Origin of the sequence: Rhodopseudomonas sp. NSM (assembly GCF_052445935.1) — a bacterium.
Classification (GTDB): domain Bacteria; phylum Pseudomonadota; class Alphaproteobacteria; order Rhizobiales; family Xanthobacteraceae; genus Rhodopseudomonas.
In genome coordinates this window covers 282,451-338,377 of record NZ_JBQTCH010000004.1, presented here as the reverse complement: position 1 = coordinate 338,377, position 55,927 = coordinate 282,451, and the positions used below count along the sequence as shown (strand labels likewise).

The window sequence follows — 55,927 nt, the reverse complement described above, 5'->3', positions numbered from 1 at the left end:
CAAATTCAATGACGAGGAGATCGCTGCGCTCGCGAGCTACTTCGGCAGCCTCGAACAAGAAAAGAACGAGCGCGACACCGACCGGACCGGGGACGTCCGCGCATTCACATCGACCATGGAGGGGAAGAAATGACCATCGACAGACGCCAATTCTCGACCGGCCTGCTGGCCGCAAGTCTCATCGCGATGCCCGGCGTATTGCGGGCGCAGGCCAAACCGCGCGTCGTGGTGATCGGCGGCGGACCGGGCGGCGCGACGGTGGCGAAATACGTCGCGCGCGATTCGCAGGGCGCGATCGACGTCATCATGGTCGAGCCGCTGGAGGCATTCATCACCTGCTTCCATTCAAACCTGTTCCTCGGCGACATGCGCAGCATGGAATCGATCACCCACCCCTACAAGCTCGGTGGCTACGGCGTGAAGCACGTCCGGCAGATGGCGGCGGCGATCGACCGTGACAACAATCAGGTCCGGCTCGCCGACGGCAGTACGCTGAACTACGATCGGCTGGTGGTCGCGCCCGGCATCGACATCAAGTTCGATTCGGTGCCCGGCTATTCCGAGGCCGCCGCCGAAATCATGCCGCACGGTTGGAAACCCGGCGCGCAGACGTTGCTGGTGAAGAAGCAGCTTCACGCGCTGGAGGACGGCGCCACCATCGTGATGCTGGCCCCGCCGAATCCGTTCCGCTGCCCGCCCGGACCGTATGAACGGGTCTCGGTGATGGCCAAGGTGCTGAAGGCCAAGGGTCACACCAAGTCGAAGATCATCGTGATCGATCCGAAGGACAAGTTCTCCAAGATGGCGCTGTTTCAGGAGGGCTGGCAGAAGCACTATCCCGGCATGGTCGAGTGGATGGACCCGAAGATGCACGGCGGCGTCAAGTCGGTCGATCCCAAGGCGATGACGGTGACCACCGATTTCGAGACCATCAAGGCGTCGATGGTCAACGTCATCCCGGCTCAGATGGCCGGCAGAATCGCGCGCGATGCCGGCCTCGCCAATCAGACCGGTTACTGTCCGATCGATGCGGCCAGCATGAAATCCGCGATCGATCCGAACATCTACGTCCTCGGCGACGCGGCGATCGCCGGCGCGATGCCGAAATCGGCATTCGCCGCCAACAGCCACGCCAAGGTAGTGGCGAACGCGGTGCGCGGCGAACTGACCGGTTCGCGCACCTTCCCGGCGCGCTATGCCAACACCTGCTGGTCGGTGCTGGCGAAGGACGACACCGTCAAGGTCGGCGGCCGCTACGAACCGAAGGACGGCGCCATCGCCGAGGTCGAGGGCTTCGTCTCCAAGACCGGGGAAGACGCAGGGCTTCGCTTCCAGACCGCCGAGGAGAACATGGGCTGGTATGCCGGCATCACCGCCGACATCTTCACCTGAGAGCGCGCGAGTCGGTGCACTGCGCCGGCTCGCCTTTTCGTCCGGAGACATCACGTGCCGAAACCGATCCTGATCAGTCGCCGCGACGCGATCCGCGGCGCCGCGGCCGCCGCCGCGTTGCTCGCCTGTCCGGCGATCGCCAAAGCGCGGCCGAAGGTCGTGGTGATCGGCGGCGGCGCCGGCGGCGCCACCGCGGCGAAGTATCTGCGCCACGGCGACGATGCCGTCGAGGTGACGCTGGTCGAAGCCAACCGCAGCTACGTCACGCCGTTCACGTCGAACCTGTATCTCGGCGGGCTGAAGCCGTTCGAGACGCTGAGCTACGGCTACGAGGGCATCGCCGCGCGCGGCGTCGGCATGGTGTTCGACAGCGTCACGGCGATCGACCGCGACGCCAGGCAGGTGCGCACCGCCAGCGGCGCGCGGCTGTCCTACGACCGGCTGGTGCTGTCGCCCGGCATCGATTTCCGCTGGGACGCCGTGCCGGGCTATTCCGAAGCCGCCGCCGAGGCGATGCCGCACGGCTATCGCGGCGGCGCGCAGTTCAAGCTGCTGAAAAGCAAACTCGACGCGCTCGCCGACGGCGCGCTGATCGTGATCATCGCGCCGCCCAATCCGTATCGCTGCCCGCCGGCGCCCTACGAGCGCGCCTCGATGATGGCGTATGCGCTGAAGAGCCGGGGCGTGAAGAATGCTCGCATCGTGATTCTCGACGCCAAGGATCATTTCGCGATGCAGACGCTGTTCATCGACGGCTGGGAGCGCCACTACCCCGGCATGATCGAATGGCAGGACCCCACCATCCACGGCGGCATCAAGGCGGTCGATCCGAAGGCGATGACCGTGACCACCGATTTCGAGACCCACAAGGCGGCGCTGGTCAACGTCATCCCGCCGCAGATCGCGGGGAAGCTCGCGCGCGACGCCGGCCTCGCCGACGACAGCGGCTTCTGTCCGGTCAATGCCGAGACCATGACCTCGCTGATCGATCCGTCGATCCAGGTGATCGGCGATTCCGCGACCGGCGGTGAGTTTCCGAAATCCGGCTTCGCCGCCAACAACGAGGCGAAGGGCGCGGCGATGATCCTGCGCGCCGAGCTGCTCGGCGAGCGGCGGATGCCGATCCGTTTCACCAATCATTGCTGGAGCGACATCGCCCCCGACGACGCGATCAAGAACGGCGCCCGCTACGCGCCGCAGGACGGCAGGATCGTGATGTCCGATCCCTACACCTCGCAGCTCGACGAAAGCGCGGAGCTCCGCGCCAAGCAGGCGCGCGAGGCGGCCGGCTGGTACATCGGCATGACCACGGATATTTTCGGCTGAGCGCTGCGCGTCGACCCGATCGGGCGCGCCGCTATTTGACGACCACCTTGGCGCCCTTCGGCACGCGGCCGTAAAGATCGATCACGTCCTGGTTCAGCATCCGGATGCAGCCCGACGACACCGCCTTGCCGATGGTCTCGGGCTCGGTGGTGCCGTGAATCCGGTAAAGCGTGTCCTTGCCGTCCTTGAACAGATACAGCGCCCGCGGGCCGAGCGGATTGGCGGCGCCGCCGTCCATGCCCTTCGCCCATTTGCCGTAGCGCTGCGGCTCGCGCGCGATCATGTTCTTGGTCGGGGTCCAGTGCGGCCACTCGGCCTTGCGTCCGACATGGGCGGTGCCGCTGAACTCCAGCCCGGCCTTGCCGACGCCGACGCCGTAGCGCAGCGCCTTGCCGCCTTCCATCACCAGATAGAGAAAGCGCCGGTGCGGATCGACCACGACGGTCCCCGGCGGCTCGTCGGTCTTGTACTCCACCAGTTGCCGCACATAGGCCGGCTGCAGCTCGTCCGGCTCGATGCCGGCGATCGGGTATTTGTCGGTGTCGATCGCCGCATAGCGCGCCGCGACCGCGGCCCCCACCATGCTCTTCGGCGGGCCGGGATTCAGTTCGGCCTCGGATTGGGTGACGCAGCCGCCGAGCGTGACGGCGACGGCGGCGAGGGTGAACCAGGACCGGACGGACATCGGCGGCTGAAGTTCCACGCCGGTCACTTCGCGGGCGGGCGGGCGCGGGCCTGATCGACCACCTTCTTGAACGCGGCGGCGTCGAGCGCGGCGGCGACCTTGTACGGCCCGATCAGGTACACCGGCGTTCCCTGCAGCCCCATCGCGTCGGCCTGCGACAGCGTGCGGCGCAGCAGCGCCGTGATGGCGTCGCCATGGGTGCCGAGGTCGCTCTGCAGCCGCGTCATGTCGACGCCCGCGGCGGCGACGGCGTCGCGCATCTGGTCCTTGGAGATCCCGCGTCCGGGGATCGCCATCAGCGCGTCGTGCGCCGCCTGATACTTGCCCTGATACTTCGCGCCCAGCGCCATCTGCGCGCCGTACACCGATGCCTCGCTCAGGATCGGCCAGTCCTTGTAGACCAGCCGGATCTTGCCGTCGTCGCGCACCACTTTTTCGAGATCGGGCTCGGATTTTTTGCAGAACGGGCAGTTGTAGTCGAAATACGTCACGATGGTGAGGTTGCCCTTCGGATTGCCGGCCTCCGGCGCATCCGGGTCGCTCAGGATCGCCTTGACGTCGACGCCCTCCGCCCAGGCCGAGGGCGCGCTGAAGAACTTCATCAGCGGCACGGTCGCGAGCGCGCCGAGGATCATCAGGGATTGTCTGCGGTTCATGGAATGCTCCTGTTGGAAGATGGTGGATGGTCGTCAGGACGCCGCGCCGATGCGCTGCAGCGTCTGGAAGAAACTGTCGGCCGACACCTCGCCGATGGTGCGGGCGGCGGTGATTTCGTGGCCGTCCTGCCGGTCGAGAAACACCACCGTCGGCGGCCCGACGACGTCGAAGCGCTTCATCAGCGCCGCGGTCTCGGCGTTGGTCCGGGTGACGTCGGCGCGGATCAGGGTGACGTCGTTCAGCCGCCGCCGGACCGCGGGATCGCCGAACACGTCGCGCTCCATCGTCTTGCACGAGGTGCACCAGTCGGCGGAGAAGTCGATCATGATCGGCTTGCCGCGCGCGCGGCCGTCGCTGATCGCCTGATCGAGCGCGGGTATCGACGTCACCGTCCGGGCGAAGATCGCCGTCGCCGCAGGCTGGTCGGCGCCGAACACCGCGAGCGGCCGCAGCGGATCGTCGCTGCCGCCGGCGGCGCCGACGATCAGCGTCGCGCCATAGACGAAGACGGCGACGCCCGCCGCCTTGCCGAAACGCCGCGTCGCGCCGCCCCGCGGCGCGAGCCGGTCGAACGCGCCGAGAAACGCGGCGAGGCCGATGGCGAGGCCGGCCCACAGCAGCAGCACCACCGATCCCGGCACCACCCGCGCAATCAACGCCACCGCGAGGCCGAGAAAGGCGAAGCCGAACAATTGGCGGATCGTCACCAGCCACGGCCCCGAGCGCGGCAGCACGCCGGCGCCGAACAGCCCGACCAGGATCAGCGGAAAACCCATGCCGAGCCCGAGCGCGAACAGCGCCGCCGCGCCGCGCAGCGTATCGCCGGTCCGCGCGACATAGAGCAGCGCCGCGGCGAGTGGCGGCGTCACGCAGGGCCCGACGATCAGCGCCGAGGTGAAGCCGAGCGCGGCGGCCCCGAGCAACGGCCCGGCGCGGCCGTGCAGGCGGCCGGCGAGGTCGCCGCCGAACCGCGCCGGCAGTTGCAGCTCGAACAGGCCGAAGCTCGACAGCGCCAGCGCCACATAGATCGACGCCATCACCGCCAGCGCCAGCGGCGCCTGCAAGGCGCTCTGCAGGTTCTGCCCGGACCACGCCGCCGCGACGCCGAGGGCGGCATAGGCTGTTGCCATCGCCAGCGTGTAGATCGAGGCCAGCGCGAAGCCGCGCGCCGGCGAGATGTCGGGGCCGGACCGCGTCAGCATGCCGGCGACGATCGGCACCATCGGCAGCACGCAGGGCGTGAAGGCGAGCAGCAGCCCGAAACCGGCGAACGCCAGCAGCAGCGGCAGCCAGCCTTGCGTCATCGACGGCAGCACCGAAGCCGCGAAGGGCGCGGGCGTCTCCGCAGGCTCAGCGAGGTCCGGCAGCGCCGGCATGTCCGAGGGCCAGGCCGGGCTCGCGCTCGGCGTCGCGCCGCCGCCGACCGACACCTGATAGGTGCCGAGATCCACGCTCGCCGTCACCGGCGGATAGCAGATGCCGCGCTCGGCGCAGCCCTGATAGCTCACCGTCAGCCGGCTCGCGCCGTTCACCGCATTGGCCGGAATCGTCGCGGTCAGGCTGTGGTGATAGACCTCGGTCATGCCGAAATTCGGATCGTCCTTGACCTCGCCGGCCGGCGTCCGCAGCGCGACGCGGGCGCCGTCGGCGGTGGTGACGACGATCTTGTCGCGGTAGAGATAGTCGCCCGGGGCGATCCGCCAGGTCAGGTCGACGCCGTCGGCGCCGGGCTGGACGCCGAACTGGAACGGTGCGGTTTTGGCCGGACCGGCGGCATGCGCCGTGCCGCCTCCCGCTGCGATCGCGACGAGCAGGATGAGCATGCGGAAGAGTCGGACTGCCATGGTTCCCCGGGGCCTGGATGGAATAGCGGCAGTGTCGTCGCCCAGCTTAAGCCAGCCTTAAGGCGCGCGGCCGAGAGCAGGGGCGTGGAGATCGGCTTGCGATGAGAATTCTGGTGGTCGAAGACGATGCGATGATCGCAGATGGCATCCGCGCCGGGCTGACGCTGGCCGGTGCGAGCATCGATTGCGTCGCGAATTGCGAGGATGCGGCGGCCGCGCTGGCCGCCAACACGTTCTCGGCCGTCGTGCTCGACGTCATGCTGCCCGACGGCAGCGGCATCGATCTGCTGCGCAAGCTGCGCGCCGGCGGCGACACCACGCCGGTGCTGCTGCTGACCGCGCTCGACGAGGTCGGCGACCGGATCGCGGGGCTCGACTCCGGCGCCGACGATTATCTCGGCAAGCCGTTCGATCTCGACGAACTCGGCGCGCGGCTGCGCGCGATCATCCGCCGCCGCGACGGCCGCGCCGCGACCTGCCTCGAACACGGCGCGATCCGGCTGTTTCCCGCCGACAACAATGCGACGCTGGACGGCGCGCCGGTGCCGCTGTCGCGCCGCGAATTCGCGGTGCTGCACGCGCTGATGGAGCGGCCCGGCGTGCTGCGCTCGCGCGGCGAACTCGAGGAGCGGCTGTACGGCTGGGGCGACGAGGTCGAAAGCAACGCCGTCGAAGTCCACGTCCACAATCTCCGCGCCAAGCTCGGGCGCGCCGCGATCGAGACCGTGCGCGGCGTCGGTTATCGGATGAGACCGCTATGATCGGATCGTTGCGTCTTCGCCTGTTCCTGGTGCTGTTCGGCGCCACCGGCATCGTCTGGATCGCCGCGGTGACGTGGATCTACACGAGCAGCCAGCGCGAGCTGGAGCACGTGCTCGATGCGCGGCTGCAGGAGGCGGCCCGCATGGTCGTCTCGCTGGTCGGCAATATGGAGGGCCGCGTCCCCGAGGCGCTGCCGGATGTTGCGTCGGCGCCGGCGACGCCCGGCAATTACGAGCGGCAACTGTCCTGCCAGGTGTGGTCGGTGCAGGGCCGGCTGATCGCGCGGTCGAGCGGAGCGCCGGATCGGAGTCTCAGCGATCAGGGCGCGGGATTTTCCGATCGGCAGATCGACGGCGAAACCTGGCGGGTCTATGCGACGGAGGATGCCGCCAGAGGCTTTCGCGTGCTGGTCGGCGACCGGCTCGGGCTGCGCGACCGGCTGGTCGCCGATCTGGTCAAGGGGCTGCTGTGGCCGGCATTGCTGATCGCGCCACTGCTCGGCCTGCTGATCTGGATCAGCGTCGGCCGCGGACTGCGGCCGCTGCAGGTGATCGCCTCCGATCTGGTCGGCCGCGACGCCGACGACATGCGCCCGGTCGATGCCAGCCGCACGCCCTCCGAAGTGATGCCGCTCGCCGACGCGCTCAACACCCTGTTCGACAAGGTCGCGCTGGCGCGGCGTCATGAGCGCGAGATCACAGCGTTCGCGGCGCACGAGCTGCGCAGTCCGCTCACCGGGCTCAAGACCCAGGCGCAGGTCGCATTGGCGACCACCGATCCGGCTGTCGCGCGGGCGGCGCTGCAGCAGATTCTGGTGGCGGTCGATCGCGCGACGCGGCTGGTGCGCCAGTTGCTGACGCTGGCGCGGCTCGACGCACAGGCGGAGACCGACGATCACGGCAGCGTCGCGATCCGGTCGCTGATCGACGACGTGGCGCGGATGACGCCGCGACCCGACGGCGTCACCGTCGTGATCGACGACGACCTTGCCGGCGTAACGTGGAGCGGCAATCGCGAGTGTCTCGAGCTCGCGATCCGCAATCTGCAGGAGAATGCGATCCAGCACATGCCGGGCGGCGGCGAGGTGCGGTGGCGCGCCGGCGCATCGCCGCGATCGATCGTGATCGAGGACACCGGCCCCGGCGTGCCGGAGGACGAGTTGCCGAAACTCGGCCAGCGGTTCTTCCGCGGTCGCAACAAGTCGGCGATCGGCAGCGGCCTCGGCCTGACCATCGCGGCGCTGGCGCTGGATCGCACCGGCGCCGATCTGCAGACCGGCAATCGCCCCGATCGCCGGGGATTTCGAGCCGAGATCGTCCTGCTTCCTACAGGCGGCGGAAGCCGACGTGGTTAGGAACCGCGCCGCGCTCGCGCGGAACCAGGATCAGACTATCCGATCGGCGCGCGCCACACGTTTCCGTCGTGACGAGTTCGGCCGCGAGGGGGTTACGTCATCGGTCTCCGCCCTGCATCGCGTCGATCAAGGCGGGCTGGCGCATCTGTCCTGAATCCGAATCCGATCGCCCGGTCTGGCGCGGCGTGACGCCGAACCGCCTTCGGTAGCAGGTCGAGAAGTAGGATTGGCTGGTGAAGCCGCATTCGTAGGCGACCTGGCCGAGGTTGATGTTGCCGGTCCGGCCATGTTTCGAGATGAGCCCGTGGGCACGCTGCAATCGGACCTCGAGCAGCCGCTGGCCGAACGACGTCCCGTGAGAATGAAAGATCTTGTGGAGGTAGCGGACCGAGATCTTGTGCTCGCGCGCCGCCTGATCGGGCGACAGGTCGCGGTCCTGAAGGTTTCGTTCGAGATAGCTGACGATCCGGTTGTAGAGCGAGGAGGCGAGCGTCTGTCGGATGAAAGACTTGTCCTGTGGCGATTCCCGCAGGTCCAGCATCAGGCAGATCAGATCGATCACCGATTGCTGCAGCCGGTCGGCATGTTCGCCCGGCGGCAGGTTGAGCAGTTGCGCGCCGAGCGTGGTTACAACCGGCACGAGTTGCGGGTTTGCAATGTTCATCGATGCGCACAGCCCATCGATGCCTTTGACCCGGTCGACCAGCAGGCGACGGTCGATCTTGATGGTGATGTTCTCGGAGCCGTCGGGAACGTCGATGACGTAATTTTCGGCAGAGTTGAGAAGAAACACGCCGCCCGGCATCGCCAGTCCGGAACGTCCGCGTTGTTCGAACTGCAGCCCCCTTCGGGTGGGAAACAGGAAGACGAAGTCTTCAGACCCGTCGATCTTCGCCGATTCCTTTCGCCGGATCACGCGCTGCGCATCGGCCTTGAAGTTCGAAAGACCCATCGAGCCGAACTGGACATCGGTCAGTTCGCCGACTACGCGATCGTCGTGGCGGGCCTGAATATCGAGGCGGTAGTACACCTCCGCCATGGCCTGGCGCCATGCGGCAATGCTCTCCGATCCGGACAGCGCGCCGGTGGAGTAGTGATTCCTTCGAGTCATCGCGACGACCTCGATTGAGCAGGATCTCCCGGAACAGATGCAGCAAACGCAAGAAGCGTGCCGTGCAGTCAGCGGTCGCGAAGCGCTGGGGCGGTTAGCAGTGCGCTGGGATTGTAGAGACAGTGCTTTGCAGTGAAAGACCAAAATTTGATCAGTTACCTAGGATGTCCCGGTCGGAAACAGGGCGTTCGCGTGACGCTCGCCAGGGAGAGGTCTGATGGTCAGCAAGGTCTCACGTCGAAAGTTGCTTCACCTTGCGTCAGCCGGCACGGCTGCTGCCGCTTTTCCTGCTCCCTTCGTGTCCGGCGTGACGCGTGCAGCATCAGCCGACCCGATCCTGCTCGGCGTTCCGACCGCCCAGACTGCTCAGGCGGGCGTGGCGGACCATCAGGACTATCTCAACGGAACAACGCTGGCCCTCGAGGAAATCAACGCCGCCGGCGGCGTCCTCGGGCGCCAGATCAAGCCGGTCGTGGTCGATATCGACCCGCTGTCCCCCGAAAGCGGGCAGGTCGCGATCAACAAGCTGATCGACGCCAAGGTGCATGCGATGTCCTGCGCCTTCGTTTTCACGCCGGTCCCGGTGGCGGATGTGTCGGCGCGTTACAAGGCGCCGTTCCTGTGGGGCCTGACCCAGCGCAACATGACCGAGCTGGTTGCAAAGCAGCCCGACAAATATGCGCACATCTTCCAGACCGATCCGTCTGAAGTGCATTACGGGCATACGTTCCCGGTGTTTCTGAAGGCGATGAAGGAGCAGGGGGGCTGGAAGCCGTTGAACAACGGCGTCCACATCGTCCAGGAACAGATCGCCTACAACCAGACGATTTCCAAGGCGCTGCAGGCGTCGCTGCCGAAGAGCGAATTCAAGCTCGCGGGCATTACCGACATCCAGTATCCGGTGCAGGACTGGGGCACGGTCATTCAGGAAATCAAGAAGATCGGCGCCGGCGCCGTGATGATCGATCACTGGGTCGCCGCCGAATACGCGGCCTTCGTCAAGCAGTACAGCGCCGATCCGTTGAAGGGCGCACTCGTCTATCTGCAATACGGACCGTCGCAGCCCGAGTTCCTCGAATTGTCCGGGCCCGCCGCTGAAGGCTTCGTCTGGAGCACCGTGCTCGGCGTCTATGCCGACGAAAAGGGCAAGGCGTTCCGCGCCAAATACAAGAAGCGTTTCCCCGGCATCATGGGGCTTTGCTACACCGGCAACGGCTACGACACGACGTATTATCTCAAGGCGGCGTGGGAAGCGGTGGGCGATCCGTCCAACTTCAAGGGTGTCAGCGACTGGATCCGCAAGAACCCCTATCGCGGCGTCTGCGGTTTCATGAGCATGGACAATCCCTATCAGGAGTGTGCGCACTATCCGGACACGGGAGATGCGATCGGAGCCGCTGACCTCGAAAAGGGCATGGCCCAGCTGTTCTTCCAGGTTCAGAACAACGAGCACAAGATCATCTATCCGGACGTGCTGACCGAAAACAAGCTGCAGAAGGCGCCGTGGTGGTGACGTCGGATCGTTCACGATGACCACCTCCGCGATCTTCTCCTGCGATCAGATCGGTCTCGATCTCGGCGGACGTTCGATCCTTCGCGGAATTTCGCTCGAAGTGAAGCCGGGCGAGGTGATGGGGATCATTGGGCCGAACGGCGCCGGCAAGACCAGCCTGTTCGAGGTGCTGTCGGGGCGGATCTCGCCGAAGAGCGGCAAGGTCACCTATGACGGGCGCGACATCACCGCGCTCCCGCTGCACCGGCGGGCGCGTCTCGGCATCGGCCGCACCTATCAGACCCCGATCGTGCCGGAGGACATGACCGTCGCGCAGGTGCTCAAAGCCGCGCGGCAGGCCTACCGGCCGTATCTGACCCCCGACGATTCCGAATGGGGCGCGGGGCTCGTCGGCTTCCGCATCCCGGGCGCGATGATGGCGGACCGGCTCGACACGCTGAACCGCCGCAAGTTGCTGATCGCCTGCCTGCTGATGCGGCGGCCCTCGGTGCTGCTGATGGACGAGCCGGCCGCGGGATTGATCAATTCCGAGATCGACGAGCTCGACGATATCATGCGGGTGCTCGCCAAGGAGCTGAACATCGCGATCGTGCTGATCGAGCACCGGATGGAGCTATTGGATACGATCGCCGATCGCGTGCTGGTGATGGATGCCGGCGAGACCATCGCCGAAGGATCGCTTGCCGAAATTCTGCTCAACCCGCGCGTCAAGGCTGCGTATTTCGAGACCGACGCCGGCGGGGGGCTGCATTGATGAGCGTCTCCGAAACAGGCGCGGTGCGTCCCGCGGTGCTCGACGTCCAGGGACTATCCGCCGGCTGGGGGCCGATGCGTGTGATTCACGACCTCGATCTCACCGTGTTCGCGGGCGAGCGGATCGGGCTGGTCGGGCTCAACGGCCATGGCAAGTCGACGCTGTTTCAGGCGATCGCGGGACTGACCGGCTGGCAGCGCGGATCGATCAAGCTCAACGGCTATGAGGTCGGCCGCACCCGCAGCCAGGGACCGGGTCGATACACGCACCTGATCGTGCGGCGTGGACTGGCGCTGATTCCGCAGGGCGACGAGATCTTTCACGGGCTGACGGTCGAGGAGCATCTCGACAGCGGCGCCTTCACCAAGCGCGCCTGGGCCGAGCGCGGCATCCGCAAAAAGAGGATTCTGCAGATCTTCCCGCCGCTGGAGAAGCTGATGAAGATTCCGGTGGGCCGCCTGTCCGGCGGTGAGCGGCGGATGGTGTCGATCGGCCGTGGCCTGATGTCCGACGCCGAGTTGTTTCTGGTCGACGAGCCGTCGCTTGGTCTCGCGCCGAAGATCGGACGATCGGTGGTGGCTGCGCTGATGGCGGTCGAACTCGGCGGCTCGGCGATGGTGATCGCGGAGCAGAACGTCGCGCTGCTCGAAGGCAGCGTCGATCGCATCATCGGGATGCACGCCGGCAAGCTGAAGGGCGAAGCGTCGGCGTCGAAGTCCATGTCGACGGAGCGCGCCGGATGAACTGGGGTTACATCGTCACCAATGCGATCACGCTGGCCTGCATCTACGGCACGCTGGCGATCGGCATCTCCGTCACCTGGTCGAGCCTCGGCCTCGTCAACATGGCATACGGTTTCATCTTCGCGCTGTCCGGCTATGGCGCGTGGATGGCGAGCGTCTATATCAGCCCGTTTCCGGCGGTCGTGCTGGCCGCGGGCATCCTGACCGGCGCGCTCGGCGGGCTGATCGTCTGCCTGCTCGCGTTCATTCCGATCCACGACAAGCCGAATTTTCCGCTGCGCGCGCTGATTGCGACGCTGGCGATCAGCCTGGTCGGCAACCAGATCCTGCTGTGGTGCTTCGGGCCGCGGGCGAAATCATTGCCGCGGCTGTTCGGCAACTGGAACGCCGACATCTTCGGCATCATCGTGACCTCGGACAAGCTCGGCGCGACGCTGTCGGCGATCCTGCTGCTGACGCTGATCCTGATGTGGATGCGGTCGAGCCGCCGCGGCCTCGAGATCCGCGCCATGATGATGAACCCGCACGCGGCCTCGATCGTCGGCATCGGCGTGCGCCGGACCAGCATCTATGTGATGGCGCTGACCGGCTCGCTTGCCGGCCTCGCCTCGGTGCTGCTGGCGCAGACCTATTACGTGGCGCCGTTCAGCGGCATCACGCCGATGATCAAGGGGCTGAGCATCGCGCTGGTCGGCGGTCTCGGCAGCATTCCGGGCGCGATCATCGGCGCGATCATGCTCGGCGTGAACGAGTCGCTGACGGCGACCTTCCTCGGCGGCCAGTACGTCCTGATCACGCAGTTCCTGCTCATCATCATCGTTCTGCTGATCCGTCCGCGCGGCATCGCCGGCATTCTCGACAAGGCGCGCGAGGCATAAGATGGTCGACACCACAGCTCCGATCTGGATCGACCCGACCGACTCCCAGCATCCGGAAACCCCGGCGCGCGAGGTCGTCACCAACCCGTATCTGTCGCATCAGGTGACGTGGGACGAGACCACGCGATTCCGGCCGAAGATGTATCCGGTCGGCCGGCTTCGTTATTACTACAAATGGCCGGGCCACGGCGGCGCGCTGTGGACGCGGACGCGGTACTGGCCGACGCGCCGGCGCGTTCTGAATATCCAGGGCGAATACAATCCGAAGACGATGCGTCGCGAGAAGACCATCGTCGACAAGCGGCCGATCTGGTGGATGCTGGCGATCGCGGCGTTCATCGTCATGCCGCTGTTCGTGCCCGGAAATCTCTGGAACACGGCGATGTCGGCGGCGTCGGTGTTCGCGATCTACGCGGCCATCAACCTGTGCTGGATGCTGGTGGTGGGAACCGCGGGCATCTTTTCGCTCGCGACCTACGCGGTGGTCGGGGCGGCGGCTTATGGCACGACCTATATGGCGATCACGCTGGGGCTGCCGTGGTGGGTGCTGCCGTTCGCGGGGATGCTGATCGGGCTGGCGTTCGGCGTCCTGATCGCGCTGCCGGCGATGCGGTTGGACGGCTTCTACTACGCGCTGCTGACGCTCGGCGTCGTCGAACTGTGCCGCGTCTATGTGGTGCAGTCGCGCCAGTTCGGCTCGGCGACCGGCGGGCTGTACGGGGCGCCGAGCTATCTGCCGGCATGGCTGTCGCAATCCAACCGGCTGTTGCTGGGATACTACGTCGCGCTGTTCGTGATGATCCTCGCGCTGGCGCTCTACCGCTTCGTCGACGGCAAGAGGCTCGGGCGGCTGCTGCGGATGGCGCAGGAGAAGAAGGAAGGCTTCGCGCAGGCCTGCGGCGTCGATTTCATCCGCGCGCGCATCATGGTGTTCCTGATCTCGTCGGCGGCACTCGGCTTCATCGGCGGCTTCTACGCCGTCCATTTCGGCGGCGCGTCGCCCAATCTGTTCTCGTTCGACACGCTGCTGCTGTCGCTGGCGATGCTGGTGATCGGCGGCATCGGCCGCGCCGAGGGCGCGGTGGCGGGAACGCTGATCGTCGTCTTCATCGACCGCGTGCTGATCGAACTCGGCCCGCTGCGCTTCGTGCTGATCGGCGCGATCATGCTCGGCGTCGTGCTGTTCCTGCGCGGCGGCCTGTTCGGAATCAAGGCGCAGTTCCGGGCCTGGCGCGACAAGAAGAAGAGCGAGCGACGGTCAACCCGAGCGGAGAAAGGTGGCGAGATGTTGCCGGAAGAAGCAACCGAAATGGAAGACAAGGACCAGGTCTATTTCCGCCGCTTCGACAAGATGCAGCGCGATTTCCTGAAGCGCCTGGTGTCGGACGCGGTGATTGCCGAACACAAATCCAAGCCGCTCGGGCAGCACAGCGAAGCGCTGGAGCGGCTCCTGATCTACTTCCGCCGCCAGGGCCAGATCGACAAATACGCGATCATGGTGCTGGAGGAATTCAAGGCCTATCGCATCGTCGCGTTGTCGGGTCATCGCGGCACCGCGCCGCGGATGGTCGAGGACCGCAACTACGAGACGCCGGACGAGGCCTATCACGCGCTGTTCCTGCGTCGCGTGCAGGATCTGCTCGAAACTTGATGCCATTTAGTTCAGTCGCCGGAGAAGCCGTACACCATGGCCGAGAAGAAAATATTCGGATACGCCGACAAGATATCGGTCAAGCCAGGCGATGATATCTCGTTCTACGTTCACGCCGACGGCACCGACGTGGTCGATGCGCAACTGGTGCGCCTGATCCACGGCGACGCGCATCCGGCCGGCCCCGGCTATCGCGAGGATGAGATCGCCTGCGAGGCCAACGGGGTGTGGCGCGTCCGCAAGCAGTTCACCCAGGTCGGCTCGTATCTCACAGTGGCTGATCCGGAGCGACGCCTCGCGCTGGACGGCAGCTTCAGTCTCTGCACTTTCGTCAATGCCAACAGCCCGGGCGGCGGCCGTCGCCAGTGCCTGCTGGGGCGATGGGACGCCTTCGGCAATCGCGGCTACGGCCTGTGGCTCAATCCCGACGGCTTCCTCGAATTCGGCTTCGGCGACGGCCACGAGGTCGATTATCTCGACGCTGAAGTGCCGGTGTTGAAGGACAATTGGTACTTCGTGGCGGCGACGTTCGACGCGACCACCGGCGTCGCGACGCTGTATCAGGAAGGCGTGTCGACCCGCTACAATTCGCTGCTGAGCAAGGTCGCCAACGTCGATTTCCGCTCGCATGTGCGCGAGACGCTGCGCTTCCGGCCGGTCAACCCGCCGGACCTGCCGTTTCTGCTCGCCGGCGCGCGCGATCACCACACGCTACGCGGCGATTTCGTCACCCAGTGTCTGAACGGCAAGCTCGACCGGCCGTCGGTGTTCGATCGCGTGCTGACGCGGGAGGAACTCGACCGCTATCGCGACAACGGGGCCCCGCCGCAGAACGGTTTGGTGGCGTTCTGGGACACCACGCAGGGCTACACCGCGAACGGCATCGGAGATCAGGTGATCGATGGCGGGCCGTATGGCCTGCATGCGATCGGATATAATCGCCCCGTCCGCGCCCAGACCGGGTTCAACTGGCAGGGCCGCGACGACTGCTTCCGGCTGGCGCCGGAGCAATATGGCGGCATCGAGTTTCACGACGACGCTATCATCGACTGCAAGTGGGAACTGACGCGGTCGATCAAGCTTCCTGATCTACGCAGCGGCGCCTACGCCTTCCGCTTGCGCACCGGCGACGCCAAGGGGATGCGCGAGGAATACGTCGTGTTCTTCGTCCGGCCGGTGACGCCGAAAGCGCCCATCCTGTTCCTGGTGCCGACGGGCAGCTACCTGGCCTATGCCAACGAGCATCTGAGCTTCGACGCGGAGATCATGCAGCCGCTGGCGGGGCAGTCGCCGATCCTTTCCGAGGTCGACATCGAATTGTACCAGACCGCCGAATTCGGCCTGTCGCTGTATGATCATCACGCCGATGGCGCCGGGGTCTGCTACAGCACCTATCGCCGACCGATCCTGAACATGCGGCCGAAGGCGCGGATGTCGTCGATGGGCGTGACCTGGCAGTTCCCCGCCGATCTGTCGATCATCGCCTGGCTCGAACACATGGGCTACGACTACGAGATCACGACCGACGAGGATCTTCACCGCGAGGGCGTCGATGCGCTGAAGCCTTACAATGTCGTGCTGAGCGGCACGCATCCGGAATACACCTCCGAAGCGATGCTTGACGCGACCGAGGACTACATCGCGGCGGGTGGCCGTTTCATCTATCTCGGCGGCAACGGTTTCTATTGGAACGTGGGCTACCACAGCGACGATCCGTGGTGCATGGAAGTGCGGAAGCTGAATTCCGGCATGCGTGCGTGGCAGGCCCGCCCCGGCGAGTACTATCTGGCGACGACCGGCCAGAAGAGCGGCCTGTGGAAGGATCTGGGGCGGCCGCCGCAGAAGATCTTCGGCGTCGGCTTCATCTCGGAAGGTTTCGATTCGGCGCGGCCGTTCCGGCGGATGCCGGACAGCTGGCACCGCCGTGTGTCATGGATCATGGACGGCATCGAGGGCGAAATCATCGGCGATTTCGGTCTGGCGCAGGGCGCCGCCGGCGGCATCGAGATCGACCGCTACGATCTGACGCTCGGCACGCCGCCGCATTCGCTGATCGTCGCATCGTCCGGCGGACATAGCGACAACTACCAGACCGTGGTCGAGGAAGTGCTCTATCCCTATCCCGGCCTGTCGGGATCGCACGATTATCGCGTGCGCGCCGACATGGTGTACTTCACCGCCCCGAATGACGGCGCGGTGTTCTCGACGGGGTCGATCGCCTTCAGCCAGTCGCTGCCCTACCAGAACTTCGACAACAACGTGTCGCGCCTGCTCGGGAATGTCGTGACCGCATTCAGCAAACCCGGCAAGCTGCCGGGCTGGGCATGGTCAGCCGAGGAGAAGCAGTGGCGGTGACGCCGGGCCTTTCGTCTGGAGGAGAGATGCCGGCGGTCACCCGCCGCCAGGGGGATCGATAGCGGCCGGATCATCGGTTGCGAACAAACGTCGAACAGTTTTGCATCGTCTCGCAGTCGAACCGCGCCGCGGACGCGATGTTCGACCAGGAGGTCATGCCCTGTTCGGCAAAGCGAACCGTGCCGGCTGTCGAAGAACGCCGCCCCCGCAGAAAAAGCGCTTAATCGTCAATTAGATCGGTGGCCTAGAAGCGCCAATGCGCTGGTGCTGCCGGGGAGGATCGAACTCACGACCTCTCCCTTACCAAGGGAGTGCTCTACCACTGAGCTACGGCAGCATAAGCCGCTGCGGGAATCAGCCTCGACGGCCCCGTGCGACGGGCCGATCCTTGCCACAGGGCATCCGCGGGCGCAAGCGTGCCGCGCGTTCAGGGCGGTGAAAAAGCAACGGTCGTCCGGAATGCGCCGTTCTGCAAAGCGCGATGGATAACAAAGGGATGCCGCCAGGGCGGCAGCGCTTTGACGGGATGCGACTTTAGCCCGGGTCTGGTTTGAGCTTCATTTCCAGCAGTCGCGGTCCGATCCGGCTCCCGACCGCCTCGGCGACTGCCGACAGCGCTTTCAGCGGCCGTATCATCACCTCGAACTCCTCGATCAGCCCGTCCTCGCCAAGACGCATCAGATCGATGCCGGTGAGGTGCAATTGTCCGATATCGGCGCTGAATTCGAGCGCAGCCTCGCAAGGTCCTGCGACGAATGTTCGTCGATAGCGTAAATTATCGAGCACGCTGGCGACCGCGACCACAACCAGCAAGGATGCGTCGCGGCCCTGGATCGGCGACTGCACTGCGGGCGAATGAAACGTCACCTGTTCGGACAGCAGTTTCCGCAAAGCGTCCGCGTCGCCGGTTGGCAGAGCCTGGTGCCAGCCCGCGATGGTGCGTTGCGACGCTGCCGCCAGCGCATATGTGTGATCGGACATTCCATCTCTCCGAAATCGATGATTCAAATGCAGATCAGCGACCAAACAATGATCGAGGCGACGGTCGCCGAAGGTCTCGAGCAAAGCACGCCATGAACGATACGCCTATCCGACCGCTGCAGGGGGCCACCACCCGTCAGGCGCGACTGCGGGATGCGTTGCGCGAGAATTTGAAGCGTCGCAAGCTGCAGGCGCGCGGCCGGGCAGACCAGACGAAGGACTCGGGCGATGACGCCGGATTCGTTCAAGACATCGCGATCGGGAAAGCAGATGACGCGACCTGATGCGACAGCATTGCAGGCCGAAGGACGACATCGATGACCGGCGATGAGATTGACGGGGCGGACCTCGAGGGCGTGGAGCGGGTCTATCCGCGCTACGACCAGACGTTTCCGGTGCTGACGTCGGCCGAGATCGAGCGGATCCGTCGCTTCGGCCAGATCCGGCGGTTCGCCGATGGCGAGATGCTGTTCGAAACCGGCAAGATCGGCCCGGGCATGTTCGTGGTTCTGGCGGGCCATGTCGCCGTCACCCAGCGCGACGGGCTCGGCCATGTCACCCCGATCGTCGAGCAGGGACCGGGACAATTTCTCGCCGAAATCAGCCAGTTGGCCGGCCGCGTCTCCCTGGTCGATGGCCGCGCCGATGGTGACGTCGAATGTCTGCTGATTCCGCCGGAGCGGCTGCGGGCGCTGTTGGTCGCCGAGGCGGATCTCGGCGAGCGCATCATGCGGGCGCTGATCCTGCGCCGCGTCAACCTGATCCAGGGCGGCGTCGGCGGGCCGGTGCTGATCGGTTCCGCGATGTCGTCCGATGCCGTCCGGCTGATGGGCTTCCTGACCCGCAACGGCTGGCCGTTCCATCTGCTCGACCCCGCGACGGATCGCGACGCTGCCGATCTGGTGACGCGCTTTTCGCCGGGCCCCGACGATCTGCCTCTGGTCGTGGCGTCCGACGGAACGGTGCTGCGGAATCCGAGGGAGGCCGAACTCGCCCGCGCAATGGGCATGATCGGCAAGCTCGACCCCGGCAAGGTCTACGACGTCGCCATCGTCGGCTCCGGCCCCGCGGGCTTGTCGACCGCGGTGTATGCGGCGTCGGAGGGCCTGTCGGTCGCGGTCTGCGATCAGCGCGCGTTCGGCGGACAGGCCGGCGCCAGCGCCCGGATCGAGAACTATCTCGGATTCCCGACCGGCATTTCCGGCCACGCGCTGACCGCGCGCGCCTTCAACCAGGCCCAGAAGTTCGGCGCCGACATCATGATCCCGGTCGAGGTCAAGACGCTCGAATGCGGCAGTGACGACGGCACCTTCGCGCTGACGCTCGACGACGGCGCAGCGCTGCGCGCCCGTGCGATCGTCGTCGCCAGCGGCGCGCGCTATCGCCGTCCCGAAATTGCCAATCTCGCCGCGTTCGATGGCCGCGGGGTGTACTATTGGGCGTCACCGATCGAGGCGCGGCTGTGCAAGAATCAGGAGGTGATTTTGGTCGGCGGCGGCAACAGCGCCGGGCAGGCCGCGGTGTATCTGTCGACGCATGCGGCGCGCGTCCATATGGTGATCCGCGGCGGCGGCCTCGCTTCCAGCATGTCCCGCTACCTGATCGAACGGATCGAATCGACGGCGAATATCGAGTTGGTTTTCAACACCGAAGTGGTCTCCGTGGACGGATGTTCCGATGGCGGTCTGGAGCGGGTCACATTGCGCAGCCGCCTCTCCGGTGAAGACGCGACGATGGATGTCCGCAATCTGTTCTTGTTCGTCGGCGCCGACCCGGCCACCGGCTGGCTCGACGGCTGCGGCATCACACTCGACCGCGCCGGCTTCGTGATCACCGGCGCAGCTTCCGGGGATCTCCGCCAGCGGCCGGCACAAGCGCTCGAAACGTCGGTGCCGGGCGTGTTCGCGGTCGGCGACGTGCGCTCGGGGTCGGTCAAGCGGGTCGGCGGCGCGATCGGCGAGGGCGCGCAGGTGGTCGCCGCGCTGCACGGCTTCCTTGCGGATTCACTACAGCCGGTGAAGTAGTTATCACCGCTGCCTGCGCCGACGGCACGGTGCCGCCGATCGAGGCAGTGGCGGCTGATAACAAGTTCTGGAAAGATGATGTCGATCATGCTATAGGAGTGACAGGCAGTCGCAGGAGTGCGCCATGGTCCTCGGGATGAGTCTGGCGACGTTCACCCTCGTTCACACGGTCATCAGTCTGATCGCGATTGTCGCCGGGTTTGTTGCGATGGCCGGGCTGCTCAGGTTCAGATTCTTGCCAGGTTGGACGGCGCTGTTTCTCGTGACGACCATCCTCACCAGCGTGACGGGGTTTCTGTTCCCGTTCTTTCAGCTGTTGCCGTCGCACATCGTCGGGATCATCTCGCTGGTGCTGCTCGCCGCCGCCGTGATCGCGTATTACGGCTTTCGTCTCGGCGGGCGATGGCGTGCGGTCTACGTCGTCACCGCCATGCTGTCGCTGTATCTCAACGTCTTCGTGCTGATCGTTCAGATATTCCAGAAGATCGGCCCGCTGCGCGACATCGCGCCGAACCAGAACGAACCGCCATTTCTGGCGGCGCAGGTGATCGCCTTGCTGATCTTCGTCGTCGCTATCATTGCCGGGCTGCGCCGCGGCCATCCGGCCCAGCGCTTCGCCTGAGATTCGGACGAACCGTCACCTCCCTGTGCCCGAAGTCCGCGCCTCGAGCCTCCAAACAAAAGCCCCGGCGAGATGCCGGGGCCGTTGTGGTCGATCTGGACTGTCCAGAGCGGTACGGGATCGCTGATCAGCGCCCGGTTCCGGTCTGCGTCCCGTTGTTGTTGCCGCGCGGGCCGACGTCACCCTGGGTGGACGACGGGGTCGGGTGATTGGCGCCGTTCATGCCTTTGCCGCTCATCCCCGTTGTCGCCCCCGGGGCCATCGTGCCCTTCGCCGCAGGCGCCATGGTGCTGGGCTGGCCGCTGCCGACATTCTTCGAGCCCATCGCGTTGCCGCGCGAATCGGTCTGGCCCTGAGCCGCCGCAGCAAGCGTCGTGGCCAGCAGGGCGGCGGCGGCGATACCGGTAATCTTGGACATTCGGGACTTCATGTAACCTCCATTGATCGGTTTTCGTATTGTCAGTGCAGAGCTTGATCAACGGTACGAATGGTGCTCCGTTCCGAAGGAACTGCACGTCATCGGTCTGAGGCTGGCGTCGGGCGGGCCGCAGTGACATATGACCGCGTAGAGGGTGTGCCGAGGAACGCGGGCGAGGCCGCCGGGTTTGTCGACAATCACGGAGAAAAACAGATGAAACACAGTTTGAAGCACCTGGGCTCCCGGTCGCGGGGGGCCGCGCTGGCGTCGGTGATCGTCGCAGGCGGCCTGTTTGCCGCTGCCCCGGCCGAAGCTCGCGATTACGCCTATTGCCTGACGTCGCCGGGATACGGCTATCCTGGCGATTGCAACTATGCGTCTTACCGGCAGTGCATGGCGGCGGCGTCCGGCCGGTTGGCGGATTGTAACGTCAATCCGCGCGTCTCCTTCCGCGAGCCGAGGCGGCGGGATTTCAGGACCTACGGCGACCGCTGGTAGAGCAGCGCACCGTCGACCAGAGAATCAACGGGTGGCTGACCGTCCGTTGATTCATGGGCGATTGCGGCTGATCGCAGCCGCCGCTCATGAAATCGCCTCAAACGCCACGCTTTTGCCATCAGCGGCGCTCCTGCCGTATAACTCCACGGCAAACAGCGGGAATCGGTATGGATCGCATTCGGATTATCGGCGGCAACAAGCTGCACGGCACCATCCCGATCTCGGGCGCCAAGAACGCGGCGTTGCCGTTGATGATCGCCGCGATGCTGACCGATGAAACGCTGATCCTGGACAATGTGCCGCGCCTCGCCGACGTCGCCCAGTTGCAGCGGATTCTCGGTAACCACGGCGTCGACATCATGGCTGCCGGCAAACGGCCCGGCGACCATGAATATCAGGGCCAGACCCTGCATATCTCCGCGAAGAACATCATCGACACCACCGCGCCCTATGAGCTGGTGTCGAAGATGCGCGCGAGCTTCTGGGTGATCGCGCCGCTACTGGCCCGGATGCACGAGGCCAAGGTGTCGCTGCCCGGCGGCTGCGCCATCGGCACGCGGCCGGTCGATCTGTTGATCATGGCGCTGGAAAAGCTCGGCGCCGAGCTGTCGATCGACGCCGGCTATGTCGTCGCCAAGGCGCCCGGCGGCCTGAAGGGGGCGACCATCGAATTCCCCAAGGTGACTGTCAGCGGCACCCATGTCGCGCTGATGGCGGCGACGCTCGCACGGGGAACGACGATCATCGCCAATGCGGCCTGCGAGCCGGAGATCACCGATGTCGCCGACTGCCTCAACAAGATGGGCGCGAAAATCACCGGCGCCGGCACGCCCCGCATCCTGATCGAGGGCGTGGCCAAGCTCCACGGCGCGCGCCACACCGTATTGCCCGACCGGATCGAGACCGGCACCTATGCGATGGCGGTGGCGATGACCGGCGGCGAGGTGCAACTCTCCGGCGCCCGGCCCGAGCTGCTGCAGTCGGCGCTCGATGTGCTGACGGAGGCCGGCGCCACCATCACGGTCAACAATGACGGCATCAGGGTCGCGCGCAACGGTGCCGGCATCAGCCCGGTCACGGTCTCCACCGCGCCGTTTCCCGGCTTCCCGACCGATCTGCAGGCGCAATTGATGGCCCTGATGACGCGCGCCAAGGGCGCCTCGCACATCACCGAAACGATCTTCGAAAACCGCTTCATGCACGTTCAGGAGCTGGCGCGATTCGGCGCCCGCATCCAGCTCGACGGCGAGACCGCGACCATCGACGGCGTCGCCCGGCTGCGCGGCGCACCGGTGATGGCGACCGATCTGCGCGCCTCGGTGTCGCTGGTGATCGCGGCGCTCGCCGCCGAAGGCGAGACCATGGTGAACCGGATCTATCATCTCGACCGCGGCTTTGAGCGGCTCGAGGAGAAGCTCTCCGCCTGCGGCGCCAGCATCGAGCGCATCAGCGGATGAACCATGCCGCGGGGGCTGCCTTGGGCCAGTTGAAGCTGCTCGCTCTGGATCCCGACGATCTCGCCGTGATCTCGGCGCACGTCCAGGATGCCAGCGTCGAAACCGGCGACATCGTCTGGCGCCAGGCCGAGAAACGGCTGGTGGTCGGGCTGCACCGGCTCGACTGGGAGCAGACGCTGTCGGGTGCGCCAGTCCCCGGCCGGCTGATCGCGGCATTGCGATTCGATCGGGTGCTGGCCTGCAAGTCGCGCAACATCGCGATCGATACCCCGGAGACCGCGCTCGAAATGATCGGGATCGAGTTCTATCCGGCGCAGGAAGCGCCGGCCGGCAGCGTGGTGCTGATGTTTTCCCGCGGGGGCATGCTGCGGCTCGACGTTGAGTGCCTCGAATGCGCGCTGACCGATCTCGGGCCTGACCCTCTCGGCGCCGACGCTGCCGGGAGCGACTCTCCCGAGGACCTCGGCGGTCTCGCCTGAGACCGCCTTGCCGGTCGGATCGGAGCCGTCCGGCAGGTCCGGCATAACCCTTGAGGCATAAGGGTTGACGGCGGTAGGTCGGCGCGCCATTGAGCATTCGCGGCCTTGTGGGCCTTTGTGACTCCGGAAGCTTCCAATGCCAGTTCGTCTCGACAGCGCCAGCACCGATTTCGCTCAGCAATTCAAGGCCTTCCTGGCCATGAAGCGCGAGGTCGCGGCGGATATCGAGGCCGCCACGCGGGCCATCGTCGACGACGTCGCGGCGCGCGGCGATGCGGCGCTGCTGGAGGCCACCGCGAAGTTCGACCGGCTGACGCTGGACGCGGCCGGCCTGCGCGTCACTGCGGCCGAGATCGAGGCCGCAGTGCAGGCCTGTGATCCCGCGACCGTCGAGGCGCTGAAATTCGCCCGCGACCGCATCGAATTCTTCCACCGCCGGCAATTGCCGAAGGACGACCGCTTCACCGACGCGCTCGGCGTCGAGCTCGGCTGGCGCTGGAGCGCGATCGATGCCGTGGGGCTCTACGTGCCCGGCGGCACCGCGGCGTATCCGTCGTCCGTGCTGATGAACGCGATTCCGGCCAAAGTCGCCGGCGTCGGGCGCGTCGTGATGGTGGTGCCGTCGCCGGACGGCAAGCTCAATCCGCTGGTGCTGGCCGCCGCTTCGCTCGGCGGCGTTACCGAGATCTACCGCGTCGGCGGCGCGCAGGCGGTGGCCGCGCTGGCCTACGGCACCGCCACGATCGCGCCGGTGTCCAAGATCGTCGGCCCCGGCAATGCTTATGTCGCCGCCGCCAAGCGGCAGGTGTTCGGCCGCGTCGGCATCGACATGATCGCCGGCCCGTCCGAGGTGGTGGTGGTCGCCGACAGCACCGGCAATCCGGACTGGATCGCCGCCGACCTGCTGGCGCAGGCCGAGCACGACGCCAATGCGCAGTCGATCCTGATCACCGACGACGCCGAACTCGCCGACGCCGTCGAACGCGCCGTGACGGCGCAACTCACAACGCTGCCGCGCGCCGAGATCGCCCGCGCATCGTGGGAGGCCTACGGCGCGATCATCAAGGTCGCGAAGCTCGACGACGCGGTCGGCCTCGCGGACGCGATCGCCGCCGAGCATCTCGAAATCATCACCGCCGATCCGGAAGCGTTCGCGGCGAAGATCCGCAATGCCGGCGCGATCTTCCTCGGCGCGCACACGCCGGAGGCGATCGGCGACTATGTCGGCGGCTCCAATCACGTGCTGCCGACCGCGCGTTCGGCGCGGTTCTCGTCGGGTCTCGGCGTGCTCGACTTCATGAAGCGCACCTCGATCCTGAAATGCGGCCCCGAGCAGCTCGCCGCGCTGGGTCCGGCGGCGATGACGCTCGGCCACGCCGAAGGTCTGGATGCTCACGCGCGCTCGGTGGGACTGCGTCTGAATCGGCGATGAGCACCTCGCAACCAGACGATTCCAACAATCGCATCGTGGCGGTGACGCTCGACGAGGAATCGATCGGGCGGTCCGGACCGGACATCGAGCACGAGCGCGCGATCGCGATCTACGATCTGGTCGAGAAGAACCTGTTCGCGCCGGAAGGCGCGGGCGAGGGCCCGTTCACGCTGCATATCGGCATCACCGGCTCGAGGCTGATGTTCGACATCCGCCGCGAGGACGGCACGCCGGTGGTGGCGCATCTGCTGTCGCTGTCGCCGTTCCGCCGCATCGTGAAGGACTACTTCATGATCTGCGACAGCTACTATCAGGCGATCCGCACCGCGACGCCGGACAAGATCGAAGCCATCGACATGGGCCGCCGCGGCATCCACGACGAAGGCTCGCGCACGCTCCAAGAACGCCTCGCCGGCAAGGTGCGGATCGATTTCGAAACCGCGCGCAGGCTGTTCACGCTGATTTCCGTGCTGCACTGGAAGGGCTGAGGCGGATGATCGGGGTGGTCCGCCTGTCGAAGCGAGCCTGACCTGATGGCGCCAGCGCGGCAGCCGCAAGCGGTTCTGTTCGCCTGCGGCATGAACAGCGTGCGCTCGCCGATGGCCGAAGGATTGCTGCGCAGCATCGCGCCGCGCACGATGTATGTCCGTTCGGTCGGCGTGAAGAAGCTCGAACTCGATCCGTTCGCGGTGGCGGCGATGGCCGAGCGTGGCCTCGACATCTCGAAGCACAAGCCGATGACCTTCGAGGAACTGGAGGACTACGAGGGGCTGAATGTCGACCTGATCGTGACGCTGTCGCCGGAGGCCCATCACAAGGCGCTGGAGCTGACGCGCACCAGCGCGGTCGACGTCGAATACTGGCCGACCTTCGATCCCACCGGCGTCGAAGGCAGCCGCGAGCAGAAGCTCGCCGCCTATCGCGACGTCGCCGATACCCTGATGCAACGCATCTACAAGCGCTTCGGCCGCCACAGTGGAGGCAATGAGTAGCTCTATGTTCTTGCCTGCTGCTGTTTTGCAACCAGCACTGAGCAACCTCTCCCCGCGCGCGGGGAGAGGTCGGTCCGCATCGCCAGATGCGGACCGGGTGAGGGGGCGTCTCGACGAAGCCGAGAGTCAGCCCCTCGCGTTGCCCCTCGCCCCGACCCTTTCCCCGCAAGAGCGGGGCGAGGGAGCGCGCTGGGCGTGGTGGAATTCATCGTTCAAACACAGCGCCCGATAGACGCAGGCAGATGCTCACGACGCGCATGGGAAACGCCGCCGCCGATCTGGTATTCAGTGACTCTCGCGACGCCTCCGCAGGTGAGGGATGATCACACGACTCGCTGTTTCCGGCTATCGATCCCTGCGCGACGTCCGGCTGTCGCTCGGTCCGCTCAACGTCGTCACCGGCGCCAACGGCACCGGCAAGTCGAGTCTGTATCGTGCGTTGAAGTTGCTTGCGGATATCGCGCAGGGGCGGGTGATCCAGTCGCTCGCCGCCGAAGGCGGGTTGCAGTCGACGTTGTGGGCCGGGCCGGAGACGCTGTCGCGCGCGATGAAGCAGGGCGTGCATCCGGTGCAGGGCACGACGCGCAGCAAGCGGGTCGGGCTCAAGCTCGGCTTTGCCGGCACGGACTACGGCTATGCGATCGACCTCGGATTGCCGCCGACGCCGAACAGTTCGTTGTTCGCGCGCGATCCCGAGATCAAGGCCGAGAGCGTGTGGACCGGCGACCTGCTCGGCCGCGCCAATGCGTTCGCCGAGCGCCGCGGGCCCTCGGTGCGGGTGCGCGACGAGGGTGGCCAGTGGCGCGAGACCTATCGGACGCTCGCGACTTTCGACAGCATGATGACGCACTGCGCCGATCCCAAGGATGCGCTCGAACTGCTGCTGCTGCGCGAGCGCATGAACGGCTGGCGGTTCTACGATCAGCTCCGCACCGATCGCGACGCGCCGGCGCGGCGGCCGCAGATCGGCACCTATACGCCGGTGCTGGCGAGCGACGGCGCCGATCTCGCAGCCGCGATTCAGACCATCATCGAGATCGGCGATCCTGACCGGCTCGACGACACCGTCGCCGATGCCTTTCCCCGCGCGCGCCTCGCCGTCGCAGCCCTCGACGGCTATTTCGAACTGGCGATGCAGCAGCACGGTCTGCTCCGCCCGCTGAAGACGGCCGAATTGTCGGACGGCACGCTGCGCTATCTGCTGCTGGTCGCGGCGCTGCTGTCGCCGCGGCCGCCCGAGCTGATGATCCTCAACGAGCCTGAAGCGAGCCTGCATCCGGACCTACTGCGCCCGCTGGCGCGGCTGGTCGCCGCGGCCGCACAGCGCTCTCAGATCGTCGTGGTGTCGCACGCCGAGGGTCTGGTGTCGGCGCTCGGCCGCGAGGCCGATTGCCGCGAGATCGTGCTCGACAAGGAGCTCAGCGAGACAGTCGTGCGCGACGCCGATCCGCCGTCCTGGAACTGGCCGTCGCGATAGTTCCAGCGGCGTAACGCTCCTTTCTGCAGACCGGCTGTTGTCGTCACCCCTGCCTTCCGATAGGTTCCGCGCTCCTTTCCCGCCATCGCTCGAATCAAAAGTTCCGCATGCTCGGCCGTCCCAAACTCGTTCTCGCCTCCGGCTCGCCGCGACGGCTTGCGCTGCTCAATCAGGCCGGGATCGAGCCCGACGCGCTGCGCCCGGCGGATGTCGACGAGACCCCGATCAGGGGCGAATTGCCGCGCGCTTGCGCCAATCGGCTGGCACGCGCCAAGGCCGAGGCGGCGCTAAAATCGGTGCAGCTCGACGACGATCTGCGCGGCGCCTTCCTGCTCGCCGCCGACACCGTGGTGGCGGTCGGGCGCCGCATCCTGCCCAAGGCCGAACTGGTCGACGAGGCGTCGCAATGCCTGCGGCTGCTGTCGGGCCGCAACCACCGCGTCTACACCGCGGTCTGTCTGGTGACGCCGAAAGGCGGCTTCCGCCAGCGCCTGATCGAGACCAAGGTCCGCTTCAAGCGGCTGTCGGAGGAGGACATCGACGGCTATGTCGCCTCCGGCGAATGGCGCGGCAAGGCCGGCGGCTACGCCGTGCAGGGCATCGCCGGCAGCTTCGTGGTCAAGCTCGTCGGCTCCTACACCAACATCGTCGGCCTGCCGCTGTACGAGACGGTGTCGCTGCTCGGCGGCGAAGGCTACCCGATCCGTTTCGGCTGGCTCAATGCCTCCTGACGCGCCCGCAGACAGGTCCGGCGCCGGCAAATCCGCTGCGGCAAAGCGGTGTCCGGTCTGTGGCAAACCCGCGACTGCGGAATCCCGGCCGTTCTGCAGCGAACGCTGCCGCGACGTCGACCTCAACCGCTGGTTGTCCGGCGCCTACAAGATCCCGGCCGCCCCGGCGGACGACGACGAGGACAACTGAGGGGCGGGCGGGTCGGCCGCGGTCCTGCTTGGCTTGCAGAGTCCCGAACGATTTTCCCCGACAAAGCCACCCCCGGACGGGTGGACAGCGCCGCCGCGGCTGACTATAACCCGGCGCTCCCCCGGCCTTCGCGCCGGGCGGAACGCCCAGGTAGCTCAGTTGGTAGAGCATGCGACTGAAAATCGCAGTGTCGGTGGTTCGATCCCGCCCCTGGGCACCATCCCCCAGAAGACTTGCGACCCCGTTGATCACGACGATCTGACGGTGCCGTTTGATCCGACGAGCTGGATCGCGCGACGATGGCTCGCCTCGACCGATCATCGCGCCGGCGCTGCGGACCACGACAGCATCATGCCGGACGGATACGAAGCCGCACAGCGAGACAATCATCATGCATGAAGCATTCGAGTCCGACCTGCGCGAACTCGCGGGCCGGGGGCGGCTGCGGTCGCTGCGCGCGCGGGCGGGGTTCGATTTCACGTCGAATGATTATCTCGGCCTCGCCGAATCCGAGGAGCTGAACCGCGCGGCGGCGGACGCCGTGGCGCGCGGGGTGCCGGTGGGGTCGGGCGGTTCGCGGCTGCTGCGCGGCAATCACCCCGAGCACGAAGCGCTCGAGACCGAGGCCGCGGCTTATTTCGGCGCCGAGACGGCGCTATATTTCGGCGGCGGCTATGTGGCCAATCTGGCGATCTTTTCGACGCTGCCGCAGCGTGGCGATCTGGTCGTGCACGACGAACTGATCCATGCCAGCGCCCATGAGGGAATGCGCCGCGGGCGTGCCGAATGCGTGGCGGCGGCGCACAACGATGCCGATGCGTTCGACGCCGCGGTGAAGCGCTGGCGTGCGGCCGGCGGCAAAGGCCGGCCGTGGCTCGCGGTCGAGAGCCTCTACAGCATGGACGGCGACAGCCCCGATCTCGACGCGCTGCTCGCGGTCGCCGACCGCCACGACGCGATGCTGGTGATCGACGAGGCGCACGCCACCGGCGTGCTCGGGCCGCAGGGCCGCGGCCTCGCCGCAAGCCTCGAAGGCCGCGACAACGTCGTCACGCTGCACACCTGCGGCAAGGCGCTCGGCACCGTCGGCGGCTTCATTCTGGCGCCGCGCACGATCCGCGACTTCCTCGTCAACCGGGCGCGACCTTTCATCTTCGCGACCGCGCCGTCGCCGTTGGTCGCCGCGATCACGCGCGCGGCGATCGAATTGTCGCGCACCAATCCGGCGCGGCGGGAGCGGCTCGCGCGCCTCGTGCAGTTCGCCGGCGGCGAGCTTCGCCGCTGTTGCGGCATCGCCCCCTCCGGGTCGCAGATCCTGCCGGTGATCATCGGCGCCGACACAGCCGCCGTCGCGGTCGCCGCCGCGTTGCAGCGGCGCGGTTTCGATGTCCGCGCGATCCGGCCGCCGACCGTGCGGGAGGGCACCGCGCGGCTGCGCATCGCGCTGACGGCGACGATCGACGAGGCGACGGTCGCGGATCTGTTCGCGGCGATCGCCGAAGAGATGCGGAAGGCGGCATGACCCAGACCATCATCGTCACCGGCACCGACACCGGGATCGGCAAGACCGTGTTCGCGGCCGCGCTCGCCGGTGCGCTGAATGCGACCTATTGGAAGCCGGTGCAGGCCGGCATCGAGGACGAGACCGACCGGCAGGCGGTGCTGCGGCTGTCCGGCCTGGCCGAAGCGCGCTTGTTGCCGGAAGCCTATCGGCTGAACACGCCGGCCTCGCCGCATCTCGCCGCCGAGATCGATGGCGTCACCATCGATGCGGAGGCGCTGGTGCTGCCGGACGTCGACGGGCCGCTGGTGGTGGAAGGCGCCGGCGGATTGCTGGTGCCGCTGACGCGGAGTCTGACTTACATCGACGTGTTCGCGCGCTGGCGTGCGCCGGTGGTGCTGTGCGCGCGCACCACGCTCGGCACCATCAATCACACGCTGCTGTCGATCGAGGCGCTGCGCGCGCGCGCGATTCCATTGCTCGGCGTGGCCTTCATCGGCGACGCGAATGTCGAATCCGAGCGCGTCATCGCCGGGATCGGCCGCGTGCGGCGGCTCGGCCGTCTGCCGCTTCTTCCCCAACTGAGCGTCGATGCGCTGCGCGCGGCGTTTGCGCAGAGCTTCAATGCCGACGACTTCCTGAAAGACCCCGCCCCATGACATCGACCTCGCCGGTCTGGCATCCCTTCACCCAGCACGCGGTGCAGCCCGAGGCGACGATGATCGCGAAGGGCGAGGGCGCGTGGCTCGAGACTGCCGATGGCCGGCGGATTTACGATGCGATCTCGTCGTGGTGGGTGGTGACCCATGGCCATCGTCATCCGCGAATCGTGCAGGCGATCAAGGACCAGGCCGACCGGCTCGATCAGGTGATCTTCGCCGGCTTTACCCATGAGCCCGCGGAAAAACTGGCGCGACGTCTGGTCGCGATCACGCCGCCCGGGCTCGACTACGTGTTCTTTTCAGACAGCGGCTCGACCGCGGTCGAAGTCGCGCTGAAGATGGCGCTGGGTTTCTGGCGGCATCGCGGCGAGGCCCGCAGCCGGATCCTGGCGCTGCAGGGCGCGTATCACGGCGACACCATCGGCGGCATGTCGGTCGGCGAGCGCGGCGTCTTCAACGCGCCTTACGATCCGCTGCTGTTTCAGGTCGACCGGCTGCCGTTTCCGGCGGAAGGCCGCGAGCAGGCGACGCTCGATGCGCTGGAGACGTCGTGCCGCGCCGGCGGCGTCGCAGCGTTGATCGTCGAGCCGCTGATCCTCGGCGCCGGCGGCATGCTGATGTATCCGCCCGCGGTGCTCGCGCAGATGCAGCGGATCTGCGCCAGCCACGGCGTCCTGCTGATCGCCGACGAAGTGATGACCGGATGGGGACGCACCGGCACGCTGTTCGCGTGCGAGCAGGCCGATGTGGTGCCCGACATCGCCTGCTACTCCAAAGGTCTCACCGGCGGCTCGCTGCCGCTGGCGGTGACGCTGTGCCGCGCGGAGATCTTCGACGCGCACTACTCGACCGATCGGGCCCGAACGTTCTTCCATTCAAGCTCGTACACCGCCAATCCGATCGCCTGCGCGGCGGCTCTGGCGAATCTGGAGATCTGGGACGCCGAGCCGGTCCGCGAGCGCATCGCGCAACTGGCGGCGTGGCACGCGGCGAAGCTCGATCGCTTCCGCGACGACAAGCGGTTTGCAAATGTCCGGCAGCTCGGCACGATCGCAGCGCTCGATGTCGTCTCCGGCGACGCCGGCTACATGGCCGACATCGGTCCTCGCCTTCATCACGGTTTTCGCGAACGGGGTCTGCTGGTCCGGCCGCTCGGCAACACGATCTATCTGATGCCGCCTTATTGCAGCACGCAGGCCGATCTCGATCTGGTGTACGACGCGATCGGCGAGATCGTGGACGGGATCTCGTAACTCGCACGCGCGTCCAACGGGCCGGGTGGCGCGGACTCCGGCCGGGTCGCGCTCCTCGGAGTTCGACTCAAAATGAAGAGCGACAAGATCAGGCGCTCAGGTTCGTCTTTGCTCGCAACGGCGGGAGAGGCGTTGATTTTGCGGCCTGTATTTCCGGTCAGACTCTCAGCCGAGCTCCTGAACCACATGGTCGCAGTTGGAGCAGCGGAAGACCACCTTCGACGGCTGATGCGTCCGCCTCGGCAAGCGGCCGAGCAGCTTCATGTCGCCACCGCAAATCTCGCATTTCCGCGAAGATGATTCCGAAGGATGAGCCATGGATATAGCTTGATGTCACTGTAAAGATTACTTTACACGGTGCTCAAACCTTTGTCAGGCATGATTTTTGTTCATTATTTGAGGGGCCTGGGCGGCTTGTTGAGTGAAGGGGTTAAATGATACCAGCAGCTTTGATCTTCGACGTCGACGGCACGCTCGCGGAGACGGAAGAGCTTCACCGGCAGGCTTTCAACGACACCTTCGCCGCGGAGGCACTGCCCTGGAACTGGGACGCGCCGGCCTATCGGCGGCTGCTGGAGGTCGCCGGCGGCAAGGAGCGGATCGCGCATTTTCTGCAGTCGGAGCCCGAGGGCGCCGCGCGCGCCGCGGGCCGGATCGCCGAACTGCACGCGGCCAAGACCGGCCGCTACACCGCGCTGGTCGCAGCCGGCGCCACGCTGCGGCCGGGGGTGGCGCGGCTGATCCGGGAGGCCAAGGCGGCCGGCGTGCGGCTGGCGATCGCCACCACCACCAGCCTGCCGAATGTCGAGGCGCTGCTCGGCGCGTCGCTGGGCCGCGAGGCGATGACGCTGTTCGACGTGGTCGGCGCCGGCGATGTCGTGCCCGCGAAGAAGCCCGCCCCGGATATCTATCACCATGTGCTGGAGCGCCTCGCGCTGCCGGCCGCGCGCTGCGTCGCGTTCGAGGATTCCACCAACGGCGTGCGGGCGGCCCTCGGCGCGGGGCTCGCCACCATCGTGACGCCGGGGATCTACACCGAGGGCGACGATTTCTCCGGCGCGCTGGCGGTGCTGAGCGATCTCGGCGAGCCGGACGCGCCGTACCGGCATCTCGCCGGTGCCGGTGCTGCCGACGAACTGGTGACGCTCGACGCGCTGGGGCGCTGGCTCGAACCCGCCTGAGTCGAGACCGGTGGTCCGGTCTCAGCGCGGCCGGACGATCTTGAACACGCCGTTGGCGAGGATGACGCAACGGCCATCGACGCTCACTTCGGTCGAGGTGAAGATCAGGCTGCGGGTCGCGCGCACCACCCGCGGCCGCGCGATCAGGAGGTCGCCGATCTCGCCCGCATCGACGAAGTGCGTGTCGAGTTGCACGGTCGCGACATGCGGCGCGCCGGACTGTTCGCGCGCGGCCATGCCGGAGGCGCGGTCCGCCAGCGTCATCATCAGCCCGCCCTGCACCAGGCCGCGGCGGTTGCGGTGCTTTGCAGCCGTCGCGATCGCGTATTCATGATGGCCGTCGACGACGCGATGCCACAGCGGCCCGACCAGATCGATAAAGCCGTCGTCGTGGATCACGGCCCAGCCGTCGGCTTTCAGGCTGCGGGCAGTCTCGGTCATGCGCGGTGTTTCCTTCGCCACGGAAACGCCGCGGCGATGGTTTCCTCGGGCACGCCGCCGGTGTAGTCAAGCCGGATGAGCCATCTGCACAACGACACCCTGCGGGCCGACATCGCCGCGCGCTGCCGCACCTTTCCGCGCCACGACGACGGCCTGACGCCGCAAGGCCTCAAGCGCGCCGCCGTCGCCATCACGGTGGTGGCCGGCCCCGACGGCACGGCCTCGTTCCTGCTGACATTCCGCGCCGCGCGGCTGCGCGCGCACAGCAACCAATGGGCGCTGCCGGGCGGCCGCTGCGACGCAGGCGAGACCGCGCCCGAGACCGCGCTGCGCGAACTGCACGAGGAACTCGGCCTCGCTCTGCAGGCCGGCGACGTGCTCGGCATGCTCGACGATTATCCGACCCGCTCCGGCTATCTGATCACCCCGGTGGTGGCGTGGGCCGCAGCGGCGACGGAACTCGCGCCCAATCCCGACGAGGTCGCCTCGGTGCATCACATTGCGCTCGCCGACATCGCGCACGAGGAGGCGTTCGATTTCACCCGGATTCCGGAGAGCGAGCGCCGCGTGGTCAGGTTCCGCCACGCCGGCGACTACATCCACGCGCCGACCGCGGCGCTGATCTATCAGTTCCGCGAAGTGCTGGCCGGCCGGGTGACGCGCGTCGCCGATCTGGAACAGCCGGTGTTCGCCTGGAAGTAGTGTCCGGCAGCGGACGCATCGGGTCTGCGATTTGTCGCAGGCGGCGAAGCGAAGTGATTCATTCACCACTCGATGCGATATGATTCGCCGCATGCTGATCGCCTCGATTCGGAACCCGCTCCGCTCTTCCTCGCTCCGCAAGCCGGGTGTCGCGCTGCTGACGCTGCTCGTGACCGCGTCGCTTGCGCCCGCCCAAACCGCCGCGCCGCTGCCGCCACGGCTCGCCAATGCGATGGCGCAGGCCGCCTCGCCGCAGGCGATCGCCGAGTATCGCTACCGGCTGCAGCAATATCAGGCCGCGCGCGCCGAATACGACGCCGACGCCCAGGCGTATTGGAACGCGATCGCCGAGAAGCGCCGCACCCGCAACGCCAAGCGCCGCGCCGGCGACCGGGTGACGGAAGACGACTACGTGCTGGCGCAGCCGCCGCTCTATACCGGGCCGAAGCGCCCGGTGGATCCGGAGCCGTCACGCCAGCCGCCGCGCGAGCGCAGCACCATTCCGGTGGTCGCCGATTTCCTGAAAGCCTCCGCGCAATACTATCAGTTCACGCCGCAGCGGCCGACGGCGGAGGTCGAATTCAAGCGCGCTTACGCCCGCGTCGCCCGCGCCATGGGGCTGACCCCCGAGCAGGCGGTGCGGGTCTATGCGTTCGAGACCGGCGGCAACGGCGATCACGACATGCAGTCGGGGCTGAGCAAGTCGCGGCCCGGCTCGCGCGCGATCTCCACCGCGATCGGCTACAATCAGTTGCTCACCACCAACACGCTGGTGCTGCTGGCCGAGCAGGGCCATCACATCCTCAAGGCGCTGAACGACAAGGCGGCGCGATTGTCCGGTCCGCCGCGCGCGGCGCTGGAGCGCAAGATCGCCGTGGTCAAGCGGATGGTGGCGTTCGCGCGGTCGATCCCGGGCAACTGGAGCGAGCACGAGAAGCTCGGCCGCACGCCGCAGGGCTGGGGGGTGCATGCGCTGGTGCTCGACATCGATGTCGGGCCGCTGCTGCAGACCCACAAGCTGCTGACGTCGGTGAATTTCGCGCGGCTGAAGGGCTATACCCAGCCGCTGACCGCCGCCGAGCTGGAGATGATGAATCTCACCGGCGACGGCACCGGGCTCGACATGGTGACGATGCCGCAGGCGATGCGCGAGATCGTGCCGACCGCGAATTTCTTCCAGCGCTCGGGCTACGAGCGCAATCCGGTGGCGATCCGCCACAACACCGTGGCGAAGCTGCTCGCCGTCACCGACGCGCGGATGGATGCCAACAGCAAGAATCCCGGCGCGCGCGAACTCGCCGCCGCGTTCTGACGGCGCCGGCTTCGATCAACGGTCCGGGCCGAACCTGAAGCTGCCGTCGTCCTCGAGGAACGGCCCGGTGCGCATGTAGAGCTGGCCGTTGGCGCCGATGAAGAACAGCGTGTTCTTCGGCACCTTCTTGGCGCCCTTGAACAACTCCTTGGCGTTGCTGGTCCCCATCTTGTAGGCGAAGGTCTTGCTGTCGCGGGTGTAGCCATAGCCCATGTCCGGCGACAGCACCCACGGCGTCGGCTCCTCGGCGCGCGCGGCGAGCGGCAATGCGAGCGCGCCGACAACCGCCGCCGCCAGCAGCGTCTCGAGGGATCGGGCGATCATGGCTGCAGTCTCCTTCGACTTCCGACTGGTGCGCCGCATGTGACAGTCAGATGTGTGACATGGCGGGCGAGTCGTGAGCTTGAACAAATCACGAACGATACGATTCCGTCAAGCAGACGACGGGTCTGGTAACACTGGATGCGCTCCTTCGTCACTATCCGTCGGGACTCTTTCGCTCGCGCCGATTCCACATTAGAGCTCCGGTTCTGATAAAATCAGAACCGGCGCTCTCGATTTTTGTTCTGACGCGTTTTCTCCACGCGAACCGGTTTTCACTTCGCTCGAAAACGCTCTAGAGCAGGATGCTCGAAAGCGGTGATGAACACGATCAGGGGGCAAACGATGCGCGCAAGGTCATGGCAGGCTTCGATGAAGGGCGCCGCGGTGGCGCTGGCGTCACTGGCCGTGCCGGTCGGCGCGGCGCAGGCCGACGAGTTCAAGCTCGGCAACAACCACCGCATCGCCTGCAGCCGCGGGCTCAGCCCCGGCAAGCTCACCACCGCGACCTGCCGCTCCTACGCCTATCTGTTCAACGTCAAGACCTCGGAATACTACCGTTGCTCGGTCAGCCTGGCGATGACCCGCGACAACAAGGAAGTGATCAACGTCCAGACCGACGGCGGCTGCACCAAACGTCCGCGCATCTTCGACACCGACGGGACCTACGAATTCGACGCCGCCGAGACCGAATCGGCGAACACCAATTCGTTTTTCGGCCCGGGTGGCTACGCGGTCTGGGCCAGCGACGTCGCCAGCCGCAAGGTGCGCGGCTGCATCATCATCGCCTCCGGCCTCGGCAGCGACGTGTCGCGCTGCCTCGACATGACGTTCGAGGAGTAGCGCGGCGGTTCACTCCAGCGTCCCCGGCGGCCTCGCCGCAGCAGCGCGGGCGAATTTCTTCAGCCCCATCGGCTTGCCGAACAGATAGCCCTGCACCAGATCGAAGCCGATCTCGTGGGCCGCGACGTAATCGGAGCGACTCTCGATTCCGGTCGCGGTGCAGCGCGCGCCATACTCGCCGGCGAGGTCGACGATCCGCCGGCACACCGTCCGCTTCAGCCGGTCGTCGGCGCAGCCGGTGACATAGGCGCGGTCGACCTTCAGCTCGACGAACGGAAACGCGGTGCGATGCATCAGCTCCGGCCAGTCGGCGCCGACCTTGTCGATCGAGATCGCGACGTTGTGCAGCCGCAGCCGCCGCGCGACGTCGACCATCGTGTCGATATGGCTGGCGGCTTCGCCGGCGTTGACCTCGACGATCAGTCCGCCGAACGCCGGATGCGTCGGGATCCACGCGCACAGATCCTCGACCGCCTGCGCGTCGAGCAGGAAGTCGACCGGAAGATTGATCGACAGATCGACCGGGCCGTGATGATCGAGCAGATAGCGCCAGTCCGCCACCGCGCGCGCGACGACGAATTCGGACAGCGCGCGGAAATGCGGATCGTTGCGGTCGGGCAGGAATGCGGACGGCACCACCACGCCCCAGCTCGGGTGTCGCATCCGCACCAGCGCCTCGGCGCCGCAGGGCATCAGCGAGCGGGCGTCGAGCTTGCGCTGGTACCAGAGCTCCAGCCAGCCGGTCTTCAGCGCCTCGGCGACATCGACCTCGGGCTGCGGCGCGGGTTCCTGCGGCAGCAGCGGCGCCACGCTCTCGCGCAGCATCTGCGCGCTGAACGGCGTGGTCAGCGGCGGCAGCATGGTCAGGCCGCGCTCGAGGCCGTGGTGCAGGATCCCGCGCAGCGCAATGCTCTCGCGCGCGGAGATCAGCATCACGCTGCCGCTGAAGCCGGCATTGTCGGCGACGTCAAGAATCCGGGCGGCCTCGACGCCGCCGACCGACGAGCCGATCACCAGCATGTCGGGCTGCTGGGCGAGGATCCGGGGCGACAATTCCTCGACGCCGCCGCACTCGCTGGTGACGAAACGCAGCTCCTCGAGCGTGTCGGCGAGAAATGCCCGCAGGTGCGGCTTTCCGTCGATGATGCAGGCGCGGGGCGACACCTTGCGGCGTCCGAACGCCGCGGGCGTGGCGCGCTCCTGTATTTCGATCGTGGCGGTGTTCATCGTCGTTCCCCCCGTTACCCGTCGCAGTTCTAGGGGTTGGAACGCGTTCGAATTGTGGAATTGTTCCGCAACCCACATGAAGTCCCGGGTAGGGTTAAACCGGCGATAGCTATTTAAATTGCGATGATCGGGAACGCGCTGTGGATGCCTGCCGCGCGTGCAGCAAGGCGGCGAAAGCGGGGCGAATACGGTATGATGCAGCGCTATCTGTGGTCAGCAGAGGTCTCACGCGGCAGCGCATCCGCCGCCGCGTGAGACGATGATCGAGCGGTAATTTGCCGTGACGCTGCTACTGCGGTTCGATCTTGGCGAACTTCGCGACCTTGCCCCATTTTTCGGTTTCGGCGAGCACGAAGCGCTGCATGTCCGCGGGCGAACCGCCGACCGGATCGGCGCCGAGCTTGCGCAGTCGCGCTGTGCCGTCGTCGGTCTTGATGAATTTGTCGACGCTGGCATTCAACTTCGCGACGATCTCCGGCGAGGTCTTCGCCGGCGCGCCGATCGTGAACCATGCCGCGGCGTCGTAGCCGGGCACGCCGGCCTCGGCGATGGTCGGCAGGTCCGGCAGCAGCGGCCAGCGCGTCGCGGTCGAGACCGCGAGCGCGCGGATCGCACCGCCGTCGGCATGGGGTTGCGATGCGGGCAGATTGTCGATGGTCAGGTGCACGCGGCCGGCGATCAGATCGGTCAGCATCGGCGCCGAGCCCTTGTAGGGCACGTGCGTCATCGGCGCCCCGGTCATCGACTTGAACAGTTCGATCGAGACGTGCGCGGTCGAGCCGAGGCCGGGCGTGCCGTAGAACACTTCGCCGGGCTTCGATTTGGCGTAGGCGATCAGTTCGGCGACGCTCTTCACCGGCAGCGAATTGGTCACCGAGCACAGGTTCGGCACCTTGGCGATGACGATCACCGGCGCGATGTCCTTGGCTTGGTCGTAGCTCAGCGACTTGAACACGAACTGATTGATCGCGTGCGTGCCCGGCGTGCCGACGATGAAGGTGTAGCCGTCGGGATCCGCCTTGGCGACGAAATCGGCGGCGATGTTGCCGCCGGCGCCGGCCTTGTTCTCGACGATGAATTGCTGGCCGTACTCCTCCGACATCTTCTGCGCCACCAGCCGCGCCAGAATATCGGTGGTGCCGCCGGCTGCGAACGGCACGATGAACTTCACCGGCCGGGTCGGCCACGAGGTGTCGGCGCGGACGATTCCGGGCAGCAGCGGCAGCGCGCCCAGCGCTGCGGCGCCGCGCAGCACGGTGCGGCGGCTCGGTCGGAACGGCGGTCGGGTCGAAGACGGCATGCGGACTTCCTTCTTTTGGTTCTGGCTGGGAGCGGACGACGACGAAAAGCCGGCGTGCGGAAACGCGCCGGCGCTGGACGTGCAATTAGTTGCGGCTGCCCCGCGCCCAGGCGCGGCGGATCGAACAGAGGGGGATGAAAGCGCCGGCCGGCAGGTGTCTGCGGGCAGTGGCGGCGTGCGAAAGCGCAACGCGCTGTCGAGCGGTCATGTCTGGCGTTCTCCCGGTCCGACCGGCCTCTTGCGGGCCGGTGCGGACGCCAGACTACGCGGTCGGCCGCAGCCTGACCAGTGCAACGCGTCGCGGGCGCCGCAATGCCGGCATGGCCGCGCGGCTCAGTTGCCGATCAGCCCCGGCCGGCCGGCTTCGACCATCAGGGTTCGCGCGGTTCTGACCGGCTCTCCGCGGGTCGCGACGCTGTCCACCGTGCGGAAATCGGCCTGCCAGCGCGCCGGCGTCACGACGTGGCGGGTGTAGCCGCGCCGGTCGCTGAAGAATTTCAAATGCGGGTTGTTGCGGTGCATCGTCGCCAGCTTCTCGGCCGTCGCCGGGCCATCACCGGGCGAGGAGATCGAGGTCGACAGGAACTCGACGCCGATCCGCGGCGAGTCGGGATTGCGCCAGTCGCGCCGCAGTTCGAATGCCATCGCCCGGTGCAGGTCGCCGGTCAGCACCACCGGATTGGCGATGTTCGCTTCGGCGAGCATCGCGGTCACGCGGTCGCGCGCGGCGCTGGCGCCGCTCCAGGTGTCGAGATCGAGCACCGGGGCGTCGGTCTCCTTGACGAACGGAAAGCCGCGCCAGTCGAACGGCGCGAACTGCACCTGCTGGGCCAGCACCTGCCAGGTCGCGCTGCTCTCTTTCAGCCGCTGCGCCAGCCACTGCTCCTGCGCCGCGCCGAGCATGGTGCGACCGGCCGCATCGGCCTCGTCGCAATGCGCGCGGAAGCCGTCGCCGCAGGGCTGGCGCGAGCGATACTGCCGGGTGTCGAGCACGGCGATGTCGGCGAGCGTGCCGAAACGGAAGCCGCGATAGGCGCGCACGTCGGGGCCGTGCGGGAGCTGCGCACGGCGCACCGGCATATGCTCGTACCAGGCCTGCAGCGCCATCGCCCGGCGGAACAGAAATGCGTCGGCCGGGGTGTTTTTCGGGTCGCTGTCGGCGGCCCAGTTGTTGGCGACATCGTGGTCGTCGAAGCTCGACAGGAACGGACAGGATGCGTGCGCCGCCTGCAGGTCCGGGTCGCCCTTGTACAGCGCGTAGCGGCGTCGATAGTCCGTCAGCGTGAAGCAGGCCGGAAAGTCCGGCGGCATCGTACGCGGGTTGGGCTTGCCGTCCCTGTCGTGCGCCGCGAAGGCATATTCGTAGATGTAGTCGCCGTAATGGAACACGACGTCGAGCCGATCGTCGGCGATCGCCCGCCATGCGGTGTAGTAGCCGCCTTCCCAGCGCTGGCAGCCGGCCGCAGCGAAACGCATCTGCGCGGGCATCTCGCCCGGCGCGGGCAGGGTGCGGGCGCGGCCGATCGGGCTTTCGGCGTCGCCGGCGCGAAAGCGATAGAAGTAATCGCGCGCGGGCGACAGCCCCTCGACCTCGACGTGCACCGAATGCGCCAGTTCGAGCCGGGCGATTGCCGTCTCGCTGCGCAATATCCGCGTCATCGCCGCATCGTCGGCGATCTCGACCGTGACCTCGACCGGCGCGGGCGTCATGCCACCACGCGCCTCGAGCGGTTCCGGCGCCAGCCGGGTCCACAGCACGAAGCCGTCGGGCGCCGGATCGCCCGAAGCGATCCCGAGCGTGAACGGGTCGGACCTGAAGGCGACGCGCTCCGCCGCATCGGCAGCGGACGGCAGCGCGCCGGCGAGGCCGGCGCCGAGCGCGCCGCGTAGCAGCGTTCGACGGTCGAAGACGAGGCCGGAGCGGGATGGCGGACGGGACATCGACGGACCATTCATCAAGCAGTGCCCGTCGATGCAACGGGCACCGGCGGTGTCCACGAGCGGCAGGGTAGCGCGGCCACGTGAATGCGCGGCGACAACCTACTCAGCCGGCGTGGTCGGGGCCAGCACAATGGGCGGCAGCCCGGTCTGGCGGGTCTCGGGCATCAGGGCGACGAACAGCACCAGGCCGAGCGCCGCGATCGCGGCGAGGGTGAGAAAGGCGGCGCTGTAGCCGGCGGTGACCACGATCAGCCCGGCGACCGCGGTCGACAGCGCGCCGCCGATTCCGGTCGCCGTGGCGATCGCGCCCTGGCTGATGTTGAAATGGCCGGTGCCGCGGGTGAGATCGGCCACCACCAGCGGAAACAGCGCGCCGAAAATCCCGGCGCCGACGCCGTCGAGCATCTGCACCCCGACCAGCCAGAATGGATTATCCGAGAGAGGATACAGCGCGCCGCGCAGCGCCAGCACGCCCAGCGCCACCGCGAAGATCGGCTTGCGGCCCCACACGTCGGCCTTGTGCCCGACCAGCATCGCCACCGGCACCATCACGATCTGCGCCGCGACGATGCACACCGACATCAGGGTGGTGCCGAGCTCCCTGTTCACCAGGGTGAGCTTCTGCCCGACCAGCGGCAGCATCGCCGCATTGGCGAAATGAAACAGCACGGTCGCGGCGGCGAAGATCAGCAGCGGACGGCAGGTAAGCAGCACCTTGAAGCCCGAGGGCTGGTCGTGGCGCTGATCTTGGCGCTGGCCGGGAGCCGGCGCGCTTGCATCCGGCCCGCGGATCGGGACGAGGCCGCGCGCGACCTGATTGTCGATCGCTTTCGCCGGGATCGACAGCGTCGCGACAATGCTGGCGAGCGCCATCGCCGACATCAGCCAGAACACCACCACCGGACCGAAATAATACGCGGAGACGCCCGCCAGCGTCGCCGCCACCGCATTGCCGGCATGATTGAACGCCTCGTTGCGCCCGGTGCGGCGGGCGAAGGCGCGGGGGCCGACGATTCCGAGCGTCACGGCCGCGACCGCGGGCGCGAAGATCGCGCCGGCTGCACCCGCGAGCGCCTGGGTCGCCGCGACGGCTTCGAAGCTCTGCAACAGCGGCAGCATCACCGACGCCAGCGTAACCACGATCGCGGCGGCGACCAGCAGGCCGCGCTTGGCCGTCGAACGGTCGATCAACGCCCCGGCCGGCGTCTGCGCGGCGATCCCGGCCAACGCGGCGACCGCCATCACCAGCCCGATCGAGGCCTCGTCCCAGTGCTGCACCGCCAGCAGATAGATCGCCAGATAGGGGCCGAGCCCGTCCCGGACGTCGGCCAGGAAGAAGTTGAGGGCGTCGAGCGACCGGTCCGGCCTGTGCTTCAAGGGCAAGCAAGCCTCCGGTGTGGGACGAAGAAGCCAGGTCACAAACTGCCCGGCCGGACGCTTGTTCCGCGGCGACCTGTATCGTCGCCGATTTGACGGGTTGACCGCGGCGTTTCGTCCGTTCAGTTTCGCTGGCAAACAACCCAGGGGAGAAAACCGTTCATGAAGGCCAGATTTTTGGGTTTCGCCGCGGCTGCGGCCGTGTTCGTCGCGGCGCCGCAGGCTCACGCCCAGCAATTCGTCAATGTGCTGACCGGCGGAACGTCGGGGGTGTACTACCCGCTCGGCGTCGCGATCGCGAAGATCTACGGCGACAAGATTCCGAACGTGAAGTCGCAGGTGCAGGCCACCAAGGCGTCGGTCGAGAACCTGAACCTGCTGCAGCAGGGCCGCGGCGAGATCGCCTTCACGCTCGGCGACTCCCTCAAGGCTGCGTGGGACGGCGATCCCGAGGCCGGCTTCAAGGCCAAGCTCGACAAGCTGCGGGTGATCGGCGCGATCTATCCGAACTACATCCAGATCGTCGCCACCGCGGATTCCGGCATCAAGACGCTGGCCGACCTCAAGGGCAAGAGCCTGTCGGTGGGCGCGCCGAAATCCGGCACCGAGCTGAATTCGCGCGCGATCCTCAAGGCCGCCGGCATGGACTACAAGGACATGGGCAAGATCGAGTATCTGCCCTTCGCCGAATCCGTCGACCTGATGAAGAACCGCCAGCTCGCCGCCACGCTGCAATCCGCCGGCCTCGGCGTCGCCTCGCTGAAGGATCTCAGCAACTCCTCCGAGATCAACGTCGTCTCGGTGCCGAAGGACGTCGTCGACAAGATCGGCCCGCCGTTCGTGGCCGAAACGATTCCGGCCGGCACCTACAAGGGCCAGGACAAGGACGTTCCGACCGCGGCGGTGATCAACTATCTCGTGACTTCGACCGCGGTGTCCGACGACCTCGCCTATCAGATGACCAAGCTGGTCTACGATTCGTTGCCGGAACTCGCCAGCGCCCATGCGGCCGGCAAGGGCATCAAGCTCGAGACCGCCGCCGCCGGCAGCCCGGTTCCGCTGCATCCCGGCGCGATCAAGTACTTCAAGGAAAAAGGCGTGCTGAAGTAAGCTCGCTGTCGTCATTGCGAGGAGCGAAGCGACGAAGCAATCCAGGGGCTCAGCGCACGGAGCTCTGGATTGCTTCGCCTTCGGCTCGCAATGACGGTTGAAACGCCGATCGCCTGGAGACGGTCCGGTCGAGGACCCAAGAACCGCCCATCGAGGAACAGCAGCCAGATGCAGACCGCCGCGGTCGAACAGGCTCCCGGAGCCGTCAAAGTCGAGTTCGACAATTTCGAGCACGGCTTTCCGGCCGGGTTCGGTCCGCGCGGCTGGCGCCATCTGGCCTATGGCGTGGCGATCGCCTTCGCGGTGTTCCAGCTCGTCATCGCGGCCTGGAACGTGCTGCCGAGCCAGGTGGTGCGCGGCGTCCATGTCGGCTTTCTGGTGCTGCTGACCTTCGGGCTGATCGGCAATTTCACCGCCCGGACCGGTTTCGGCCGCGCGATCGCCTGGATCACCGGCGCGCTCGGCTTCCTGTGCGGGCTGTATCAGTGGATCTTCTATGCCGATCTGATCGCCCGTGACGGCGATCCGACCCATCTCGACCTCGCGGTCGGCACGCTGCTGGCGGTGCTGATCTTCGAGGGCACGCGGCGGCTGATGGGGCCGGCGCTGCCGATCATGTGCGGCGTCTGCCTGCTGTACTGGTTTCTCGGCCAGTATCTGCCGGCGCCGTTCAATCATCGCGGCTATGATTTCGACCAGGTGGTCACCCACCTGTCGTTCGGCACCGAAGGCTTCTACGGCGTGCCGATCTACGTGTCGGCGACCTACATCTTCCTGTTCATCCTGTTCGGCTCGTTCCTCGAGCGCGCCGGCATGATCCAGCTGTTCACCGACGTCTCGCTCGGCCTGTTCGGCAGCACCCGCGGCGGCCCCGCCAAGGTCGCGGTGTTCGCCTCCGGCATGATGGGCACGATCTCCGGCTCCGGCGTCGCCAATGTCGTCACCGTCGGCCAGTTCACGATTCCGCTGATGATCAGGTTCGGCTATCGCCGGGCGTTCGCCGCCGGCGTCGAGGCCACCGCCTCGATGGGCGGGCAGATCATGCCGCCGGTGATGGGCGCGGTCGCCTTCATCATGGCCGAGACGCTCGGCGTCGACTATTCGGTGGTGGTCAAGGCCGCGGTGATCCCGGCGTTCCTGTACTTCGCCTCGGCGTTCTGGATGGTGCATCTGGAGGCCGGCAAGCACGGCCTGGTCGGCATGAAGAAGTCCGAGATCCCGAGCGCGCTGCGCGCCGTGATCGACCGCTGGTACCTGATCCTGCCGCTGGCGGCGCTGGTCTACATGCTGTTCGAAGGCTTCACGCCGCTTTATGCCGGCTCGATGGGGCTGGCGCTGACGGTGGCGCTGATCCTCGGCGCCAGCATCGTGCACGGCTTCTCCAATCAGGTGCTGCGCTACGTGTTCTGGATCGGGCTGGCGATGGTGGCCGGCGCGGTGCTGCACGACGGGCTCGACATCATGAAGGTGATCGTGGTGGTTGCGGTGCTGATCGGCATCACCGCCATCACCCGCGGTGGCCGCGGCACGCTCGCGGCCTGCCGGGATTCGCTGGCCGACAGCGCCAAATCCGCACTCACCGTCGGCATGGCCTGCGCCATCGTCGGCACCATCATCGGCATGATGACACAAACGGGGGTCGGCACCGTGTTCGGCACCTGGGTGATCAGCCTCGGCGAGAAGAGCCTGTTCCTGGCGCTGGTGATGACCATGCTGCTGTCGATCCTGCTCGGCACCGGCATCCCGACGATCCCGACCTACATCATCACCGCGGCGCTCGCCGCGCCGGCGCTGGCGAAGCTCGGCGTGCCGCTGCTGGTCAGCCACATGTTCGCGTTCTACTACGGGATCATGGCGGATCTGTCGCCGCCGGTGGCGCTGGCGGCGCTGGCGGCCGCGCCGATCGCCAGGGAGAATCCCGACAAGATCGGCTGGGAGGCGATGCGGATAGCGCTCGCCGGCTACGTCATCCCGTTCATCGCGGTGTATTCGCCGGCGCTGATGCTGCAGCCCGGCGATCCGATGGCGGCGCAACTCGGCTTCTACGGCGCGGTGCTCTACGCCACGTTGAAAGCGCTGATCGCGATCGGCTTGTTCGGCATGGTGGCGATCGGCTTCCTGTATACGCGAATGAATGTGATCGAGCGCCTCGTCGCCTTCGCCGCCAGCGTCTGCCTGCTCGGTGAATTCCCCTACAGCGACTATGTCGGCTTCACCATCGCGGCGCTGGTGGTGGCGTGGCAATGGCGGCAGCGGCCGCGCGGCGCGGTCGCCGCGGCGTGAGCCTCTGCCTCGCCTCCGCCGGCGTGGTGAAGACGCTGGCGCTCGCCGGTTTCACGCTGGCCTGGACGCATTCGATCGAACACACCGCGTGGCAGGAAGACTGGCGCGTCACGCCGCAGGGGCTCGAACTGGTGCAGGCACGCGTCAAAGGCACCGGCGCCGGCATGGAGCCGCCGCCCGAGGCGCGCCTCGTGGACGGCTGGTTTCAATGGACGCCGAAGCCGCGCCCGCTGCGCGAGGTCGTGCTCGGCAATTCCGGCATGGCCGGCGAATGGCGACTGTGCGCCGGCGGACAATGCCGGACCTTGTCGCAGATCATCGGCCACGCTATCGGCGCACAGCCGACGACGATGAGCGCGTGCGAGTAACTCTCCGCGCGGCACAGCGCACCCTCTCCCCGCGCGCGGGGCGAGGGTGCGCCTTCCCGGATTGCGCTTCGCTTCATCCGGGCTAAAAGGCGCTGACGACAACGACGAGAGAGAACACGCATGCCACGACTGCAAGGCAAGACCGCGCTGGTGGTCGGGGCCGGTTCGATCGGGCCGGGCTGGGGCAACGGCAAGGCGACCGCGGTGACGTTCGCGCGCGAGGGCGCACAGGTGTTCTGCGTCGACCGCAATCGCGACGCCGCCGAGGAGACCGTCGACATCATCAAGTCCGAAGGCGGTCGCGCCATCGCGTTCGCCGCGGACGTGTCGCGCGCCGCCGATGTCGAGGCGATGGTCGCCGCCTGCGTCAACGCCTGGGACGGCATCGACGTGCTCGACAACAATGTCGGCATCGCCGAGACCGGCGGCGTGGTCGAGGTGTCGGAAGCGGACTGGGACCGGGTGTTCGCGGTCAACCTCAAGAGTGCGTTCCTCGCGATGAAGCACGTCGTCCCGATCATGCAGCGCCAGGGCGGCGGCTCGATCATCAACATCTCGTCGATCGCCTCGATCCGGCATCTGGGGATTTCGTACGTCACCTACACGGCGTCGAAGGCGGCGATGAACGCGATGACGCGGACGGCGGCGGTGGAGTACGCCAAGGACCACGTCCGGGTGAACTGCATCCTGCCCGGCCTGATGAAGACGCCGATGGTGGCGCATTCCACCGGGCTTGCGGCGAGCTACGCCGGCGGCGACGTGGAAGCGATGTGGCGCGCGCGCGACGCGCAGGTGCCGATGGGGCACATGGGCGAAGCCTGGGACGTCGCCAACGCCGCCTTGTTTCTCGCCAGCGACGAGTCGAAATACGTCACCGGCCTCGAACTAGTGGTCGACGGCGGCCTGACGCTGAAGGTGAACTGAAGTGATGGGTCGCGGCCGTCATCCTGAGGCGCGAGCGCAGCGAGCCTCGAAGGATGGAAGCGAGTCCATGCGGCTCATCCTTCGAGGCGCGCGCAAGAGCGCGCGCACCTCGGGATGACGGATCGCATGTTGGACGGCAGAACCAATCGATCCATGCGTTGGTTGTCCGCAGCAGGTCTTATGCTCGCCCTCGCGCTGCTCGCAGCGACGCCTTCGTTCGCGACCGGCGTCGACGATCTCGACGATCCGACGATCGATCCGGCGCCGTGCCTCGCCGCGGCGGCGCAGCGGGACGACGGTCGCGCGGTCGAGTTGTGCGGCCGGCTGATCGCCAAGCGCAACACCGAGCGCGACGATCGCATCAAGGCGCTGATCGCCCGCGCCGGCGCGCTGACACGCAAGCAGCAGGTCGATCGCGCGCTCGCCGATTACGACGACGCGCTGCGGCTCGATCCGAAGCAGCCGGACATCCTCAATGCCCGCGGCGAGCTGTGGCTCGGCAAGGGTGACCGCCCCAAGGCGCTGGCGGATTTCTCCGCCGCGCTCAAGTTGCAACGGGATCACCCTGCCGCGCGCGCCAATCACAGGGCGCTGGCGACCGAGCTGGAGCGGCTCGGCGTGCAGAAGGCGGTCGACGGCAAGCCGAGCTTCGACTGCGCCCGCGCCCGACGTGCGGTGGAGAAGGCGATCTGCGGGGATCGCGAACTCGCCAATCTCGACCGCGAGATTGCCGCGGCGCAGCTTCGCATCCTGCAGGCCAAGTCCAACGCGAAACCGGCCGAGCTGCGCGCGCTGAAGCGTGCGCAGACGGACTTTATCGCGACCCGCAACGCCTCGTTCGGCCGGCCGGGCTACGATCTGCGCGCGGCGATGCAGGCGAGGCTGCAGCAACTGACCGGCGTCGCCGGCGGCAGATAGAGCCTGTTCGGATCGGGCGCCGGGATTTGCGATATGGCGATCCTCCGCCCGGACGTGTCCGTTTCGGCCTTGAAACCCCGGATCGCCGGGCCACAATGCGGCCCGGCGACCCGCCGGCGGGCAATCCGCTTGATTAGGAACAAAGGCGGGGTTGTCAGCAGCGGCTAAAAGCCGGACATGGCGGGCAAACCGCCCGAGATCGATGGGAGCAGACGCCATGAATATCCAGGACAAGAGCCGTTATCGCGAGGTTCATGCCCGCTCGCTCGCCGACCCCGAGGGCTTCTGGGCGGAGGCCGCCCGCGAGATCGACTGGATCGAGCCCGCCACCAAAGTCTTCGATCCCTCGCTGGGCCTGTACGGCCGCTGGTTCGCCGGCGCCAAGGTCAATACCTGCTACAACGCGCTCGACCGCCACGTCGCGAACGGCCGCGCCGACCAGGTCGCGCTGATCCACGATTCGCCGCTGACCGGCACGATCAGCCAGTTCACCTACGCGGAGATGCTGCGCGAAGTGCAGGCGCTCGCCGCGGTGATGCAGGATTTCGGCGTGCAGAAGGGCGACCGTGTCATTCTGTACATGCCGATGGTGCCGGAATCGATGGTGGCGATGCTGGCCTGCGCCCGCATCGGCGCTGTGCATTCGGTGGTGTTCGGCGGCTTCGCGGCGAAAGAACTCGCGACCCGCATCGACGACGCCAAGCCGAAGCTGATCCTGTCGGCGAGCTGCGGCATCGAGCCCGGCCGCATCGTCAAGTACAAGCCGCTGCTCGACGAGGCGATCAGCCTGTCGACCGCCAAGCCCGACGCCTGCATCATCCTGGCGCGGCCGCAGCAGGATTGCGACCTGATCGAGGGGCGCGATTACGACTGGGCGACGCTGCGCGCCGAGGCGCTGGCCGCCGACAAGAAGGCCGAATGCGTCGCGGTCGATGCCACCGATCCGCTGTATATCCTCTACACCTCGGGCACTACGGGGAAGCCCAAGGGCGTCGTCCGCGACAATGGCGGTCACCTGGTCGCGCTGAAATGGACGATGGAGAACCTCTACGGCGTCAAGCCGGGCGAGGTGTGGTGGTGCGCCTCCGACATCGGCTGGGTGGTCGGCCACAGCTACATCATCTACGGCCCGCTGCTGCACGGCGCGACCTCGATCATGTATGAAGGCAAGCCGGTCGGCACGCCGGATGCCGGCGCGTTCTGGCGGGTGATCGCCGAGCACGGCGCGGTGGCGCTGTTCACGGCGCCGACCGCCTTCCGGGCGATCCGCAAGGACGACCCCGAAGGCAGCTTCATCCGCAAATACGACCTGTCGAAACTGCGCACACTGTTTCTCGCCGGCGAGCGCGCCGATCCGCCGACGGTGGAATGGGCCGAGCAGCAATTGAAGGTGCCGGTGATCGATCACTGGTGGCAGACCGAAACCGGCTGGTGCATCGCCGGCAATCCGGTCGGCCTCGGCCTGCTGCCGGTCAAGCACGGCTCGCCGACGGTGCCGATGCCGGGCTACAAGCTCGAAGTGGTCGACGAGGCCGCCAGGCCGGTGCCGACCGGCACGATGGGGTCGATCGTGATCAAGCTGCCGCTGCCGCCCGGCAATCTGCCGACGCTGTGGCAGCAGGATGAACGCTGCCGCGAGAGCTACTTCGCCGACTATCCCGGCTACTACAAGACATCGGACGCCGGCTACATGGACGAGGACGGCTACGTCTTCGTGATGGGCCGCACCGACGACATCATCAACGTCGCCGGCCACCGTCTCTCGACCGGCGGCATGGAGGAGATCCTCGCCTCGCATCCGGACGTCGCCGAATGCGCCGTGCTCGGCATCAACGATCCGATCAAGGGCGAAGTGCCCTGCGGCCTGATCGTGCTGAAGAGCGGCGTCACCCGCGACCACGCCGAGATCGAGAAGGAGATCGTCAAGCTTGTGCGCGACAAGCTCGGCCCGGTCGCCGCCTTCAAGCTGGCGATCACCGTTCCGCGGCTGCCCAAGACCCGCTCCGGCAAGATCCTGCGCGGCACCATCAAGAAGATCGCCGACGGCGACGAATGGGCGATGCCCGCCACGATCGAGGACCCGACCGCGCTCGACGACATCAGCTCGGCGCTGAAGAGCCATAGCTGAGAGCGGCAGGGCGGCTGAGCGGGGCAGGGCGCGCGTCGCGGACTTACAAACTCCGCAATTCGCGGTAAACAGGCATCGGCCTCTCAACGGTCATTCCGGGGCGCCGCGCAGCGGCGAACCCGGAATCTCGCTTCGCCGAACACCTCGGGATTCCGGGTTCGCGCTCCGCGCGCCCCGGAATGACGGACGCTTAGGGTATTGAATGTTGCTCACCACGAAACGCCTGATCGCCCTGTCCGTCATCGCCTTCACGCTCGCCGGATGCGCCAGCCGCTACGAAGCACCGGCTGATCTCGGCGACGACGATGCGTTCTGCCGGCAGAACGGCGTCGCGGCCGGTTCGCCGGATTACGTCGCCTGCCGCAAGGACCGCGACGTCCAGCGCTCCAATGCCGTCACCCGCGCCAATCGCGCCCAGCGCGATCTCGGCGACTACATGATGCAGAACCCGAGCCGGCCGTAAGTCGGCCGTCACCTCAGAGCACTGCCGTGGCGCGCGAGGCCGCGACGGCTTGCTCGTAAGGCGCGGCTCAGTTGCGAGCGGGTCGAAGAATCTGTGTCCGTGGGGACACGCGCCGCGACAGCCTGCCGCAGCCGTCTTCGCCATTTGATCTCGATCAAACGTTGAGGTCCCCGAGCGGCATTGGTGCACCGCGAGCGTGTGCGGTTGCTCACGCCAATGACATTCATGGGGCACCTATGACCAAATTTCTGACTGCAGTGTCGGCGCTGGCGATGGCGGCGGCATTGAACGGCCTGCCGAGCAGCGCCTTCGCCGCCGATCTTTCCGCCAAGCCGATCTACAAGGCGCCGGTCGTCGAGGCCTGGAATCCCTGGATGATCCGCCTGCGCGCGCTCGGCGTCGTGACCCGCGACTCCGGCTATGTCGACCAGGTCGCCGGATCGGGCCTGAAGACCACCGACACCCTGGTGCCCGAACTCGACATCTCGTATTTCTTCACCAAGAACATCGCCGCCGAACTGATCCTCGGCGTCACCAAGCACAGCGTGTCCGGCACCGGCACGCTCACCGGCGTCGACGTCGGCAAGTCGTGGCTGCTGCCGCCGACCCTGACGCTGCAATATCACTTCACCGAGTTCGGCGCGTTCAAGCCCTATGTCGGCGCCGGCGTGAACTATACCTTCTTCTTCAGCCAGAAGGCCGCAGGCGGCACCGTGATCGAGAGCCACCTCAAGGACAGCTTCGCACCGGCCGTGCAGGTCGGCTTCGACTACATGTTCGACAAGCATTGGGGCTGGAACGTCGACGTCAAGAAGCTGTGGCTGCGTCCGGAGTGGAGCGGCACGCTGGCCGGCGGCACGCCGGTCACCGGCAAGGTCAATCTCGACCCGTGGCTGGTCGCCACCGGCATCACCTACAAGTTCTGAGGCTTCTTCGGAGCCGGCGCGGCGCGGAGCGATCCGCGCCGTTGCTTTTTGCCGGGCGGCGGAACTCGACCATTGCCAGCGCGCCGCATCCCTGCTTGTGATCGGCGCAACCGCGCGCCCCGCGCATTCTCAAGCCGACCATCGAAAGGCCCCGCATGGACATCAAGGTCAAAGACAGCAACGGCGCGCTGCTCGCCGACGGCGACAACGTCACCCTGATCAAGGATCTGAAGCTGAAAGGCTCGTCCACCGTGCTGAAGCGCGGCACCGTGATCCGCGGCATCCGCCTCACCGACAATGAAGACGAGATCGAAGGCCGCACCGACAAGATCAAGGGCCTGGTGCTGCGCACGGAGTTTCTGAAGAAGTCGTGACCCGGGAAGGGGATGCATACCGGGAACAGGTTAGGCGTCAGCGCGTACCGATGCGTTGGTGTCGCAGCCAGAAACCGGCAAAATGAGCTGCGTCCGCCATCCCTGTTACGGCCGGTTGTCACCCGGCATGCGGATATTGAACGCGGCAGCGGCGCAAGCGTTCCTGCCTCGTCGGCGGACGCGGCACGATCGACGCTATCGCACGCGCGCACTGACGCTCGCTGACCGCCGCCGGTGGTGACATCGTCACAGACGGCGAGGCCGCGTCGGCAGAAACGGGGTATGCGGCTATGGGGCTGGTTTTGGCTTCGTTCCGCGCCATCTGCACCCTGCCTGCCCCCGAAGGGAGACCCCGTGCCGCATCGGACGATCGAGAGACGAGCCTTCGAGAGGCGAGCGTTGGCTGTGCCCAGTTCGCGGCTGTCGCGGCTGGCGCAATTGGGCGGGCTGGCCTCGTCGATCGCCGGCAATGTCGCCGCCGAGGTCGCGGGGCAGCTCGCGCGCGGCCAGCGCCCGCGGATGGAAGACCTGCTGCTGACACCCGCCAACGCCATCAAGGTGGCCGACCGGCTGGCGCAGATGCGCGGCGCGGCGATGAAGGTCGGCCAGCTGATCTCGATGGATGCCGGCGACATGCTGCCGCCGGAGCTCGCCGACATTCTCGGCCGTCTGCGCTCGGAAGCGCATCACATGCCGGTGGCGCAGCTCAGACGGGTGCTGACCGAGGCCTGGGGGCCGCATTGGCAGCGCCGGTTCGAGGTGTTCGACGCTCACCCGGTCGCCGCGGCCTCGATCGGCCAGGTTCACCGGGTGCGCACCAAGGACGGCCGCGATCTGGCGATCAAGGTGCAATATCCCGGCGTTCGCCGCAGCATCGATTCCGACGTCAACAACGTCTCCTCGCTGATGCGCATGGCCGGGCTGGTGCCCAAAGGCGTCGATATCGCGCCGATGATCGCCGAGGCCAAGCGGCAGTTGCACGAGGAGGCCGACTACGAGCGCGAAGGTCGCTGCCTCTCGAAATTCGGCGCGCTGCTCGCCGACCGGCCCGAATTCCGCGTGCCCGAGCTGCACGCCGACCTGACGACGCCGAACGTGCTGGCGATGAGTTACGTCGAGGGCGGGCCGATCGACAGCCTCGCCGACGCGCCGCAGGCCGAGCGCGACCGGGTGATGACGCTGATGATCGGCCTGATTTTCCGCGAGCTGTTCGAATTCCGGCTGATGCAGACTGATCCGAACTTCGCCAATTATCGCTACGCGCCGGCGACCGGGCAGGTGATGCTGCTCGACTTCGGCGCCACCCGCGCCTTTCCCGAGGATTTCGCCGACCTCTACCGGCGGCTGCTGCGCGCCGGGCTGGCGGGCGACCGTCCGGGCGTCCGCGCCGCCGCGCTCGAGATCGGCTTCCTCGCCGGCGACACGCCCGCCCGGCTGGAACAGGCGATGCTCGAAATCTTCGAGATGTCGCTCGAGCCGCTGCGGCAGGACGGGCCGTTCGACTTCGGCGCCAGCGACCTCGCGGTGCAGATGCGCGAAGCCGGCATGGCGATGGCGCAAGACCATGCGTATTTCCGCATCCCGCCGATGGATACGCTGTTTCTGCAGCGCAAGTTCGGCGGCATCTACATGTTGGCGACGCGCATGCGGGCGCGGGTCGACCTGCGCGCCATCGTCGAGCCGCATCTGTGACCGCCCGGCTGGAAGGACCCGCGATGGCTGCGACCCGTCAGGCGAAGTTCTGGGACAAGGTCGCCGACCGCTATGCGGCGCGGCCGATCAAGGACCCGGCCGCCTTCGAGGCGATGCTGGCCGACGCCGCCGGCCGGCTGCGCCCGACCGACCGGGTGCTGGAGATCGGCTGCGGCACCGGCTCCGCCGCGATCCGCCTCGCGCCGCACGCGGCGGAATGGATAGCGACCGATTTCTCGGCCGAGATGCTGCGCATCGCCCGCGCCAAGCCGGCGCCGGCCAATCTCCGCTTCGTCCTCGCCGACGCCCGCAGCGCTTTCGACGGCGGGCCGTTCGATGCGATCTGCGCCTTCCAAGTGCTGCATCTGGTCGGTGATCTGCCCGGCACGCTGGCGCAGATCCACGCCCATCTGAAGCCCGGCGGTCTCCTCATCAGCAAGACCTGGTGCTTCTCCGACATGTCGCTCAAGCTGCGCGCGCTGTTCTTCGTGCTGCGCAGCTTCGGCCTGTTTCCGCGCGCCCAGGCGCTGACCAAGCCCGAGCTGCGCCAGACCCTGCGCGACGCCGGCTTCGAGATCGCCGACGAACGCGTATTCGGCGACAATCCGCACGGGCCGTATATCGTGGCAAGAAGGCCGGAGATGGCCTGAGTGCACGGCCGGCGCTGAGGCGTCAGGTCTCGATGTATTCCGCCAGGCTGGTCGGCGCGGGCACAGGCAGGCCGTCGTCCTTCAAGCCGTCGATGTGAAACCGGATCGCCTCGCGGATCTCGGCCTCGACCGCCGCGACGCTGGCGCCGGTCGCGACACAGCCGGGGAGGTCCGGCACATAGGCCGAATAGTTGCCCTCGGCTTGTTCGATAACGACCGCGTAGCGCATCAGCGCCGCTCCTTCAGGCCTGCTTGCTTCGGGATACTGACGATCGGATCGGTTGATTTCAACGACGGCACGTATTCTTGCTGCTTTGGTCGTACGCCCCGTCGCCCCCTTGACACCACCCCGCCCCGATGGTGCATTGCCGCACATGTGCACGTCGATCCGCCAGACCCGGCCGTCCCAGACCCGTCGTTGGTGGCGCACCTCCTGAGAGGTGGCCGTGCGATTTTCCGTTTTTTGAGATCGTCCGAAGGCCGCCCCACAGTGGCGGCCTTTCGTTTGTCCTGTGTGGCGTTCCTCCGGCAAGTTGAGATAAGAGGATGCCATGAACAGGACCGTTTTCTCGCTTCCCGCGCAGAGCGACTACAAGACCGCCGCGGGCCTCGCCGTGTCGCGCACGGTGGCGGCCTTCAGCGGCGGTCAGTCGCTCGATGATCTGATCGACCTTCTGGATCGCCGCCGCGGCGTGATGCTGTCGTCCGGCACCACGGTGCCGGGGCGCTACGAGAGCTTCGATTTCGGCTTCGCCGATCCGCCGCTGGCGCTGACCATCCGCGCCGAGCAGTTCACGATCGAAGCGCTCAACCCCCGCGGGCATGTGCTGGTCGCGTTCCTGTCCGACACGCTCGACGAGCCCTGCGTGGTGGTCGAGCAGGCCTGCGCGACGAAGATCAGGGGCCACATCGTTCGCGGCGAGGCGCCGGTCGACGAGGAGCAGCGCACCCGCCGCGCCAGCGCGATCTCGCTGGTGCGCGCGCTGGTCGCGGCGTTCGCCTCGCCGGCGGACCCGATGCTCGGCCTGTACGGCGCCTTCGCCTACGATCTGGTGTTCCAGTTCGAGGATCTGGCGCAGAAGCGGGCGCGCGAGGCCGACCAGCGCGACATCGTGCTGTATGTGCCGGATCGGCTGTTGGCCTACGACCGCGCCACCGGCCGCGGCGTCAATATCGCCTATGAATTCGCCTGGAAGGGCAAGTCCACCCAGGGCCTGCCCAACGACACCGCCGAGAGCGTCTACACCCAGACCGGCCGGCAGGGCTTCGCCGACCACGCGCCCGGCGAATACGCCAAGGTGGTCGAGGTCGCCCGCGAGCACTTCGCCCGCGGCGATCTGTTCGAGGCGGTGCCCGGCCAGTTGTTCGGCGAGCCCTGCGAGCGCTCGCCGGCCGAAGTGTTCAAGCGGCTGTGCCGGATCAATCCGTCGCCCTATGGCGGGTTGCTCAATCTCGGGGATGGCGAATTTCTCGTCTCGGCCTCGCCCGAAATGTTCGTGCGCTCCGACGGCCGCCGGATCGAGACCTGCCCGATTTCCGGCACCATCGCCCGCGGCGTCGATGCCATTGCGGACGCCGAGCAGATCCAGAAGCTCCTGAACTCCGAGAAGGACGAGTTCGAGCTCAACATGTGCACCGACGTCGACCGCAACGACAAGGCGCGGGTCTGCGTGCCGGGCACCATCAAGGTGCTGGCGCGGCGCC

Annotated in this window: 55 protein-coding genes and 2 tRNA genes (2 of these 57 running past the window's edge); 43 read left to right on the top strand and 14 right to left on the bottom strand. The window is 67.0% G+C overall.

The window, feature by feature from the left end; all coding sequences use genetic code 11:
- The 3 genes in view from ACTZWT_RS13545 to ACTZWT_RS13535 are tightly spaced (at most 54 nt apart) and all read left to right on the top strand, a layout consistent with a single transcriptional unit that may run on beyond the window.
- Positions 1-133 carry the 3' end of a c-type cytochrome gene (locus ACTZWT_RS13545; RefSeq protein ID WP_444770198.1) on the top strand. 314 nt of this gene lie to the left of the window's left edge, so the window shows 133 of its 447 coding nt (coding positions 315-447); its start codon lies off the left edge, out of view; it ends in the stop codon at positions 131-133.
- On the top strand, positions 130-1,392 hold the full coding sequence (locus ACTZWT_RS13540) for an FCSD flavin-binding domain-containing protein (protein WP_444770197.1): 1,263 nt from the start codon (positions 130-132) through the stop codon (positions 1,390-1,392). The genes ACTZWT_RS13545 and ACTZWT_RS13540 overlap by 4 nt, the downstream gene beginning before the upstream one ends.
- Before the next feature lie 54 nt (positions 1,393-1,446).
- Complete coding sequence (locus ACTZWT_RS13535) at positions 1,447-2,718, top strand: FCSD flavin-binding domain-containing protein (protein WP_444770196.1); 1,272 nt, start codon at positions 1,447-1,449, stop codon at positions 2,716-2,718.
- A 31-nt stretch (positions 2,719-2,749) separates the two neighbouring features.
- On the opposite strand, the gene ACTZWT_RS13530 is transcribed toward ACTZWT_RS13535, so the two are convergent.
- The 3 genes from ACTZWT_RS13530 to dsbD are packed head-to-tail and all read right to left on the bottom strand — an operon-like array spanning position 2,750 to position 5,904.
- Positions 2,750-3,403 (bottom strand): L,D-transpeptidase, encoded by a 654-nt coding sequence (locus ACTZWT_RS13530; RefSeq protein ID WP_444770195.1) that lies wholly within the window; start codon positions 3,401-3,403, stop codon positions 2,750-2,752.
- 23 nt (positions 3,404-3,426) lie between these two features.
- Entirely contained in the window at positions 3,427-4,059 is a 633-nt protein-coding gene (locus tag ACTZWT_RS13525) for a DsbA family protein (protein WP_444770194.1), read from the bottom strand.
- Positions 4,060-4,092: 33 nt separating this feature from the next.
- Positions 4,093-5,904 carry a protein-disulfide reductase DsbD gene (dsbD, locus tag ACTZWT_RS13520; RefSeq protein ID WP_444770193.1) on the bottom strand — a complete coding sequence of 604 codons (1,812 nt, stop codon included), beginning with the start codon at positions 5,902-5,904 and terminating at the stop codon, positions 4,093-4,095.
- 101 nt (positions 5,905-6,005) lie between these two features.
- Between dsbD and ACTZWT_RS13515 the strand changes: the two genes are divergently transcribed.
- Both ACTZWT_RS13515 and ACTZWT_RS13510 read left to right on the top strand, forming a co-directional pair.
- Entirely contained in the window at positions 6,006-6,665 is a 660-nt protein-coding gene (locus ACTZWT_RS13515) for a response regulator (protein ID WP_444770192.1), read from the top strand.
- Positions 6,662-8,020 carry an ATP-binding protein gene (locus ACTZWT_RS13510; protein ID WP_444770191.1) on the top strand — a complete coding sequence of 453 codons (1,359 nt, stop codon included), beginning with the start codon at positions 6,662-6,664 and terminating at the stop codon, positions 8,018-8,020. Before ACTZWT_RS13515 ends, ACTZWT_RS13510 begins: the two co-directional genes overlap by 4 nt.
- Positions 8,021-8,117: 97 nt before the next feature.
- Here ACTZWT_RS13510 and ACTZWT_RS13505 read toward each other — a convergent pair whose 3' ends face one another.
- Entirely contained in the window at positions 8,118-9,275 is a 1,158-nt protein-coding gene (locus ACTZWT_RS13505; protein ID WP_444770190.1) for an AraC family transcriptional regulator, read from the bottom strand.
- Positions 9,276-9,438: 163 nt separating this feature from the next.
- Between ACTZWT_RS13505 and ACTZWT_RS13500 the strand changes: the two genes are divergently transcribed.
- Genes ACTZWT_RS13500 through ACTZWT_RS13475 form a run of 6 tightly spaced genes read left to right on the top strand, consistent with a single transcriptional unit; the run spans position 9,439 to position 17,025 of the window.
- Positions 9,439-10,644, top strand: a complete 1,206-nt coding sequence (locus ACTZWT_RS13500) for an ABC transporter substrate-binding protein (protein ID WP_444770189.1) — start codon at positions 9,439-9,441, stop codon at positions 10,642-10,644.
- A 16-nt stretch (positions 10,645-10,660) separates the two neighbouring features.
- Positions 10,661-11,398, top strand: coding sequence for an ABC transporter ATP-binding protein (locus ACTZWT_RS13495; protein WP_444770188.1), 738 nt, complete (start codon positions 10,661-10,663; stop codon positions 11,396-11,398).
- Entirely contained in the window at positions 11,398-12,141 is a 744-nt protein-coding gene (locus ACTZWT_RS13490; protein ID WP_444770187.1) for an ABC transporter ATP-binding protein, read from the top strand. Before ACTZWT_RS13495 ends, ACTZWT_RS13490 begins: the two co-directional genes overlap by 1 nt.
- On the top strand, positions 12,138-13,019 hold the full coding sequence (locus tag ACTZWT_RS13485; RefSeq protein ID WP_444770186.1) for a branched-chain amino acid ABC transporter permease: 882 nt from the start codon (positions 12,138-12,140) through the stop codon (positions 13,017-13,019). The genes ACTZWT_RS13490 and ACTZWT_RS13485 overlap by 4 nt, the downstream gene beginning before the upstream one ends.
- Position 13,020: 1 nt before the next feature.
- Positions 13,021-14,670: a branched-chain amino acid ABC transporter permease gene (locus tag ACTZWT_RS13480; RefSeq protein WP_444770185.1), complete on the top strand. Its 1,650-nt coding sequence runs from the start codon at positions 13,021-13,023 to the stop codon at positions 14,668-14,670.
- 36 nt (positions 14,671-14,706) lie between these two features.
- On the top strand, positions 14,707-17,025 hold the full coding sequence (locus tag ACTZWT_RS13475; protein ID WP_444770184.1) for a N,N-dimethylformamidase beta subunit family domain-containing protein: 2,319 nt from the start codon (positions 14,707-14,709) through the stop codon (positions 17,023-17,025).
- 262 nt (positions 17,026-17,287) lie between these two features.
- Here ACTZWT_RS13475 and ACTZWT_RS13470 read toward each other — a convergent pair.
- Positions 17,288-17,362 (bottom strand) — tRNA-Thr (locus ACTZWT_RS13470).
- A gap of 197 nt (positions 17,363-17,559) precedes the next feature.
- Positions 17,560-18,006 carry a nuclear transport factor 2 family protein gene (locus ACTZWT_RS13465; protein WP_444770183.1) on the bottom strand — a complete coding sequence of 149 codons (447 nt, stop codon included), beginning with the start codon at positions 18,004-18,006 and terminating at the stop codon, positions 17,560-17,562.
- Between the two features lie 92 nt (positions 18,007-18,098).
- Between ACTZWT_RS13465 and ACTZWT_RS13460 the strand changes: the two genes are divergently transcribed.
- From ACTZWT_RS13460 to ACTZWT_RS13450, 3 genes are all read left to right on the top strand, one after another.
- The gene (locus ACTZWT_RS13460; protein WP_444770182.1) at positions 18,099-18,290 is read left to right on the top strand and encodes a hypothetical protein; all 192 of its coding nucleotides are present in this window, start codon (positions 18,099-18,101) and stop codon (positions 18,288-18,290) included.
- Positions 18,291-18,323: 33 nt separating this feature from the next.
- Positions 18,324-20,030, top strand: a complete 1,707-nt coding sequence (locus tag ACTZWT_RS13455; protein ID WP_444770181.1) for an FAD-dependent oxidoreductase — start codon at positions 18,324-18,326, stop codon at positions 20,028-20,030.
- Positions 20,031-20,154: 124 nt separating this feature from the next.
- Positions 20,155-20,652 carry a hypothetical protein gene (locus ACTZWT_RS13450; protein ID WP_444770180.1) on the top strand — a complete coding sequence of 166 codons (498 nt, stop codon included), beginning with the start codon at positions 20,155-20,157 and terminating at the stop codon, positions 20,650-20,652.
- 127 nt (positions 20,653-20,779) lie between these two features.
- On the opposite strand, the gene ACTZWT_RS13445 is transcribed toward ACTZWT_RS13450, so the two are convergent.
- Positions 20,780-21,082: a hypothetical protein gene (locus tag ACTZWT_RS13445; RefSeq protein WP_444770179.1), complete on the bottom strand. Its 303-nt coding sequence runs from the start codon at positions 21,080-21,082 to the stop codon at positions 20,780-20,782.
- Between the two features lie 201 nt (positions 21,083-21,283).
- On the opposite strand from ACTZWT_RS13445, the gene ACTZWT_RS13440 reads away from it, so the two are divergent.
- From ACTZWT_RS13440 to ACTZWT_RS13375, 14 genes are all read left to right on the top strand, one after another.
- Positions 21,284-21,568 (top strand): DUF3551 domain-containing protein, encoded by a 285-nt coding sequence (locus ACTZWT_RS13440; protein ID WP_444770178.1) that lies wholly within the window; start codon positions 21,284-21,286, stop codon positions 21,566-21,568.
- Positions 21,569-21,735: 167 nt separating this feature from the next.
- A complete protein-coding gene (murA, locus tag ACTZWT_RS13435) occupies positions 21,736-23,025 on the top strand; it encodes a UDP-N-acetylglucosamine 1-carboxyvinyltransferase (protein WP_444770177.1) in 1,290 nt (429 codons plus the stop codon).
- A gap of 20 nt (positions 23,026-23,045) precedes the next feature.
- Positions 23,046-23,504: a DUF2948 family protein gene (locus ACTZWT_RS13430; protein ID WP_444770176.1), complete on the top strand. Its 459-nt coding sequence runs from the start codon at positions 23,046-23,048 to the stop codon at positions 23,502-23,504.
- A 136-nt stretch (positions 23,505-23,640) separates the two neighbouring features.
- Positions 23,641-24,936 carry a histidinol dehydrogenase gene (hisD, locus tag ACTZWT_RS13425; protein ID WP_444770175.1) on the top strand — a complete coding sequence of 432 codons (1,296 nt, stop codon included), beginning with the start codon at positions 23,641-23,643 and terminating at the stop codon, positions 24,934-24,936.
- Positions 24,933-25,424 (top strand): UPF0262 family protein, encoded by a 492-nt coding sequence (locus tag ACTZWT_RS13420; protein ID WP_444770174.1) that lies wholly within the window; start codon positions 24,933-24,935, stop codon positions 25,422-25,424. The genes hisD and ACTZWT_RS13420 overlap by 4 nt, the downstream gene beginning before the upstream one ends.
- A gap of 45 nt (positions 25,425-25,469) precedes the next feature.
- The gene (locus ACTZWT_RS13415; RefSeq protein WP_444770173.1) at positions 25,470-25,928 is read left to right on the top strand and encodes an arsenate-mycothiol transferase ArsC; all 459 of its coding nucleotides are present in this window, start codon (positions 25,470-25,472) and stop codon (positions 25,926-25,928) included.
- Between the two features lie 319 nt (positions 25,929-26,247).
- Positions 26,248-27,405 (top strand): AAA family ATPase, encoded by a 1,158-nt coding sequence (locus tag ACTZWT_RS13410; RefSeq protein ID WP_444770172.1) that lies wholly within the window; start codon positions 26,248-26,250, stop codon positions 27,403-27,405.
- A gap of 107 nt (positions 27,406-27,512) precedes the next feature.
- Positions 27,513-28,136, top strand: a complete 624-nt coding sequence (locus ACTZWT_RS13405; protein WP_322515628.1) for a Maf-like protein — start codon at positions 27,513-27,515, stop codon at positions 28,134-28,136.
- Positions 28,126-28,326, top strand: a complete 201-nt coding sequence (yacG, locus tag ACTZWT_RS13400) for a DNA gyrase inhibitor YacG (protein ID WP_444770171.1) — start codon at positions 28,126-28,128, stop codon at positions 28,324-28,326. Before ACTZWT_RS13405 ends, yacG begins: the two co-directional genes overlap by 11 nt.
- A gap of 144 nt (positions 28,327-28,470) precedes the next feature.
- Positions 28,471-28,546: transfer RNA gene (locus ACTZWT_RS13395), tRNA-Phe, on the top strand.
- Positions 28,547-28,717: 171 nt separating this feature from the next.
- Complete coding sequence (locus tag ACTZWT_RS13390) at positions 28,718-29,848, top strand: 8-amino-7-oxononanoate synthase (protein WP_444770170.1); 1,131 nt, start codon at positions 28,718-28,720, stop codon at positions 29,846-29,848.
- Positions 29,845-30,486: a dethiobiotin synthase gene (gene bioD, locus ACTZWT_RS13385; protein WP_444770169.1), complete on the top strand. Its 642-nt coding sequence runs from the start codon at positions 29,845-29,847 to the stop codon at positions 30,484-30,486. The genes ACTZWT_RS13390 and bioD overlap by 4 nt, the downstream gene beginning before the upstream one ends.
- Positions 30,483-31,742 carry an adenosylmethionine--8-amino-7-oxononanoate transaminase gene (locus ACTZWT_RS13380; protein WP_444770168.1) on the top strand — a complete coding sequence of 420 codons (1,260 nt, stop codon included), beginning with the start codon at positions 30,483-30,485 and terminating at the stop codon, positions 31,740-31,742. The genes bioD and ACTZWT_RS13380 overlap by 4 nt, the downstream gene beginning before the upstream one ends.
- 434 nt (positions 31,743-32,176) lie before the next feature.
- Positions 32,177-32,923 (top strand): HAD-IA family hydrolase, encoded by a 747-nt coding sequence (locus ACTZWT_RS13375; RefSeq protein ID WP_444770167.1) that lies wholly within the window; start codon positions 32,177-32,179, stop codon positions 32,921-32,923.
- Positions 32,924-32,944: 21 nt separating this feature from the next.
- Here the strand turns inward: ACTZWT_RS13375 and ACTZWT_RS13370 are convergent, their stop codons facing one another.
- On the bottom strand, positions 32,945-33,364 hold the full coding sequence (locus tag ACTZWT_RS13370) for a PaaI family thioesterase (protein WP_444770166.1): 420 nt from the start codon (positions 33,362-33,364) through the stop codon (positions 32,945-32,947).
- Between the two features lie 75 nt (positions 33,365-33,439).
- On the opposite strand from ACTZWT_RS13370, the gene ACTZWT_RS13365 reads away from it, so the two are divergent.
- Complete coding sequence (locus tag ACTZWT_RS13365; RefSeq protein WP_444770165.1) at positions 33,440-34,066, top strand: NUDIX hydrolase; 627 nt, start codon at positions 33,440-33,442, stop codon at positions 34,064-34,066.
- Positions 34,067-34,157: 91 nt separating this feature from the next.
- Positions 34,158-35,378 (top strand): hypothetical protein, encoded by a 1,221-nt coding sequence (locus ACTZWT_RS13360; RefSeq protein WP_444770164.1) that lies wholly within the window; start codon positions 34,158-34,160, stop codon positions 35,376-35,378.
- Between the two features lie 15 nt (positions 35,379-35,393).
- On the opposite strand, the gene ACTZWT_RS13355 is transcribed toward ACTZWT_RS13360, so the two are convergent.
- Complete coding sequence (locus ACTZWT_RS13355) at positions 35,394-35,702, bottom strand: hypothetical protein (RefSeq protein WP_444770163.1); 309 nt, start codon at positions 35,700-35,702, stop codon at positions 35,394-35,396.
- Positions 35,703-36,071: 369 nt separating this feature from the next.
- On the opposite strand from ACTZWT_RS13355, the gene ACTZWT_RS13350 reads away from it, so the two are divergent.
- Positions 36,072-36,542, top strand: coding sequence for a hypothetical protein (locus ACTZWT_RS13350; protein WP_444770305.1), 471 nt, complete (start codon positions 36,072-36,074; stop codon positions 36,540-36,542).
- Positions 36,543-36,551: 9 nt separating this feature from the next.
- Here the strand turns inward: ACTZWT_RS13350 and ACTZWT_RS13345 are convergent, their stop codons facing one another.
- The 4 genes from ACTZWT_RS13345 to ACTZWT_RS13330 form a co-directional block, all read right to left on the bottom strand.
- A complete protein-coding gene (locus tag ACTZWT_RS13345) occupies positions 36,552-37,769 on the bottom strand; it encodes an EAL domain-containing protein (RefSeq protein WP_444770162.1) in 1,218 nt (405 codons plus the stop codon).
- Positions 37,770-38,058: 289 nt separating this feature from the next.
- Entirely contained in the window at positions 38,059-39,069 is a 1,011-nt protein-coding gene (locus ACTZWT_RS13340) for a Bug family tripartite tricarboxylate transporter substrate binding protein (protein ID WP_444770161.1), read from the bottom strand.
- Between the two features lie 333 nt (positions 39,070-39,402).
- Positions 39,403-41,010 carry an alkaline phosphatase D family protein gene (locus ACTZWT_RS13335; protein WP_444770160.1) on the bottom strand — a complete coding sequence of 536 codons (1,608 nt, stop codon included), beginning with the start codon at positions 41,008-41,010 and terminating at the stop codon, positions 39,403-39,405.
- Between the two features lie 99 nt (positions 41,011-41,109).
- Positions 41,110-42,393: an MFS transporter gene (locus ACTZWT_RS13330; RefSeq protein ID WP_444770159.1), complete on the bottom strand. Its 1,284-nt coding sequence runs from the start codon at positions 42,391-42,393 to the stop codon at positions 41,110-41,112.
- A 156-nt stretch (positions 42,394-42,549) separates the two neighbouring features.
- Here ACTZWT_RS13330 and ACTZWT_RS13325 point away from each other — a divergent pair, with 156 nt between their 5' ends.
- From ACTZWT_RS13325 to ACTZWT_RS13275, 11 genes are all read left to right on the top strand, one after another.
- Entirely contained in the window at positions 42,550-43,497 is a 948-nt protein-coding gene (locus ACTZWT_RS13325; RefSeq protein ID WP_444770158.1) for a TAXI family TRAP transporter solute-binding subunit, read from the top strand.
- Between the two features lie 168 nt (positions 43,498-43,665).
- Entirely contained in the window at positions 43,666-45,780 is a 2,115-nt protein-coding gene (locus ACTZWT_RS13320; protein WP_444770157.1) for a TRAP transporter permease, read from the top strand.
- Positions 45,741-46,148: a DUF1850 domain-containing protein gene (locus tag ACTZWT_RS13315; protein WP_444770156.1), complete on the top strand. Its 408-nt coding sequence runs from the start codon at positions 45,741-45,743 to the stop codon at positions 46,146-46,148. The genes ACTZWT_RS13320 and ACTZWT_RS13315 overlap by 40 nt, the downstream gene beginning before the upstream one ends.
- 120 nt (positions 46,149-46,268) lie before the next feature.
- Entirely contained in the window at positions 46,269-47,072 is an 804-nt protein-coding gene (locus ACTZWT_RS13310; RefSeq protein WP_444770155.1) for an SDR family NAD(P)-dependent oxidoreductase, read from the top strand.
- 180 nt (positions 47,073-47,252) lie between these two features.
- Positions 47,253-47,990, top strand: a complete 738-nt coding sequence (locus ACTZWT_RS13305; RefSeq protein WP_444770154.1) for a tetratricopeptide repeat protein — start codon at positions 47,253-47,255, stop codon at positions 47,988-47,990.
- 217 nt (positions 47,991-48,207) lie between these two features.
- Positions 48,208-50,118 (top strand): propionyl-CoA synthetase, encoded by a 1,911-nt coding sequence (locus tag ACTZWT_RS13300; RefSeq protein ID WP_444770153.1) that lies wholly within the window; start codon positions 48,208-48,210, stop codon positions 50,116-50,118.
- A 202-nt stretch (positions 50,119-50,320) separates the two neighbouring features.
- Positions 50,321-50,581 carry a hypothetical protein gene (locus tag ACTZWT_RS13295; RefSeq protein ID WP_444770152.1) on the top strand — a complete coding sequence of 87 codons (261 nt, stop codon included), beginning with the start codon at positions 50,321-50,323 and terminating at the stop codon, positions 50,579-50,581.
- Between the two features lie 236 nt (positions 50,582-50,817).
- Positions 50,818-51,507, top strand: coding sequence for an OmpW/AlkL family protein (locus ACTZWT_RS13290; protein ID WP_444770151.1), 690 nt, complete (start codon positions 50,818-50,820; stop codon positions 51,505-51,507).
- Between the two features lie 161 nt (positions 51,508-51,668).
- Positions 51,669-51,881 carry an alkylphosphonate utilization protein gene (locus ACTZWT_RS13285; protein WP_238736977.1) on the top strand — a complete coding sequence of 71 codons (213 nt, stop codon included), beginning with the start codon at positions 51,669-51,671 and terminating at the stop codon, positions 51,879-51,881.
- 405 nt (positions 51,882-52,286) lie between these two features.
- A complete protein-coding gene (locus ACTZWT_RS13280) occupies positions 52,287-53,573 on the top strand; it encodes an ABC1 kinase family protein (RefSeq protein ID WP_444770304.1) in 1,287 nt (428 codons plus the stop codon).
- A gap of 23 nt (positions 53,574-53,596) precedes the next feature.
- Positions 53,597-54,223, top strand: a complete 627-nt coding sequence (locus ACTZWT_RS13275; RefSeq protein ID WP_444770150.1) for a class I SAM-dependent methyltransferase — start codon at positions 53,597-53,599, stop codon at positions 54,221-54,223.
- A 22-nt stretch (positions 54,224-54,245) separates the two neighbouring features.
- On the opposite strand, the gene ACTZWT_RS13270 is transcribed toward ACTZWT_RS13275, so the two are convergent.
- Positions 54,246-54,452, bottom strand: coding sequence for a type II toxin-antitoxin system HicB family antitoxin (locus ACTZWT_RS13270; RefSeq protein WP_444770149.1), 207 nt, complete (start codon positions 54,450-54,452; stop codon positions 54,246-54,248).
- A 322-nt stretch (positions 54,453-54,774) separates the two neighbouring features.
- On the opposite strand from ACTZWT_RS13270, the gene ACTZWT_RS13265 reads away from it, so the two are divergent.
- Positions 54,775-55,927, top strand: partial view of an anthranilate synthase component I gene (locus tag ACTZWT_RS13265; RefSeq protein ID WP_444770148.1) — the 5' portion only. It continues 1,010 nt past the right edge of the window; the window shows 1,153 of its 2,163 coding nt (coding positions 1-1,153); the start codon lies at positions 54,775-54,777; the stop codon falls past the right edge of the window.

Coding starts and splice junctions, on each gene's coding strand:
- ACTZWT_RS13390 (WP_444770170.1), top strand. CDS start 28,718: ATGCATGAAGCATTCGAGTCCGACCTGCGCGAACTCGCGGGCCGGGGG.
- ACTZWT_RS13455 (WP_444770181.1), top strand. CDS start 18,324: ATGACCGGCGATGAGATTGACGGGGCGGACCTCGAGGGCGTGGAGCGG.
- ACTZWT_RS13345 (WP_444770162.1), bottom strand. CDS start 37,769: ATGAACACCGCCACGATCGAAATACAGGAGCGCGCCACGCCCGCGGCG.
- ACTZWT_RS13340 (WP_444770161.1), bottom strand. CDS start 39,069: ATGCCGTCTTCGACCCGACCGCCGTTCCGACCGAGCCGCCGCACCGTG.
- ACTZWT_RS13320 (WP_444770157.1), top strand. CDS start 43,666: ATGCAGACCGCCGCGGTCGAACAGGCTCCCGGAGCCGTCAAAGTCGAG.
- ACTZWT_RS13335 (WP_444770160.1), bottom strand. CDS start 41,010: ATGTCCCGTCCGCCATCCCGCTCCGGCCTCGTCTTCGACCGTCGAACG.
- ACTZWT_RS13350 (WP_444770305.1), top strand. CDS start 36,072: ATGAAGGGCGCCGCGGTGGCGCTGGCGTCACTGGCCGTGCCGGTCGGC.
- ACTZWT_RS13270 (WP_444770149.1), bottom strand. CDS start 54,452: ATGCGCTACGCGGTCGTTATCGAACAAGCCGAGGGCAACTATTCGGCC.
- yacG (WP_444770171.1), top strand. CDS start 28,126: ATGCCTCCTGACGCGCCCGCAGACAGGTCCGGCGCCGGCAAATCCGCT.
- ACTZWT_RS13295 (WP_444770152.1), top strand. CDS start 50,321: ATGTTGCTCACCACGAAACGCCTGATCGCCCTGTCCGTCATCGCCTTC.
- ACTZWT_RS13485 (WP_444770186.1), top strand. CDS start 12,138: ATGAACTGGGGTTACATCGTCACCAATGCGATCACGCTGGCCTGCATC.
- hisD (WP_444770175.1), top strand. CDS start 23,641: ATGCCAGTTCGTCTCGACAGCGCCAGCACCGATTTCGCTCAGCAATTC.
- ACTZWT_RS13325 (WP_444770158.1), top strand. CDS start 42,550: ATGAAGGCCAGATTTTTGGGTTTCGCCGCGGCTGCGGCCGTGTTCGTC.
- ACTZWT_RS13440 (WP_444770178.1), top strand. CDS start 21,284: ATGAAACACAGTTTGAAGCACCTGGGCTCCCGGTCGCGGGGGGCCGCG.
- bioD (WP_444770169.1), top strand. CDS start 29,845: ATGACCCAGACCATCATCGTCACCGGCACCGACACCGGGATCGGCAAG.
- ACTZWT_RS13515 (WP_444770192.1), top strand. CDS start 6,006: ATGAGAATTCTGGTGGTCGAAGACGATGCGATGATCGCAGATGGCATC.
- ACTZWT_RS13495 (WP_444770188.1), top strand. CDS start 10,661: ATGACCACCTCCGCGATCTTCTCCTGCGATCAGATCGGTCTCGATCTC.
- ACTZWT_RS13365 (WP_444770165.1), top strand. CDS start 33,440: ATGAGCCATCTGCACAACGACACCCTGCGGGCCGACATCGCCGCGCGC.
- ACTZWT_RS13405 (WP_322515628.1), top strand. CDS start 27,513: ATGCTCGGCCGTCCCAAACTCGTTCTCGCCTCCGGCTCGCCGCGACGG.
- ACTZWT_RS13370 (WP_444770166.1), bottom strand. CDS start 33,364: ATGACCGAGACTGCCCGCAGCCTGAAAGCCGACGGCTGGGCCGTGATC.
- ACTZWT_RS13355 (WP_444770163.1), bottom strand. CDS start 35,702: ATGATCGCCCGATCCCTCGAGACGCTGCTGGCGGCGGCGGTTGTCGGC.
- ACTZWT_RS13360 (WP_444770164.1), top strand. CDS start 34,158: ATGCTGATCGCCTCGATTCGGAACCCGCTCCGCTCTTCCTCGCTCCGC.
- ACTZWT_RS13410 (WP_444770172.1), top strand. CDS start 26,248: ATGATCACACGACTCGCTGTTTCCGGCTATCGATCCCTGCGCGACGTC.
- ACTZWT_RS13305 (WP_444770154.1), top strand. CDS start 47,253: ATGCTCGCCCTCGCGCTGCTCGCAGCGACGCCTTCGTTCGCGACCGGC.
- ACTZWT_RS13450 (WP_444770180.1), top strand. CDS start 20,155: ATGGTCCTCGGGATGAGTCTGGCGACGTTCACCCTCGTTCACACGGTC.
- ACTZWT_RS13465 (WP_444770183.1), bottom strand. CDS start 18,006: ATGTCCGATCACACATATGCGCTGGCGGCAGCGTCGCAACGCACCATC.
- ACTZWT_RS13315 (WP_444770156.1), top strand. CDS start 45,741: ATGGCGGCAGCGGCCGCGCGGCGCGGTCGCCGCGGCGTGAGCCTCTGC.
- ACTZWT_RS13275 (WP_444770150.1), top strand. CDS start 53,597: ATGGCTGCGACCCGTCAGGCGAAGTTCTGGGACAAGGTCGCCGACCGC.
- ACTZWT_RS13300 (WP_444770153.1), top strand. CDS start 48,208: ATGAATATCCAGGACAAGAGCCGTTATCGCGAGGTTCATGCCCGCTCG.
- dsbD (WP_444770193.1), bottom strand. CDS start 5,904: ATGGCAGTCCGACTCTTCCGCATGCTCATCCTGCTCGTCGCGATCGCA.
- ACTZWT_RS13510 (WP_444770191.1), top strand. CDS start 6,662: ATGATCGGATCGTTGCGTCTTCGCCTGTTCCTGGTGCTGTTCGGCGCC.
- ACTZWT_RS13290 (WP_444770151.1), top strand. CDS start 50,818: ATGACCAAATTTCTGACTGCAGTGTCGGCGCTGGCGATGGCGGCGGCA.
- ACTZWT_RS13445 (WP_444770179.1), bottom strand. CDS start 21,082: ATGAAGTCCCGAATGTCCAAGATTACCGGTATCGCCGCCGCCGCCCTG.
- ACTZWT_RS13380 (WP_444770168.1), top strand. CDS start 30,483: ATGACATCGACCTCGCCGGTCTGGCATCCCTTCACCCAGCACGCGGTG.
- ACTZWT_RS13375 (WP_444770167.1), top strand. CDS start 32,177: ATGATACCAGCAGCTTTGATCTTCGACGTCGACGGCACGCTCGCGGAG.
- ACTZWT_RS13415 (WP_444770173.1), top strand. CDS start 25,470: ATGGCGCCAGCGCGGCAGCCGCAAGCGGTTCTGTTCGCCTGCGGCATG.
- ACTZWT_RS13310 (WP_444770155.1), top strand. CDS start 46,269: ATGCCACGACTGCAAGGCAAGACCGCGCTGGTGGTCGGGGCCGGTTCG.
- ACTZWT_RS13525 (WP_444770194.1), bottom strand. CDS start 4,059: ATGAACCGCAGACAATCCCTGATGATCCTCGGCGCGCTCGCGACCGTG.
- murA (WP_444770177.1), top strand. CDS start 21,736: ATGGATCGCATTCGGATTATCGGCGGCAACAAGCTGCACGGCACCATC.
- ACTZWT_RS13475 (WP_444770184.1), top strand. CDS start 14,707: ATGGCCGAGAAGAAAATATTCGGATACGCCGACAAGATATCGGTCAAG.
- ACTZWT_RS13460 (WP_444770182.1), top strand. CDS start 18,099: ATGAACGATACGCCTATCCGACCGCTGCAGGGGGCCACCACCCGTCAG.
- ACTZWT_RS13540 (WP_444770197.1), top strand. CDS start 130: ATGACCATCGACAGACGCCAATTCTCGACCGGCCTGCTGGCCGCAAGT.
- ACTZWT_RS13490 (WP_444770187.1), top strand. CDS start 11,398: ATGAGCGTCTCCGAAACAGGCGCGGTGCGTCCCGCGGTGCTCGACGTC.
- ACTZWT_RS13420 (WP_444770174.1), top strand. CDS start 24,933: ATGAGCACCTCGCAACCAGACGATTCCAACAATCGCATCGTGGCGGTG.
- ACTZWT_RS13530 (WP_444770195.1), bottom strand. CDS start 3,403: ATGTCCGTCCGGTCCTGGTTCACCCTCGCCGCCGTCGCCGTCACGCTC.
- ACTZWT_RS13480 (WP_444770185.1), top strand. CDS start 13,021: ATGGTCGACACCACAGCTCCGATCTGGATCGACCCGACCGACTCCCAG.